The organism is Streptomyces angustmyceticus (assembly GCF_040701845.1).
Classification (GTDB): domain Bacteria; phylum Actinomycetota; class Actinomycetes; order Streptomycetales; family Streptomycetaceae; genus Streptomyces; species Streptomyces angustmyceticus_A.
Map to the genome: position 1 here is coordinate 257,410 of NZ_JBFBHQ010000001.1, position 56,729 is coordinate 314,138.

Here is a 56,729-nt window from a genome sequence, read left to right on the forward strand (position 1 = left end):
CCGGCGGGCAGTGCGCCGGCAGGTCGAGCAACGGCGGGCACCAGCGGCGTACCGCGAAGCCGGCCTGGGTGTCGAAGTAGGTGGTGCCGGCGGCGGGCGGCCGGTCCGACTCGGTGAGGTACGCGGCGAACGTGCCGGGGTCCGGGGCGTGCCGGAGCACTCCGTGGCAGTGGTGGTCCACCAGTGGCGGCAGGCCGTCGCCGGGGCCGGGGACGCTTCCCACGGCGTCCGCTGGCATCACCAGCGCCAGCGGGTGGCGGCGGCGATCGCGTCGTCCTCGCTCTCGGCGAAGTGGGCCTCCTCCGCGCGCCGGACGGCGAGGACGGCGCCGTGCAGCACCTCGCCCATCGCCTCGTACAGCGGGGCGGACTTCTCCAGCCGGTCGGCCGCCTCGGTGAGGGTGGCGGGCAGCCGGACGATGCCCCGCCGGGCGCGCTCGCGGACGCCGAGCACGCCCGGGTCGCCGGTCTGGGGCGGCGGCAGCTGGGTCGCGGACTCGATGCCGTGGAGGCCGGCGGCGATGACCGTGCCGACGGCGAGGTAGGGGTTGGCGGCGGCGTCGAAGGTCTTGACCTCGGCGTGGCCGCCGTCCGGGTCGTCGGGAGCGCCGGTGATCAGGCGCAGCGCCGCCTCCCGGTTCTCCACGCCCCAGCACTGGTAGACGCCGGCCCAGTGGGAGGGCTGCAGCCGCAGATAGCTGGCGGGTGAGGGGCAGCCGATGGCGAGGAGGGCGGGCAGGGCGCTGAGGATGCCGCCGAGGAAGGCGGTCGCTTCAGGCGCCAGGCCCCATGCGGCGTCGGAGCTGCGGTGCAGGCTGGTGCCGTCGCGGTAGAGCCCGACGTGGAGGTGGCAGCCGTTGCCGACCTCGCCGGCGACGACCGACGGGGCGAAGGAGGCGCGCAGTCCGTGCCGGACGGAGACGGCGCGGATGGTCTCGCGCACCAGCACCACGTCGTCGGCGGCGCGGACCGGGTCGCCGGGAGCGGTGGTGACCTCGAACTGGCCGGGGGCGTACTCGGGGTGGATCTGGAGGACGTCGATGCCCTGGACGCTCAGCGCCTCGGTGACGTCGCGGAGGTAGTCGGAGAGTTCGACGACCCGGGTCATGCCGTACGCGGGGCCCGCGCAGGGGTAGTCGAGCGGCTCGTCGGCGCCGCTGGGGGCGGGGGGTCCCGCGGGGGCGCGGGTGACCACCCACTCGGTCTCGAAGCCCATCCGCAGCTCCAGGCCGGCCGTGGCGGCCCGTTCCGTCATGCGCCGGGCGAACTGCCGCTGGCAGGCGGGGTGCGGCAGGCCGAGCTGGTCGTAGCGGTCCGCGGGGGCCCAGGCCCAGCCGGGCTGCGCGGCGAGCGAGGTGACGCGTTCGAGGTCGGGGAAGAGCCGCAGGTCGCCGTCGGGGCCGCCGAGGTGCTCGGATGCGGTGATGGCGTCGTCGGAGGTGAAGACGTCGAAGACGGGTGACATCCCGATACCGCGTTCGGCCGCGGCGGCGAGGCGTTCGGCGGGGATGGTCTTGACGCGGGTGATGCCCGCGTTGTCCACCCAGGTCAGCGCCACGTTGCGGACGCCCTCCGCCGAGAGGCGCGCCGCCAACTGGCGTGCTTCCTGGCGCTGTTGTGCCGCCCACGAACCCATAGAGCCGTCCTCACTGACCGTGCCGATGCCTCGGCGCCCGTTCCCGCTGTGTGCCCCTGCCGGTGCGGTGCGCCGCCTCCCGGTCAGGAGCAGTTGAACTCGCACCATACGCACTTTCCGCTGCCGCGCGGTTCCACACCCCAGACATCGGCCAGGCGGTCCACGAGCAGCAGTCCGCGGCCGGAGACTCCGGCCTCGCCCGGCTCGCGGCGGCGGGGCAGGCTGCTGGAGTGGTCCTCGACCTCCAGCCGCAGCAGCCGGCCCACGCTGTGCGGCATACGGATGTTGACGATGGCCTCGCCGTCGGTGTGCAGCAGCGCGTTGGTGATCAGCTCGTCGGCGACCAGTTCGATCTCCTCGGCCCGCTCCGCCGCTCCCCAGGCGCGCACCGCGGCCCGGATCATGTGCCGGGCGGCGGACAGGCCCTCGGGGTCGGCGGGCGCGATGTGCTGGCGGAACCGTCCGACGATGTCGTGCTCGGGCGCGCCGAGGCGGCGCAGCAGGAGCAGCGCCATGTCGTCCTCGCCGGTCCGTTCGTCCGCCGTTTCGCAGAGCCGGTCGGCGAGTTGCTGGACGTCCTGGGGGCCCTGGCGGACCTCGCGGGCCAGCCGCCGCATGCCGTCGTCGAGGTCGGTGCCGGGCTGTTCGACGATGCCGTCGGTGCACAGCAGCAGGGTGTCGCCGGGGGCGAGCAGGACGGTGGTGACCGGGTAGTCCAGCCGCCGGAACTCGGAGGAGATCCCGAGCGGCAGCCCGCCGGCCACCGGCAGCCTGCGGCAGATGCCCTCGGCGTGCCGGAGCAGCGGGTCGATGTGGCCGGCCCGGACGATCCGGGCGGCACCGGTGCTCAGGTCCGCGTCGACGTAGGTGCAGGTCGCGAAGCGGTCGGTGTCGAGTTCGTTGAGGAAGGCGGAGGCGCGGGCCATGACGGTGGCGGGGGCGTGCCCCTCGGCGGCGTAGGCGCGCAGCACGATCCGCAGCTGGCCCATGAGCGCCGCGGCCTGGGTGTCATGGCCCTGGACGTCACCGATGACGGCGCCGACGCGGCCGTCGGGCAGCGGGATGACGTCGTACCAGTCGCCGCCGATGTCCCGGCCCATCCGGGCGGAGCGGTAGCGGACGGCGATCTGCGCGCCGACGACGCCGGGGATCCGGCGCGGCAGCATGGCCTGCTGCAGGCCCGCGGCGAGATCGTGTTCCTGGTCGTAGAGCATGGCGCGGGCCAGGCTCTGCGCGATGCTGCTGCCGAGCGCCACCAGGACGTTGCGCTCCTGGTCGCGGAAGTCGCTCTCCCGCTCGAAGAAGAGGCCGATGACACCGATCGGGCGGCCCTGCGCGATCAGCGGCAGATAGGCGGCGGAGTGGACGTTGAGCGGCTCGATGGCCGGCCACAGCCGGGGGTAGTCGTGCTGGAAGGCCGCGCGGCTGCCCACGTAACGCGGAGTGAGGGTGCGGACGACCTCGCTCATCGGGAATTCGTCCCCCACCCGCGTGTACTCCAGATCGGGCACGAAGCTTCCCGCCTTGCCCTCGGAGACCAGCCGGATGCGTCCGGCCTCGACGAGGCCGAGGATCACGTTCTCCGCGCCCAGCCGGCTGAGCCCCTGCTCGTCGGCGAGCACGGCGATGACCTCGCCGACGGTCCGGGCGTGGGCCAGGGCCGCGGTGGTGCGTTCGACGACGCTGGTGTGCCGGCGGCGCTCCTCGTCGACGGCGAGCCGCTCGGCCGCGTGGGTGTATTCGTGGCTGGCGTCGCGCACCACCCCGATGATGCGGCGGGGGCGGCCGCTGCTGTCCCGGCGGATGCTGCCCTGGCTGTGGGTCCAGCGCAGCTCGCCGTCGCGCAGCCGGACCCGGAAGTAGGCGCCGTAGGAGTCGCTGCCGTCCTTGAGCGCGCGTGCGACCAGGGCGTCCAGGCGGGCCGCCTCGTGGGGCGGGACGCGGCAGCCGAGGGTGGCCGGGCGGTCGTCGTACTCCGAGGGGAGCATGTCGAACACCTCGAGGGCGGGCGTGTCCATGTGCATCAGCCCGCTGTCGAGGTCCCAGTCGAAGCCGCCCATGCCGTTGAGGGCCAGGGTCAGGTCCGGGTGGGCGGGCCAGTCGTCCGGCACCGACACGGTGGGCCGCTTCGCTCCCCGGTCAGCCATGTCGTCACTTTGCCACATTCACCCGGATTGCGGCGTGTCCGGACTCTCCGCCCGCCCTCCTTCCGGCGGCGTCCGGGGCGAAACTGACTCGCTCATCAGATGCCCCGCAACACCTACCCGCAAGGCCCTCAGATCCAGGGAATCACGCCACTTCCCCCACCCTCCGACCGTTGCGATGATCTCAACACGCTGTTACGGTCCCTGGCCATGGAGGACGTCCCCGGAACCCGGATCACCGACGAGGGCGGCGATGTCACGGACCGTGTCCGTGACGTGATCGCCCGGCTCGGCTGCAGCCACCGCGAATTCGCCCGCCGGATCGTGATGGACCCCTCGAAACTGTCCAGGTCACTGGGCGGCACCCGGCGGTTCACGCTGGCCGAGATCGTCCGTATCGCCGATATCGGCGCGGTGGACACGGGCTGGCTGCTCGGCGCCCCCGAGCGGCCCGCGGCACCAGCCGACCGCGCACCGGCGGCCGTCCCCGAGGGCGGGCGGCCGCTGCAGATCGTGCGGGAGACCGTCCGGCTGATCGCCGAGCACGGCTTCCACGGCGTACGGGTCGCCGATATCGCGGCCGCCTGCGGCACCAGTCCGGCCGCCGTGCACTACCACTTCCCCGGCCGCGACGAGCTGCTGGAGGCGGCCGTGCGCTGGTGCATGGACGAGGACACCGAACGCCGCGCCGCCGGCCTGGCCGCCGCCCCCGACGCCCGCGGCGAGCTGCTGCACCTGATCGCGCTGCAGACGCCGCGCACCGAGCAGCAGCGCCGGCAGTGGCTGGTGTGGCTGGACCTGTGGGCCCAGGCCGCCCGCTCCACCGCCGTGGGGCGGCTGCACGAGCACTACTACCGGCAGTGGCGCACCACCGTCGCCGACGTCGTGCGCCGCGGCGTCGGGCAGGGCGTGTTCCGCGCCGTCGATCCGGAGTTCGCCGCGCTGCGGCTGACCGCCCTGATCGACGGCCTGGCCACCCAGGTGCTCGCCACCGCGCCGGACAGCACCGGCCCCGACACGATGCACGCCGCACTGCTCGCCTTCGTCGACAGCGAGCTCACCCCCGCCCCCGCCGGCTGAGGCCACCGCTCCCCCGCGCCCACCCGACCGGGCCCCGGGGGGAACCACACCCACCGAAGGGAACCCCCGTGAACAACGAGGTCATCATCACCTGCGCGCTCACCGGCGCCGGCGACACCGTCCACCGCTCCCCGCACGTCCCCGTGACGCCCGAGGAGATCGCCGCGTCGGCCGTCGAGGCGGCGTCCGCGGGCGCCGCGGTGGTGCACATCCACGTACGCGACCCCGAGAGCGGCGCCCCGTCGCGCGACCCGCGCCTGTACGCCGAGGTCGTCGAGCGGGTCAAGGAGACCGGCACCGACGTCGTCCTCAACCTCACCGCGGGCATGGGCGGCGACCTGGTGATCGACCCCGACCGGCCGCTGAGGCAGCTGCCCGGTACGGACCTGGTCGGCGGCCTGGAGCGGCTGCCGCACGTCGAGGAGCTGCTGCCCGACATCTGCACCCTGGACTGCGGCTCCCTCAACTTCGGCGACGGCTCCAACCTCTACGTCTCCACCCCCGACATGCTGCGGGCGGGCGCCCGGCGCATCCAGGAGCTCGGCGTGCGGCCCGAGTTGGAGATCTTCGACACCGGTCAGCTGTGGTTCGCCAAGCAGCTGCTGGCCGAGGGGCTGCTGGACGACCCGACGGTCTTCCAGCTCTGCATGGGCATCCCCTGGGGCGCCCCCGCCGACCCCGGCGTCCTGCAGTCGATGGTGAACATGCTGCCCGAGGGCGCCCAGTGGGCGAGCTTCGCGCTCGGCCGCATGCAGATGCCCTGGGTCGCCCAGTCGATCCTCCTGGGCGGCAATGTGCGGGTCGGCCTGGAGGACAACCTCTACCTCAGCAAGGGCGTCAAGGCCACCAACGGCGATCTCGTCGAACGCGCCGTCCGGATCACCGAGTTGCTCGGCGCCACGGTCGCCACCCCCGACCAGGCCCGTGCCCGCCTGGGCCTGAAGCCGCGCGCCTGACCGCCTCACCGCCCATCCGTCCCTTCCCTCCCCGAGGAGCGGCTCCCGCATGCCCGAAACCACCCCTGCCCCCTGCGCCCCCGAGGACGTACGCCGTATCGCCTGTATAGGCGCCGGAGTGATCGGCGGCGGCTGGGTCGCCCATTTCCTCGCCCGCGGCTACGACGTCACCGCGTGGGACCCGGCCGCCGACGCCGAGGACAAACTCCGCCGCCTGGTGACCGCCGCCTGGCCCGCCCTGGAACAGATCGGCCTGGCCGAGGGCGCCTCCCCGGACCGGCTGAGGCTCGCCCCCACGCTCGCCGAGGCGGTCGCCGACGCCGACTTCGTCCAGGAAAGCGCCCCCGAGAAGCTGGAGTTGAAGCGCTCCCTGCTCGCCGAGCTGGCCGCCGCGACCCGGCCCGGCGTGGTCATCGCCTCCTCCACCTCCGGCTACCCGATGACCGACATGCAGACGGCGGCCGGGGACGCCGGCCGGCTGGTCGTCGGCCACCCCTTCAACCCGCCCTACCTCATCCCGCTGGTCGAGGTCGTCGGCGGGGAGCGGACCGACCGGGCGGCCGTCGACTGGGCGTCGCGCTTCTACGACCTGGCGGGCAAGTCCGTGATCACCATGGACCGCGAGCTGCCCGGCTTCATCGCCAACCGCCTCCAGGAGGCCCTCTGGCGCGAGGCGCTGCACATGGTCGCGAACGGCGAGGCCTCGGTCGCGGACATCGACGCCTCGATCACCGAAGGGCCGGGGCTGCGCTGGGCGTTCATGGGCCCGTGCCTGACCTTCGCGCTGGCCGGCGGCGAGGGCGGGATGGCCCATATGCTCGACCACTTCGGGCCGTCCCTGAAGTCGCCGTGGACCCGGCTGGCGGCCCCCGAACTCGACCGCGAACTGCGCGACGCCATGGTCGACGGCTGCGCGGACGCGGCGGGCGACCGTACGTACGCGGATCTGGTCGCCGAGCGCGACCAGGGCGTCATCGACGTCCTGCGCGCCACGGGACGGCTGGGGGGCACCCGCCGATGACCGACCACCCGCCGGGCCCCCTCCCCCTGTTCCACCAGACCGTCCGGGACGACTGGATCGACTACAACGGCCATCTCAGCGAGGCCTACTACGTCCTGGTCTTCGGCTTCGCCACCGACGCCCTGATGGACGCGGCCGGACTCGACGCGGCCTACCGGGACCGGACCGGCTGCTCCCTGTACACGGTCGAGGCGCACGTCCGCTACCTCCGCGAGGTCGCCCGCGGCAGCGAACTCACCGTGCGCACGTCCGTGTTGGGCGTCGACGGCAGGAAACTGCGTCTCCTCCACGAGATGTTCGCCGACCCGCCGTCCGGGTCCCCGGTGGCCACGGAGGAGCTGTTCGCCCTGCACGTCGACCAGGCCGCCGGCAGCGCCCCGCCGCTGCCCGACGCGAGCCGGGAGTACCTCGCGGGGCTCCTCGCCCCGGCGCCCCCGTGGGCGGGCCACGGGATCCGCGCGGTGCCGCCGCACCGGTGAGGACCGCGGGCGGGGCCGGGCCGTCGCACCGGGCCCGGCCCCGCCGCCACCGGCGGGCCGGCCGCGCCCTGCCGGTGCCATCCTGGAAGGGCGAGGATCTTCACCACTCACCGAGGGGAAGGCACCATGACCGCCACCAAGGGCCATCACATCGAGGTCGAGCAGGGCACCGAGCACGTCCGCGTCACGGTCGGCGGCCGGCTGCTGGCCGACTCCCACCGCCCGCTCCTGCTCCACGAGACCGGCTACCCCGTGCGGTACTACCTTCCGCCCGAGGACGTCCGCACCGACCTGCTGACGCCGTCCGCGACACACACCGTCTGCCCCTTCAAGGGCACCGCCTCCTACTGGTCGCTTCCCGACGGGCCGGAGGACCTCGTGTGGGCCTACCCCGATCCGCGTCCCGCGGTGGCACGGATCAAGGACCACTTCTGCTTCTACGAGGTCGACACGGACTGACCCGGGAGCGCCGCCGCCGGCGTCCGCGCGGCGGCGGGCAACCCCTCCTGCGACGCGGGACGCCCGTACGGCGCACAATCGAAGGGTGAACGACGCGGAGCGACCCCACGACGGCCCCGGCACCTCCCGCGAGCCGGGTGCACCCCCCGTGTACGACGAGGGCGGCGACCCGGCCTGCTGGCTGGACCGGGTGTGCGAGGCCTGCGGCCGGATCCGCGAACGGCCCGGCGGCGCGGTCTGCGAGCACTGCGGCGCCGGGACCCGGGAGACGGCGGCAAAGGCCCCGGACGGGGCACGCGCCGCTGCCGCGCCCCCGCGCCGGCGGGACCGCGACGAGGAGGGCCGGGCCCGCAACGCCCGCCCGCGCGACGGTCTCGGACGGCCGCTGCCGTACGGCTCCCCGGGCGTGGCACGGCAGCCGGAGGGGGTGCCCCGGACGCCCGCCCAGGCGCTGGCCGAGGCGCAGCGGCTGCTCGACGACGGGATGCCGTTCCACGCCCATGAGGTGCTGGAGGACGCCTGGAAGGCGGCGCCGGAGGCGGAGCGGGCGCTGTGGCGGGGGCTCGCCCAGCTCGCGGTGGGACTCACCCATGCGGCGCGGGGCAACACGACGGGCGGTGCGGCGCTGCTCGGCCGGGGTGCGGCGGCCCTCGCCCCGTACGCGGACGCCGCCCCGCACGGGATCGACGCCGCGGGCCTGGTCTCCTGGGCGGGCACGCTGACGGGGCGTCTGACCGGCGCCGGGGCCGTCCCGGCGGCGGAGAACGCGCCCCGGCTGCGGGCCGCCTCGAACGAGACGGGGAACCAGCCCACCGGCAACGGGCCCGGCGCCACCGCCGGCGGGTGACGCCGGGCTCCGCCGGGACGAGCGGAGCCGCCGCCGCTTCGCCCCGCCGCAGGGGCCACGGGGCCTACGCCGGCCCTGACCCCTGCCCGGCACGCCCGCGCGCCTGCCGCCGGCGGCCGAAGAGGGCACCGAGCCCTATGGCCACGATCCCGGCGGCGCCCGCCCCGAGGACCAGGGCGGAGCGTCGCGGGGAGCCGCCGCCCGCTTCGGCTGCGGTGAGCTCGGTGGCCGCCGGGCGGAGCGACCCGCCGCCGTCGTAGGAGGTGCGCACGGCGTGCAGGGTGCCCACCGGCTGGGCCGTCCCGGCGCTGTCGAAGCCCCAGTCCAGCAGCGAGCCGGCCTCCTTGTAGACGGCGTTGTTCTCGTTCGACTGCGGGTTCAGCACGGTGACCAGCAGGGTGCGGCCGTTCCGCCGGGCGGCGGCGATCAGGGTGTTGCCGGCCTTGCTGGTGTAGCCGTTCTTGACGCCGATGATGCCGGGGTAGCGGGACAGCCCGTGCGAGCCCACCAGGATCCGGTTGGTGTTCTCGATCATGGTGGTGCCGCCGGCGCCGGGGAACGCGGCGCGGGGCGTGGCGCAGTAGCGGGCGAAGTCGTCGTTGGCGAGCCCGGCGCGGGCGAAGACGGTCAGGTCGTACGCGGAGGAGACCTGGCCGGGCGCGTCATAGCCGTCCGGGGACTTGACGGTGGTGTCGCGGGCCCCGAGTCTGCGGGCGGTCTCCTGCATCTCCTGGGCGGTGTTCCGCCAGCCGCCGTTCATCGCGGCCAGTACGTGCACCGCGTCGTTGCCGGACCGCAGGAAGACTCCGCGCCACAGGTCGGCGACGGAGTAGCGGCGGCCCTCCTTGACGCCGACGACGCTGCTGCCGGCCCCGATGCCGGCGAGGTCCGCCGAGCTGACCCGGCGTACGGTGCCGGCCGAGAACTTCGGCAGGACGGTGACCGCGAACAGCGTCTTGAGGGTGCTGGCCGGGGGCAGCTTGCGGTGGGGGTTCTTCGCGGCCAGCACGCTGCCGGTGTCCGCGTCGGCCACCATCCAGGACAGGGCGGACAGACCGCCGGGCAGCCTCGGGGTGCCGGGGGCGGCCGCGGCCTGCACCCCGGCACCGGCCGCGGCGGGCTGACGGGACGTCGAGTCGTGCGCAGCGGCCGGTATGGACGTGAGCGACACAGCGGCGGCGGCGACCAGGGTCATCGCCGCTGCCTTCTTGGACACACGCGCGTCAATTGCCATGCCGTCACGCTAAGAAGCGGTGCCGCACCCCGCAGCACAGTTGAGCCAGACGGACCACGGGGCCTGCCCGGCACCCGGCGTGTCGCAACTGCAACGGGTGCAAAGAAGGACCCGCCCGGTGCGACGGGGGATGCACACCGGGCGGGTCTCAGGAACCTTTCTACCTCATGAGCGAACGGTTATGCCTCAAAAACTTGTTCGTTTGTCGTTCAGAAGGCGACGGGGAGCGAAATCAGGCCACGCGAGCGCAAGGCCCTGCGATGCCTCACATCGCCACGCGGAACGTCCAGCCGCAGCTCCGGGAAGCGGCCGAGGAGCGCTTCCAGCGCGATGACGGTCTCCATACGGGCCAGTGGGGCACCGAGGCAGTAGTGGATGCCGTGCCCCAGCGCGAGGTGCCCGGAGCGGTCGCGGCCGCGGTCGAAAGTGGCCGGATCGGCAAAGCGCGCCGGGTCGCGGTTCGCGGACGCGATCGCCAGCAGCACGGTCTCCCCGGCCGCGATCCGTACGCCACCGATCTCCAGGTCCTCCTTGGGGAAGCGACGGAGCGACAGCGGGCCGGGCCCGTCGTAGCGGAGGAACTCCTCCACGGCGGCGGGCAGTTCGGCCGGATTCCGCTGCAACTGGCGGAGCTGGTCGGGGTGGTCGAGCAGGGTGAGCACGGCATTGCCGATGAGGTGGACGGTGTTCTCGTAGCCGCCGAAGAGGAGGAGGAAGGCGAGCGAGGTCAGTTCGTCCTCGCTGAGCCGCTCGCTCCCCTCGCCCGCCCCCTCGCCGGCGGCCGGGTCGTCGCGCACCGCGATCAGGTCCGAGAGCAGATCGTCGCCCGGCTCCGCGCGCTTGGCCGCGATCAGACCGGTGTAGAACTCCTGCATCGCCCCGACCGCCTCCTTCATCAGCCCCGGACGGCTGGGATCCGGTGTGATGAGCGCGTCCGACCAGGCCAGGAAGTCGCGGCGGTCGCGGTGCGGGATGCCGAGCAGATCGCAGATCACGGTGATCGGCAGCGGGCCCGCGAAGTCGGCGATCAGATCCGCCCGGCCGCGCTCCGCCATCGCGTCCAGCAGCGCGTCGGCGGTCTTCCGTACGGGCTCGCGCAGCGCCTCGACCCGGCGCGGGGTGAAGGCCTTGACGACCAGGCGGCGGATCCGGGTGTGGTCCGGCGGGTCCATGTTCCCCAGGTTGGCGTCCAGCGCGGGCGGCAGCGAGAACCCTTGGTAGCCGCCGGGCGCGGCATGGCGCTTGTCCAGGGAGAGCCGGGGGTCGGCGAGAGCGCTGCGGACGTCGTCGTAACGGGTCACCAGCCAGGCGGGGTTGCCGTCGGCGGCGGTGATCCGGTGCACCGGGCCGGCTTCGCGCAGCGCGGCGTAGGCGGGGTACGGATCGTCGAGGAGCGGCGTCACGTCGATGGGGGCGTCGGAGCCGGTATCGGCGGTGTTCGGCATGGTTCCGACTGTAGGGCCTGTCCGGCCGGCTCCCGGCCCGCGCACGTCGTCCGACGACGGCGGCACCGGTCCGCACGGACCGGTGCCGCCGGGTGGTTCGGGCGGCCCGGACCCCCGTGCCGGGCCACCCCGTCTGTGGAGTTGTTCCTCAGGTGCGCGCCACCGCGCTGCGCTGCCGCAGCTCGGTGAGCACGGTCTCGATCAGCGGCGAGTGGTAGACGTCCGCGACCAGCGCCAAGTGCTCGTACTCCGCGGTGAGTTCGGCCGGATCCGTACCGTCGGCGACCACCACGCTGTCGGCGCCGTGGACCGGGACATGGCCCACCGCACGGTTCTCCAGGCCCCGGCGGAGGGCGGCGGCCTCCGCGACGGCCGCCAGCTGCCGGTCGTCCAGGGCGACCGCGCGGGCCCGCTCCCGGGCGATGTCGAGGGCGTCGGACTCCACATGGCGTCGGATGCCGCGCTGTACGTCCCTGATCTCGGCCATCTGCCGGTTGGCCCGCCACTCCAGATCCGCGAACGGCCAGCGTACGGCCCAGGCCGAGGCCTCCATCGTGACCTCCGGGGACCGGGCGGTGACCGTCCGCCAGAGCGGGGAGAGGCGGCGCAGCCGGCGCCAGGCGGCGACCCGGGGCCCGGCCGCCGGCAGCGCGAACCCGGCGAGGACCATGAGCGCCGCGACCGAGGCGCTGAGCGGGGCCACGCCGTTGGAGAGCCACAGCGCCGGGTGGCCCGTCCAGGACAGGACGAAGCCGATGACCTTGCAGCCGCAGTAGCCCACGCCGAGCCAGCACCCCGCGGACAGCAGCCGCAGGCCGCGCGCCAGATACGTCCTGCCGAGCCGGGCGGCGAGCCGCGGGCACAGCGTCCCCAGGGCCGCCGAGCTCATGCCGAAGATGGCCAGATACAGCACCAGGAAGAGCATGACGCCCGGCGAGTCGGTGTAGGCGGTGCTGAAGTCGCGGGGGTGCTCGACGGCGTCCGGCCTGCCGACCGCGAATCCGGCGATCGCCACCGCCCAGAGCGCGGCCACTCCCGCGACGGCGCCCCGCGCCCTGGTCCGCGCCCGGGCCCGTGCGGCCGCGCCCTCGCCCGCCGTCCAGCGCAGCATCAGTACCAGCGCGCCCGCGGCGAACACCACGACGGAGGAGTAGAGGAACACCATGGCGAGGTTGGCCACGCCGGTGAGGCGGTCGAAGGCGCGGTAGAGGCTCGGCGCGGAGAAGAGGAAGACCGTGGCCACCCCGCCGGTCATCACACAGGCCAGCCCCAGGTCCGCATTGCTGCGGTCGCGGAACCACGCGCGGGACTTGTACCCGACGATCAGCCAGGCGGCCACCCCGAACGACAGGTAGATGACGTCAAACACGCGGACCCCCGTCCCCCGCCGCGCCCGCACCGACGTCGTCGCGGCCCCCGTCGCCGGTCGGCGCCTCCTCGCGGCGCCGCAGGTGCTGCAGCGCCGGCCCGAGCGCCGCCGCCAGCTCCGCCGCCTGCCCCTCCAGGGGGAGTTCGCGCTCGCCCGCGGACGGCGCCACCCGTTCCATCAGCAGCGTGCCGAGCACTTCGGTCTCCCGCTCGGCGAGGTTGTCGTAGCCGTGGTGCCGGGCGAATCCCATGGTCAGGCCCATCCGGCGCATGGCCGTGGCGACGTCCACGGAGGGCGTCCACAGCTTCAGCGCGTCCTCGGTGACCGTCGGGTCCTGGCCGTGCCCCAGCAGCAGATGGCTCAGTTCGTGCAGCACGATGTGGGCCTGGTGCCAGGGCGAGGTCTTCAGCTCGTAGAAGACCCAGTAGCCGTCGTCGGTGACGGCCGTCATCCCCGAGACCACCCCGCCCAGGCTCATCGGCACCAGATGGACGGGCCGCGCCACCCGCGCGGCGACGATGTCGCACATCCCGCGCAGATCGGTCGTGGCCGGCAGCGCCAGCTCCTTGATGAGCCGCTTGCACCGCCTGCGTATCTGCCCCACTCGCATGCTCGTCCCGTCCTCGTCTCCGGCCCGCTGCCAGGAAGCGAAAATCCGGCCGCGCTCAGCGGTCCGCGTCACCTCACTCACCACCCCGGTCACCGCCCCGCTCCGGCGGATCGGCCGGCAGGTTCATCTGCTGCCGGAACTGGGAGATGATCGTCGTCAGGCTGTCCTGCACCTCCGGCGGCAGCCCCACGGAGCGCAGCGCGATGGCGCGCACCCGCTGGTCGCGCATGGCGGCCAGGAAGCGGACCTCCTCCTCCACCCGCGCGGCCTGCGGCTGCGAGAGGTCCCCCAGCAGATAACCGACCGGTACGGCAAAGAACTTGGCCAGCGCGCGCAGGAGTTCCGGGCTCGGGTTCGTGCGCCTGCCGTTGCGCAGCATCGACAGGTACTGCTCGGTGACCTTGACCCCGCCGTACTCCTCGTCGCCCCCGCTGATCTCCTCTGCCACAAAGGCGTTGGTGTACGGGGCGCCCGGCGGATGCATGTTCGCGAAGAGGTGACTCAGCCGCTCCGCGAGCGTGCTGCCCGCCTCGCCGGACCGGCCGTCGTCCCCCACACTCATGCCCGCCGTCTCCCCGTCGATCGGCCCCAACGAACAGTTAAGGCACCGGAATTACCGCCCACATCCTGACACGGAGAGAACGCGGCGCACCAGTCCACTTACGGACAGTAGGGACGACCCTGGCTTAACCGCGAGTTGAGTGACGACCACCGCCGGGCTCTTCGCGGCGTTGGTGCGCGCCCGGGGTGCTGCCGTAGGCGCGGCGGAAGACATCGATGAACGCACTGGTGGAGGACCAGCCGCAGCGGCGGGCGACGGTGGTGACGGGGGTGTCGTCGGCCAGCATCTTCAGGGCGTGGTACAGGCGAAGTTGGGTGCGCCACTGGGGGAACGTCATCCCGAATTCGGAGCGGAAGAGGCGGCTGAGGGTGCGTTCCCCGGTGTGCGTGTGGTGGCCGAGCTCGGCCAGGGTCCGGGGGTCGGCCGGGTCGTGGTGCAGCAGATCGCAGACGGCGGCCAAGCGCGGATCGGCGGGCGAGGGCAGCTGTACGGGCTGCTGCGGCGAGGCGCGGAGCTGGTCGAGGAGGACGGCGCGCAGCCGGCGGCGTTCCGGGCCGGTGTCGGTGGGGTCGCGGGTGTAGGCGAGGATCAGCTCGCGCAGGAGGGGGCTGACCGCCAGGACCGTGGGCGCGTCCAGCCGCAGGGGGTTGTCGCCGACGGGCAGGCCGAGGGTGTGCAGGTCGAGGTTCCCGTAGGCGCGGTGGGCGTGGACGGTGCGGGCGGGGATCCAGAGGGCGCGGGTGCCGGGGGCGAACCACGTGCCGGCGTCGGTGGTGACGGCCAGGACGCCGGAGCCCGCGTAGACGATCTGGTGGTCGTCATGGCGGTGGGCGTCGATGCGTTCACCCGCTGCCAGCGCCAGCATGTGGGTGGGCGCGGCGGGGGTGTGGCGGATATTCGGCATCTCTTGGCATTTTATCGGAAGCGGGACAGTCGCTGCGGCGGTGACGATCGGAGAGTGTCCACTCACCAGTCCACCGTCCGGCCCACCACGCCCCTCACCCTGCTGTCCCTGAGCCACGCCTGCGTGGACATCTACCAGGGAGCCGTGGCCGCGCTCGTGCCGTTCTTCCTCGCCGAGCGGGCCTATACCTACGCCGCGGCCTCCGGCATCGTGCTGGCCGCCTCCCTGCTCTCCTCGGTGGCGCAGCCGCTGTTCGGCGCGCTGACCGACCGCCGGCCGATGCCCTGGCTGCTGCCGGTGAGCACCCTGGCAGGGGGCGTCGGCATCGCGCTCAGCGGCATCGGCGGCTCCTACGCACCGACCCTGGCCGTCGTCGCCGTCGCCGGGCTCGGGGTGGCGGCCTACCACCCCGAGTCCGCCCGTATCGCCCGCATCGCGAGCCGCGGCAGCCACACCGCGATGGGCCTGTTCTCCCTCGGCGGCAACATCGGCTTCGCGGCCGCCCCCCTCATGGTCTCCGCGGTCGTCGCCACCGGCGGTCTGCGCGCCTCTCCCCTGCTGGTCGTCCCGGCCCTGGCCGGCGCCGCCCTGTGCGTGGCCGCACTGCGCGGCCCCGCCCTCCCCGCCGCGGCCGCGGCCGCCTCATCCGCCCGGACCGCGGCGGGCACGGACGACTGGCCGGCCTTCCTCAAGATGTCCGGCGCCGTCGTGTGCCGCTCGATCGTCTTCGTCGGCCTGAGCGCGTTCCTCTCCCTGTACGCACAACAGCGCACCGGAGGCGGGGAGTTCGCGGGCACCGCTGCCCTGTTCGTGCTCTACCTGGGCGGCGCGCTCGGCACCGTCGCCGGGGGCCGGCTCGCCACCCGCTACGGCCGCGTCGCGGTGGTCCGCCGGGCCTACGCCCTGACCGTCCCCGCCGTCGCCGGCCTCGTCCTGGTCCCGGGCCCGCTGCTGTACCTGTTCACCGCTCTGACCTCGGCCGGTCTGTACGTGCCCTTCTCCCTGCACGTCACCCTCGGCCAGGACTACCTCCCCCGGCGCGTCGGCACCGCGGGCGGCGTCACCCTGGGCCTGACCGTCAGCATCGGCGGCCTCGCCGGCCCGCTCATCGGCGCCGCCGCCGACGCCACGTCACTGCAGACCGCACTCGCCCCGCTCATCGCACTCCCCGCCGTGGGCTGGCTGCTCCTGCGCACGCTGCACGAACCCGCCGTGCCCGAGGCCACCGCGCCCAACCGTGCCCCGCACCGCGACACGGCGCCCGATCCCGGCGCCTGAAGCGCCGTCCGCCACGCGCCCCCGGAGAGCGGCAACCGGCCCTCCGGGGGAGCGTGCTGTGCCCGCCCGACCCGCTGTCGGTGGAGGAGGGAGGGAGGGAGGGAGGGGCCAGCGGAACTGCTCGGCTTCCCTCGGCGAGACGACTGTCCCCGGAAACGGCGAAAAGGGGCCCCGTAGGACCCCTCCGACCTGCAGAAAAGCAAGTCGGGACGACAGGATTTGAACCTGCGACCCCTTGACCCCCAGTCAAGTGCGCTACCAAGCTGCGCCACGTCCCGTTGCCCGTGTCGGCCGGGAATGTCCCCGGCTGACCGCGCACGAGAACAATACCGCATGTCAGAGGGTGGGTGCTGCCATATTGGTGCGTCGGGGCGGGTGCGGGCGGCAGGCGAGATGAGTACGCGTACTCATGCGGCGCCGTCACGGTGCCGCCACGCTACGCGCATGACTACTCCATCGATTCAGCGGCCGACGACGACGGCCTTCTTCGTGCAGGCCGCGGTCTCCTTCGGGCTGTCGCTGGCGGCGCTGGTGATCGGGATCACCAGGCTGCCGGTGGGACCCTGGGAGCGCGGGTTCCTCGCCATCGGCCTGGTCTTCGTGGTGTCGTCGGCATTCACGCTGGCCAAGTGCATCCGCGACCGGCAGGAGGTCGCGGAGGTGACCAACCGGGTCGACAAGGCCCGGATCGACAAGATCCTCATCGAGCAGGACGTCTTCAAGCCGGGGCAGGTCTGACGCGGCGACCCGCGCCGCGGCCCGGCCCCCGGGCCGCGGCCCTGTTTTCCCGGCCGCGGCCCGGGGCGGGCCAGTGGCTCAGACGTGCTTGTCGAGCCAGGCCAGCAGGTCGTCCTGGACCTCGTCGCGATGGGTCTCGTTGAGGATCTCGTGGCGGGCGTCCGGGTAGGCGCGCCAGGTCAGATCGCGGGCGCCCAGGTAGCGGAAGTCCTCCAGAAGTTCGTGAACCAGGGTCATCCGCTGATGGCAGGGGTCCTGGTCGCCGACGGCGACGTGGACGGGCAGTCCGCGCGGGATGCGGGCGAGGTGGGCCGGGTCGTTGATCTTGCGGATGGCGCGGACCCAGTCGGCGGCGAGGCCGGCGCAGAACGGGAAGCCGCAGTCGTCGTCGGCGACATAGGCGTCCACTTCGGCAGCGTCGCGGGAGAGCCATTCGTAGCCGGTGCGGTGCGGGAAGGCGTCGTTGAAGAAGCGGAAGGTGCGCGGGATGAAGGAGGAGAGCACGCCGCGGCCGTGCTCGGAGATCTCCCGGTCCAGCTCGGCCAGCGCGCCGTCGATGTCCAGGCCGGGCAGGGTGCGGAAGGCGCCGGTGAGGATCAGCCCGGCGAGGTCGGCGCCGTACTCCTGGGCGTAGTCGCGGGCCAGCATCGCGCCCATGCTGTGCCCGAGCAGCACCAGCGGGACGCCGGGGTGGGCGGCGGCCGCGTGGTTGCCGATGCCCTTGAGGTCGCTGACGATCGCCCGCCAGGCGTCCTCGCCGACCACCCCGCGGCCGCCGGTGGAGGCGGCGGTGGCGCCGTGGCCGCGGTGGTCGGAGGCGAGGACGCCGTAGCCGTGGCCGGTCAGGAAGCGTGCGAAGCGGTCGTAGCGCCGTCCGTGTTCCGCGGCGCCGTGGGCGATCTGGACCAGGGCGCGCGGGTGACCGGACTCCGGGAGCCAGGTGTAGGTGGCGATGCGGGCGCCGTCCGGGGCCTGGTGGAAGTCCTGCTGCAGGGGCTGCATGGCGTCGTCTCCTGACTGCCGGGGCGGTGGCTGACGAGTCGTCGGCGCCCACTCTTCCGCGCGGGGCGGTGGTGCGCCACGGGGCGCGCGTGGCGTGGTTGCCCCGGTCCCCGGGCGGCGTGACACGATCAGCCGGTTCTTTGCCGACGCTGTGCCGCAACCCCCTTTCGCAGGAGGAACGTTGGACACCACGGACCGTTTCGAGGACCCCTTCGCGCACTCCCCCCGTCACCCCGCTCCGCTGTCCCGCCGCAGGTTTCTGCAGGGCACCGCCTCGGCCGCCGCCGCAGCGGGTCTGACCGGCGTCATGGCGCCCGCCGCGGGGGCGCAGGACGCCGGCCCGCGCGGCGCCGCCCTGTCCTTCACGGCCGCGACCAACGGCGCCGCCTCCCTCTCCCCGGCCGGTGACCGGCTGGTCGCCGAGGTCCAGAACGTGCTGTGGTCCCTGCCCCGGGCCGGCGGCGACGCGGTGGCGCTGACCCCGCCCGATCTGGAACCCACCCGTCCGGTGTTCTCCCCCGACGGCCGCCGGATCGCCGTCTGCGCCTACCGTGGCGGCACCTTCCATCTGTGGACGCTCGCCGCCGACGGCTCCGGCCTCCGGCAGCTGACCGACGGCCCGTGGGACGACCGGGGGCCCGCCTGGTCGCCCGACGGCACCCGGATCGCCTTCGCCTCGGAGCGGGGCGGGGACGCGGTGGCCGGCAGCCCGTACCGGATCTGGGTGCTGGAGGTGGCGACGCGGCGGCTGACCCGGATGACCGGACTGCCCGGTCAGGACGGCCCCCACCAGGACGCCGCCTGGGAGGACTTCGATCCCTGCTGGTCGCCGGACGGCTCGCGGATCGTGTTCGTACGGGGCCGGGTGGCGGGCGCGGCGCTGGTCTCCCGCACCGTCGCCTCCGTGCCGGCCGACGGGCGGGGCGCGGTGCGCACCGAGCACACCGAGACGGCCACCGCGCAGGTGATGGTGCCGGCGCTGTCCCCCGCGGGGCGGCTGGCCTATCTGCGGACCACGGACTACCCGGGGCCGACCTGCGCGCTGGTGGTGGACGGTGAGCGGGTCGCGGTCGACGGTGATGTGGAGCCGGTGCCGCCGCGCTGGGTCTCGCGGGACGAGCTGCTGCTGACGGTCGGCGGGCAGTTCCGGATCGTCCGGGCCGACGCCCCGCAGCACGCCGAGACCGTCCCGTTCACCGCGCGGCTGCCGCTGGAGCGCCCCCGCTACCGCGTCAAGGACTACGGCTTCGAGCGGACGGCGGCCGGTCCGGTGCGCGGGGTGCATCTGCCGGCGCTGTCGCCCGACGGCCGCAAGGTCGCCTTCGCCGCGCTCAACTCCCTCTGGATCGCACCCACTTCGGGTGGCGGAGCCGCGCGCAGGATCGTCCGGGCCGACGCCACCGGCTACGTCCTGGCGCCGAGCTGGTCCCGCGACGGGCGGGCGCTGCTCTACGCCGACGACCGGGACGGGCTGTTCGCGGTGCGCCGCCGTGAGCTCGCCTCCGGCGAGGAGACGGTGCTGGCCGCCGGCGGCCGGGTGCAGCCCGCACTGTCGCCGGACGGCGGGCGGCTGGCCGCACTGGACATGTCGGGGAACCTCGTCCTGCGGACGCTGTCCGACGGCACGGAGAAGGTACTGGCCGCGCCGATGGGCGCCGGCGGGCTGCCCGGCCGCCCCAGCTGGTCACCGGACGGGCGCCACCTCGCGTTCTGCGACCGCACCCGCCTCAACCGCCGCTTCCGCGAGGGCTACAACGTCATCCGCATCGTCGACACCGAGACCGGCAAGGACCGGCTGCACCCGGTCGCCGAGCATGTCTCGATCGCCGACCGCTACGACTCCGGGCCCGTGTGGTCGCCCGACGGGCGCCGGCTCGCCGTGATCGCCGAGTCGGCGCTGTGGGTGCTGCCGGTGCGGCCCGACGGCACGCCGGACGGGGCGCCGCGGCAGCTGACGGAGGAGAGCGCCGACCATCCGTCGTGGTCCGGCGACTCGGGCACGCTCCTGTATCTCTCGGCCGGGAAGCTGCGGCTGATCGGGGTGTCCGGCGGCGCGGCGCGGACCGTCCCGGTCTCCCTGGGGCACCGGCCCGCGCGCGCCCGCGACACCGTGGTCCACGCGGGCCGGTTCTGGGACGGCACCGGCGACGCGGTCCGGGAGGACGTCGACGTGGTGGTGCGGGACGGGCGGATCACCGCGGTGGAGGCGCACCGCCCGGCCCGTTCCGGCGCGGCACGGCGGGTGGACGCCTCCGAACGGACCGTGCTGCCGGGACTCTGGGACGCCCACACGCACCCCTGGCAGACGACCTACGGCGGGCGGCAGACCGCCCTGCAGCTCGCCTACGGCATCACCACCGCGGTCTCCTGCGGGGGCTTCGCCTATGAACAGGCCCGCATCCGGGAGGCCGTGGCGGCCGGGGCGCTCGCCGGGCCGCGCCTGCTGACCTGCGGAGAGCTGCTGGACGGCGCCCGGGTCGCGTACAGCATGGGGCGGGCGCACCGCACCCGGGCGGGGCTGCGCCGCTCGCTGGCCCGCGGTGCGGCCCTGGACTGGGACTTCGTCAAGACCTATGTACGGGCGCCGGGCTGGGTGATGGAGGAGGCCGCGCGCTTCGCCCACGAGCGGCTCGGGGTCCGGGCCGGCAGCCATCTGCTCTCCCCGGGCGTCCAGCTGGGCCAGGACCTGACGACACATCTGCAGGCCACCCAGCGGCTGGAGTTCGGTCATGCCGTCACCAGCTCCGGGCACGCCTACCAGGACGTCGAGGAGATCTACACCGGCGCCGGCTTCCACCTCCTCGCCACGCCGTTCTCGGCGGCCGCGCTGCTCGGCGCCGACCCGGCGCTCGCCGATGACCCGCGGGTGACCCGGCTGATGCCGCCCTGGGACACCGCGGTCGTACGGGAGAACGCCGGGCATCGCCCCACCGCGGCCCAGCTGGCCGACATCCGGACCGAGGTCGGGGTCTACCGGCGGGTGCTGGACGGCGGCGGGCTGGTCGCGCTGGGCACGGACCAGCCGCTGGTGCCGGTGGGGCTGGGCCTGCACCTGTGCCTGCGGGCGCTGCACCGCGGCGGTCTCAGTGTGAGCCGGACGCTGCGCACCGCGACCGCGCTGCCCGCCCGGGTGTTCGGCGCACAGCGGGACCTGGGGACGCTGGAGGTCGGCAAGCTCGGCGACATGACGCTGGTGGACGGCGATCCGTTCGAGGACTTCGACTCTCTGGTGCGGACCTCGGCGGTGCTGCGCGGCGGACGCCTCTTCGAGCAGCGGGAGCTGATCGGTTCCTTCCCGGTGCCGGCCGCCCGCTCGCTGCGGGCGGCCGGCACCGACTGGCTGGAGGTGGGCCGTCAGCAGCGCCGCGAGTCCTGCTGCGACGTCTCGCACTGACGCCCCCGCCCCCGTCGCGGCGGGGTCGGGAGGCGTGGGGTGGCGCGGTTCCCGGGCCCTCGGAACCGCGCCACCGCCGTCCCGTATCCAGGGGTGGTGCGCACCTCCTTCGCGCTTCAACTCTTCGCTTAAATGCACCCAGTTGATGTTTTATGCGCCCCGCAGTAGGTATGCCAACGGGTATTGCACGGGGTAAGCGAAAGATCACTTTCCGGAACGTTCGCTGCGACGGCACCGCCGGTGCCGTCCGAAGCGTGATGCGACCAGCACGGGGGAGATCGCGAAGGAGGGGCTCGTCTTGCACCGCTACTTCACGGACCAGCGGCATGAGGCACTCCGGCACCAGGTGCGGGAGTTCGCCGAGAGGGAGGTCCGCCCCCGGGTGGCAGAAATGGAGGCGAATCGTTCCGTGTGCCATGACCTCTCGCGCCTGATCGCGCGGCAGGGCTGGATAGGCGCGACCGTGCACCGCGCCTACGGCGGAATGGGCGCGGGCCACGTCGCCAAGACGCTGATCATCGAGGAGCTCTCCCGGGTGAGCGCGGCGATGGGCGCCATGGTGCAGGCGTCGCAGCTGGGCGTGGCGAAGATCGTCCACTTCGGCAACGAGGAGCAGAAGAAGACCTGGCTGCCGGCGATAGCCGCCGGCGAGTGCCTGCCGACCATCGCGGTCACCGAACCGCAGTCCGGCGGCCATGTGCTGGGCATGACCTCCACCGCGGTCCGCGACGGCGACGACTACGTCCTCAACGGCCGCAAGATCTACGTCGGCAACAGCCACGTCGGCGATCTGCACGGCGTGGTCGTCCGCACCGGCGAGGGCTCCAGGGGCCTGTCGGCGTTCCTCGTCGAGTCCGACAGACCCGGCTTCCGGGTCGGGCCGCAGAAGCCCGCGATGGGGCTGCACGGCTTCAGCTTCGGCGAGCTGTTCTTCGACGACTGCCGCATCCCCGCGGCGAATCTGCTCGGCCGGGAGGGCGACGGGCTGTCGGTCGCCTACTCCTCCAGCGTGCTGTACGGCCGGCCGAACCTGACCGCCGTGTCGCTGGGCATCCACCAGGCGGTGCTGGACGAGACCACGGCCTTCTGCGCCGAGCGGCAGCGCTACGGCAAGCCGCTGGCGGACCTCGGCACCATCAAGCTCAAGCTCGGCCGGATCCAGTCGCGGCTGCTGCTGGCCCGGCTGTCGGCTTACCACGCGGTGCACCTGCTGGACCAGGGGCTCCCGTGCGACGCGGAGCTGATGAACGCCAAGCTGGTCAACGTGGAATCGGCGCTGGAGTCGGCGCGCGACGCGATGGACATCCATGCCGCGTGCGGGCTGTTCACCGACCGGCCGGTGGAGCGCTTCCTGCGCGACGCCCACCACATCTTCGCCCCGGCCGGCACCTCCGACATCCAGCTGCTGCGGCTGGGCGAGCTGGCCCTGGGGCGGGCGCGGGGCGAGTGGTCCAGCCGCCTGGCGGACCTGCTGCGGCTGGAGCCCTCGGAGTGGCCGGACGAGGGCGACGCCCCCGTCGGCGCCCCGGCCCCCGCCGGGCGCGGCGAGGACACCACCGCCACGGTCCCGGGCCAGCGCACCGGACCGGTGTCCCTGCGCACCTGGTTCGCCCGGCAGAGATGAGCGGCGGTGCCCGTCCCGGGGCCCGCGGTCACCGGCAGCCCGCCGATGCCGCGGCCCCGGGCCGGGCGTCCGGCTCGTAGCCGTCCGCACCGGGCACCGGGGCCGGGTGTGGGGTACCGCGAAGCCGCCTCAGACGTCGCTCTGCTGCTTCTCCATCTGGTGGATCTGGTCGACGAGTTCGGCGGCCATCGCCTTGATGGTCTCCAGCCCCTCGCGGCCCCAGGGGCGGGGTTCGAGGTCCACGACACAGACCGTGCCCAGCGCCGTCCCCGTACGGTCGATCAGCGGTGCCCCGAGGTAGGAGCGGATGCCGATCTCGTCCACGACGGGGTTGCCGGCGAACCGCGGATAGTCGCAGACGTCCTCCAGCACCAGCGCCTTGCGGCGGACGATGACATGCGGGCAGTAGCCGTGGTCACGGTCCATCACCCGGCCCGGCTGGGCGCTGGCGGGCGCCGGCCCCAGCTCGACGGCCTGGTCCTGGGCGGGCGTGTAGAGACCGGCGAAGTACTGCCGCCGCTCGTCGATGAAGTTCACCATCGAGTAGGGCGCCCGGGTGGTCCGGGCGAGCTTGCGGGCGAACTCGTCGAAGGCGGGCAGCGGGGATTCGCCGATCCCCAGGGCCCGCAGCCGGGCGACCCGCGCCGGGGCCTCGTCGTCCTGCGGGGTGAGCAGCAGATGGCGCGTCGGGTCGTAGGAGACGTACGGGACGCGGGAGGCGGGGTGGTTCATGGCAGCTCCGGGGTCGCGGCGAGGGCGGGGGTGAGCAGGTGCTGGACGAGCGAGACCAGGACGTGGGTGGCCGAGCTGCACTGGCGGGCGTCGCAGAGCACGACGGGGATGTCCGGCGAGATGTCCATCGCGGAGCGGACCTCGTCCGGGTCGTAGCGGTAGGAGCCGTCGAACTCGTTGACGGCGACGATGAACTGGATGCCCCGCCGCTCGAAGAAGTCGACGGCGGCGAAGCACTGGTCCAGGCGGCGGGTGTCGGCGAGGATGACCGCGCCGAGCGCGCCGTTGGACAGTTCGTCCCACATGAACCAGAAGCGCTGCTGCCCCGGCGTCCCGAAGAGGTACAGGACGTGTGCCGGCCCGAGCGTGATCCGCCCGAAGTCCATGGCGACGGTGGTGGTGTCCTTGTTCTCGACACCCGCCAGGTCGTCGGTGCCCACACTGATCTGGGTGAGGAGCTCTTCCGTGCTCAGCGGCTCGATCTCGCTCACCGCGCCGACGAAGGTCGTCTTGCCGACCCCGAAGCCCCCCGCGACCAGGATCTTGAGCGCGGTGGGGAAGAGGTCGGTCGAGGGATCCCCCGGTGTCACGGGGTCACAGTCGTTTGCGAAGTCCATTCAGCACCGCCTCCAGCAGGGCTCGGTCGGTACGGGACGCGGGCCCTGCCGAAACGGCCGCGGGGGCCCGCGCGGTGAGCGCCCCGCAGTCGACGAGGTCGGCGAGGAGCACTTTGGTGACCACGGCGGGCAGCCGTATGTGGGCGGCGATCTCGGCGACGGAGACCGGTCCGCAGCACAGCCCCAGCACCTGGGCGTAGTCGGGGCCCTGGCAGGAGACGGGCCGCCGGCCGGTGGCCATCACCATCGTCAGCAGGTCGAAGTGCGCCGTCGGACGGGTCCGGCCGTTGCTGACGGTGTACGGGCGGACCAGCCGGCCCGCCGCGTCGTCGTACCACGGTTCCCCGCCCTGCCGCCGTCGGCGACGCACGGTCATGGTCAACGACCGCCCGCGGGCGTCTGGTGGCGCGCGGGGGTGGACAGATACGGCCGGACGCTCTTGACCAGCATCGACATCTCGTAGCCCAGCACCGCCACATCGGCCTCGCGGCCGGCGAGCACGGCCAGGCACGCGCCCGATCCGGCGGTGGAGACGAACAGGAAGGTGGACTCCAGCTCGACGACCACCTGGAGCACGTCGTCGCCCTCCCCGAAGCGCACACCGGCGCTGCGGGCGAGGGAGTAGAGGCCGGAGGACAGGGCGGCCATGTGGTCGGCGCTGTCGGGATCGAAGCCGTGGGCGGCCTTGACCAGGCCGTCCGAGGACAGCAGCAGCGCGCTCCGGGCGTGCGGGACCCGCTGTACGAGTCCGGTCAGCAGCCAGGACAGATCGGTGTGCTGACCTCCCTGCAGCTGCGAATGCGCCTGCGCACGCACATCACTCACCATGGTTGCGGTCGTCTCCTCGGGGGCGGGCCATCGTGGCGTCGTGGTCACGGTCGTAGAGCAGGTCGTTGCTTGCCGGGCCGCTGAAGTCGCCGCCCTGGGCAGAGGTGGTGCCGTCGCCGCCGGCGGTGTCGCCGGCGTAGATGTCGTCGGCGAGGCTGAAGCCGCGCCGGAAGGCGGCCATCAGGCCGGGGTCGTGCTCGGGCTCCGGGCCCGTACGGGGTGCCGTGGACGGCAGGACGGGGTCGCCGCGCAGCTCGGGGACGAGGTGCGTCTGCTTGCGCCGCCGGGGCAGCCGCGGGCGGGCGCTGTTGTCCACGGCCGGCGGCGCGGGCGGGAGCACCACCGGGCCGGGGTCGGCGGGAGCGGCGTCGGAGGTGTGAGCCTCGGGCAACTGCGTTTCGGGCAACCGGACTTCGGGGGTGTAGACGCCCGAGGCGCGGACCAGCCGGCGACGCGCGGCGCCCGATGCGGCATCGCTGTCCGCGGGCGCGGAGCGCGGGGCCGGGACCGCGGAGGGCTCCGGGAGCGTACGGTCGCCGTAGCCGAGCGGTGCCCGGTCGAGCGCATGGTCCGGAGCGTGGGCGGGGGCGGGAATCGCCACCGTCGGGTGGTCGGACCCCGGGCCGGATTCGTGGTGGTCGTGACGACGCTCCGCGCGGTCGTGGTGCCGGTGGCGGTCGAGATGCCCGTGTCGCTCCGCGGGGTCGTCGACGAAGCCGCCGTCGTACGCCCCGTCACGCTCGCGCGCGGGGTCGGTGTCCGGCGATCCGGCGCGCGGGGCCTCCGCTCCGCCCGCTTCCCCGTCGGCCGACTCCTCGCCGAGCAGCTCCTGGGGCACGATCAGCACCGCCTGTACGCCGCCGTAGATGTTGCTCTGCAACCGGACCACGATGCCGTGCCGCCGGGCGAGCGAGGAGACCACGAAGAGCCCGATCCGCCCGTCGCTCAACAGCTCGGCGACATCGACGTGTTCGGGGTCGGCCAGCAGGGCGTTCATCCGGTTCTGCTCGTCCGCCGACATGCCCAGGCCGCGGTCCTCGACCTCGACGGCGAGACCGGCGGTGACGAGCTGGGCGCGCAGCAGGACCGGGGTCTGCGGGGCGGAGTAGATCGAGGCGTTCTCGACGAGTTCGGCGAGCAGGTGGATGACGTCGGCGACGGCGTGCCCGCGCAGGGTGCCCTCGATCGGCGGCACCAGCTTGATCCTCGGGTACTGCTCGACCTCGGCGATCGAGGAGCGCAGCACCTCGGTCATGGACACCGGACGGCTCCACTGGCGGCGGGAGATGGCGCCGCCGAGCACGGCGAGGTTCTCCGCGTGCCGGCGGATCCGGGTGGCCAGGTGGTCGACGTGGAACAGACCCTTGAGCAGGTCCGGGTCCTCGACCTGGTTCTCCAGCTCGTCCAGCAGCTCGATCTCGCGGTGCACCAGGGACTGCAGACGGCGGGCGAGGTTCACGAAGACCTCGACCTTCTGCTCGCTGCCGCTGGCGTTGCTGCGGGCGATGGCGACCGCGTCGATGACCGCGGACTCGGCGGCCCGGCCCGCGGCGGCCACCTCGTGGGCGAGCAGGTCGAGGGTGTCACCGACGGGGACGACGCCCTGTTCGGGCTCGCGGCGCTGGATCCACTCGCCCTGCCGCACCCGGTCCAGCAGGTCGTACAGGTCGGACTGGCTGCGGGCGCAGACCTGGCGCAGCCGGGCGTAGCGGGCGACGGCGGCGCGGGCCTCGGCGTGGGCCGCGGCGCTCGCGGTGAGCACGATGACGCAGATCAGGGCGAGGCCACCGCACAGCACCACCCACTCGCGACCGGTGAGCCGGGCGCCGCCGGCCTGCACGACGAAGGCGGCGACGGCCGTGCAGATGACGGCGACGAGGAGACAGGGGACGGCGGCGAGCCTGACCAGGCGGGCCCGTATCGCCGAGTCGGCCGCCGACTCGGGGAACGAGGCCCGGCCGTGTCGTCCGCCCTCACGCTCCCGCCGCCGGGTGGAAGGGGGGACGGCGGCGACCCCCGGGGAACCCTGGAGCCCCGGGGATCTCTGAGCCTCCTGAGAGGTCTGGGTCCCCTGGGGGAATGCGGTAGGCATCGGCGCCCTCCGGATCGGCCGTTGGCAGTTCGCGGAGCACGCACGCTAGTTGTTGCACAGGTGGTGTTCGGACCCACTTCGGGGTTTCGCTACCCCTCGCCACCTCCCTGAGAGGGCGCCGTCCGCACGCCAGTGCGAACCGATCCGAACTCGCGTTCATGGAGAGCGAGTTGGGGGCGTACGAGGGGCCGTTGCCCGACCGTCACGGACGGCGCTCGCGGGCATGTCGCGGCGCTGGGACCCGCCCGGCCGCCCCTGCGCGAGCGCGGCGTGCCAACGGCGCACCACCACGGCTCGCCACCGCCCGGGCGCACGCCCGCCGGGACGCTCGGCGGAAGCCGCGGCGGTGGGTCGCACTGCGTCCGATGCGACCGCACGAGGGCCCGCCGGAGGCCGTCGTCCCGCGCGCCCTCAGCGGTCCGCGACGAGGTCCACGTCGGTCGGGGAGACCGCCGGCGGCCAGGCGGGCCAGCCCTGGGCGGGCGGCACGGCGATCGCCCGCCACCACGGGTAGACGGCCGGGAGGTCGGCGGGCTCGAACGGTTCGCCCGGCCGCGGGTGGGCGCTGGTGACCCCGGCCTTCCGGGCGGCGGTCAGGGTCCACTCGGCGGGCTCCGCCCACGGGTGCGGGGCGAGGTTGAACGTGCCCCAGTGGATCGGCAGCAGCACCCCGCCGCCCTTGGTGCCCTGGAGGTCGAGGTGGGACCGGACCCCCTGCTCGGGGTCCATGTGGATGTCCGGCCAGAAGTCGCTGTACGCGCCGATCTGGATCATCGTCGCGTCGAACGGGCCGTGTGCCGCGCCGATCTCCGCGAAGCCGGAGAAGTAGCCGGTGTCGCCGCTGTGGAAGATCCGGTGCTCGGGTCCCGCGACGACCCAGGAGGCCCACAGGGTGTGCTGCGGGCCGCGCAGGCCGCGGCCGCAGAAGTGCTGTGCGGGGGTGGCGGTGAGCGTCAGGCCGCCGACGCGGGTGGACTCGTGCCAGTCGAGCTCGGTGATCCGCTCCGCGGGCACGCCCCAGAACTCCAGGTCGGCCCCGACGCCGAGCGGCACGACGAAGGCCGCGCCGGTGCCGGTCAGGCTCTGGACCGTCGCCATGTCGAGGTGGTCGTAGTGGTCGTGCGAGATCACCACGACATCGACCGGCTCCAGCTCGTCCAGCGCGATGGGGACCGGGTGCATCCGCTTGGGCCCGGCCCAGGTGAACGGCGAGCAGCGCTCGCCCCAGACCGGGTCGAAGAGCACCCGCTGCCCGTCTATCTCGGCCAGTACGCTCGAATGCCCCATCCAGGTGATCCGCAGCCCCGAGGCGGGCGGCCCGGCGTCCTCCGCGGCGGTCGGACGGTACACCGGAATGGGGCCGACCGGCGCGCGGCGCAGCCGGCCCTCCCGGCTCAGCTGGGTGCGCATCATCGGCAGCGCGGAGCCGTGGAGCAGCTGCCTGGTCTCCGTCGGATTGCGGAACTGGCCGTCCACGAACTGCGGCGACCTGCGCATCCTGGCCAGCCGCTCCCCGGTGGGCACGGCGCCGAAGGCCGCGGGCCGCAGCGCGGAGAGTCGAGTGCGACGGGGTCTGGAACCGGTCACGGTACCTCCATGGTCGGGGCAGTCGCGAAGTGAACGGGCCGCATGGGCGGCGGGTTCCGGTACGCCGCGCCACACGGCGCCGCCGTACGGTTTCCGCACCACGACACCCGGACACTCCACACCATCACCCGCAGACACAAACGGCGCGACCGGCCGCGGCATTCCGGAGTAAGGGTGTGACCCTTGCCGCGCGCTGCCGCAGACTCCGCCCGGCCCGGCAACCCGGACGCGTCCATCGGGGCGGGGCCGGCCACGGGACGAGCAGCCCTCGCGGACGGTCCGGCGCGGCATGCGCCCGGTGTCCCGTCCCCCGGGCGGACGGCAGCCGGCGGAGCGCGGCCGCCGCCGGATCCGGGCGGGCTCACCCCCCTTCGACGGCGGGCGGGCCGGGCAGGCCGGGGCGGCGGGGCAGGAAGACGGTGCGCAGGACGACGCGCGGGGCTAGGAGGCGGGCGGGCGGCGCGGTGAGGCAGAAGACGTCCCGGAAGGCCGCCCCGACGACGGGGTCGATGGCGGCACGGGCGGCGAGCCGGTCGAGGTACCAGGTGGCCAGCCGCTCCCCCGGGCCCGCTTTGGTGTCGGCGGGGCCCGCGTAGGGGCGGTCCGAGCCGACCGCGGCGAGCCAGGCGGGTTCCACGGAGCGGGCGATTGCCCGCTGCGCCTCGGCGGTGGCCCCCGGGCGCAGCCCGCCGTCGGCGAGCGTGGTGCGCACCGCCAGCGCGCCGAGTGCGGCCACCGACATGCCCTGGCCGTACACGGGGTTGAAGGTGCAACCGGCGTCCCCCAGGACGAGGAACCCCTCGGGGAGGGCACCGGGCCGCTCGTAGTGCCGGCGGCGGTTGCAGGTGTCGCGGAAGCCGTGCACCGGCGAGAGCGGTTCGGCCCGGGCGAGCAGTTCATGGACGTACGGGTCGCCGATGGTGGCGGTGAAGGCGGTGAACTCCGCCGCGTCCGTCGGCGGGTGGTGCCCGCGCACTCCGGACAGCGTCAGCAGCCACTTGCCGTCCTCGACCGGCACATATGCGGCGCCGCGCGGGCACTCCGGCCAGCCGGGCACGTTGACGCCCGCGTCGGGCGCGGTGGCCGGGTCCTTGGGGCGGTACATCCGGGTGGCGTAGGCCAGTCCCGCGTCCACGGTCTCCTCCTGCGGGGCGGCCCGGCCCAGTGCGGAGAACCACTGGGGGGTGCGGGAGCCCCGGCCGGAAGCGTCCACCACGAGCCCGGCCGGCAGCACCCGCTCGGCCCGCCCGCCCGGATCGCCGTCCCGTGGGCGGACCCGTACCCCGGTCACCCGGCCGGCCTCCCCGGTCAGCCCGACGGCCTCGGTCGCCTCCAGGACCTCCACCCTGGTGGCCGAGGCGGCGGCGGCCCGCAGCGCCTGCTCCCTGACCACCGCGTCCAGCACCGGACGGGTGACGCTCAGCGTGCGGTGCCGGCGTTCGTCGAAGCGGCGCTGCCAGCCCGTGGGGGTGCGGGTGAGCAGATCGCGCGGCAGATACAGGCTGCGTGCGCCCGCCTCGCGGAGCGCGGCGACCGTGCCGGGCAGCAGCTCCTCCAGGGCGCGCTCGCCGCCGCTGAGGAGGATGTGCAGGTGGCGGGCCTGCGGGACGCCCTTGCGGAACGCGGGCTCCTGCGGGTAGCGGTCGCGCTCGACGACGGTGATCGCGTCGACCTGGCCGAGCAGGGCGGTGACGGCCAGCATCCCGGCCAGCCCGCCGCCGATGACGATCGCGGTGTGCCCGCCATCGGAGTGCTCTGCCACGTGCCCCTCGCTCCCCCGCCGGCCCGCCCGGCCGCCGACGATCCGTCCGTGCCCGTCCCGGTCCCGCCCGCCGTCCCGGGATCCGTACGCCGTGCCCCGGTTCGCGCTCACCGGCTCCGGGACCTGATCACTGGCGGCCCTCAGGCTTCAGTGCCCGCGCCGCCCCTGTCAACGGCCCTTTCCGCCAACCGGGGCGCTGGGGACATCCCGGCAGTCCCGCGGGCCGCGGCTCCCCGCCCGCTCCTCACCGGCCACGGATCACCGGTGCGGCTTCTTGCGGTCCCTTTGCTCCCTCGCGTCACCGGAGTCCCTGACATCCCGTGATGAGCCGGGCGTGCGTCTAGACTCCCGGCAGCGGACGCTCGTCGTCCGCAAACGGTTCCACCAGCAAGGGATTCGTCTCACCAGCAAGGGATTCAGGGACGCTTGTGACATTCCAGCAGGTTTCTGAGCCGTATGACGCCTACGACGTACTCGTCGTCGGCGGGTCGGGCGTGGACACCATCGTGTCGGTCGGCGCGCTGCCCGTACCGCTCGCCGACTCCTACGCGGTCCCGCCCGTCCGGGAAGGGGCGGGGCACACCGGCACCGGCGTCGCGCTCGGCTGCGCGGCGCTCGGGCTCACCACGGGATTCGTGGACTTCCTCGGCGACGACCATCCGGGCAGCCTGGTCCGTGAGCGGCTGGCCGGTACCGGCGTCGACTTCCGGCCGCTGATCTCGCCGCACGGCACCCGGCGGGCCGTCAACCTCGTGGCAGCCGACGGCCGTCGGATGTCGTTCTACGACGGCCGTGACCCGCTCGATCTGCGGATGCCGCCCGAGCACTACCTCCCGCCGCTGCGCCGCGCCCGCCACGTCCATCTGTCGATCATGCACTTCGCCCGTTTCCTCTACGACGACATCGAGGCCCTGGGCATCCCCGTCTCCACGGATCTGCACGACTGGGACGGGTTGACGGACCATCACCGGGAGTTCGCGCTCCGGTCGGACCTGGTGTTCCTCAGCACGGCCGGGGCGGGCGAGCGGATCGGCTCCGTCATGCGGGAGATCCTGCACGAGGGACGCGCCCAGGCGGTGATCGCGACGGCCGGGGCGGGCGGCGCCTACCTCCTCACCACCGAGGACCGCACCCCGCGCCTGGTGCCGCCCGCGGTTCCGCCCGGCCCCGTCGTGGACAGCAACGGTGCCGGCGACGCCTTCACCTGCGGGTTCCTCTACGGCCGGCTGGCGGGCCGGGATCTCGACGAGTGCGCGCGCCTGGGCGCCGTGGCGGGGGCGTACGCCTGCACCTCGCCGGGCACCCACACCCGCCTCGCCGGACCGGAGGACCTGGGTGCGGCCCGCACCGCGCCGCCACCGGCCGGCGCCACCGCTCCGCCCGCCGAGGGCCCGCGGCCCGCGGGTCCACCGGACGCCCGGGTCTCCCCCGCGGGCGCGTAGGTCCGCCCGGCCGGGTCCACGGGGGGGGCCCGGCCGGTCAGTTCTTGCGGCCGACCCCGCCGTAGAAAATGGTGTTGTTGAGCTCCTGGGCCCCGGGCACCGCGCCGTCCGGACGCCACAGCGGCACCCGGACCACTCCCGGCTCCAGCAGGGCGAACGGACCGAAGAGCGGCTCGATCCCGGCCTTCGACCGCAGGTTGAGGGAAGCGGTGGCGCTCTTGTAGACGTTCACGACGCCGTCGCGCGCCTGCACGTCGGTGCGGCCCTCCGCATAGGCCTCGTAGGGCTCACCGGTCGCATGCGACAGCACGAGATGGCTGCCCGCGGGGAGTGCCTCGGCCAGGGTGGCGATGAGGCCGGCGGGGTCCTCGTCGTCGCGGACGAAGTGGAGGACGGCGACCAGCAGCAGCGCCACCGGCCGGTCGAAGTCGATCAGTTCCCGGACGGTGGGGTGGTCCAGCAGCGCCTTGGGGTCGCGGACGTCGCCGAGCACGAATCCGGTGTGTTCGGTGTTGGTCAGCCGGGCCCCGGCGTGGGTGGCGACGATCGGGTCGTTGTCGACGTACACGACCCGGGTGTCGGGAGCGGTCTCCCGCGCCACCTCATGGGTGTTGGGCGAGGTGGGGATGCCGGTGCCGATGTCGATGATCTGGCGGATGCCGCCCGCGGTCAGTGCGCGCACCGCCCGCCGCATGAAGGCCCGGTTGGCGCGGGCGCTCAGCCGGACCTGGGGGTGGACCTCGATGACGCGTTCCGCGGCCACCCGGTCGACCTCGTAGTTGTCCCAGCCGCCGAGGTAGTAGTCGTACATCCGGGCCGGGTGCGGCCGGCTGGTGTCGATCTCCTCGGCCGCGAAGCCCGAGGGCTCCGGGCCCTGGACGTACGGTCCGATCCCCGGGACCGTGCCGTCCGGCGTGTCCTCGGACGTGCCCTGCTCGCTCATGCCGTCCTCCGCTCGGTGCGCCGGCCCGGGGCCGCGGCGAGCAGGAAGTCGGCGTGGCCGGCCTTCGCGCCCTCGATGAAGCTCACCATCTCGTGGTGGGTGTAGATCAGCGCGGGGCCGTCCGGGTCGGTCGACTGGCGCAGCGCGATCCGGCCGTCGCCCAGCCGCATGGCCTCGACGCACTCCCCGCCGTTTCCGCCGCTCCACGGCTTGTGCCAGCCCTCAGTGCCCAGTTCCTTGGCGGGCATGCCGTTGTAGATGCGTATGCGATCCATGGTTCAGATCTCCTTGCGAAAGCCACCCAGAATGGCCTCGGTGGTGTGTGCCGGCGCGGCCTGCGCACACATCCGGTCCAGGGCCTCCAGGAACTGCGAGACGTCGTTGCGCTGGTCGAAGTACACGGCTCCGACGAGGCTTTCCGCGTAGGCGATGTCCGGGAGCTCCGGAATCGGGAAGCGGAAAATGTGGAAGGGGCCGTACATGGCGGGGTGCGGGCCCGCGGCGAAGGGCATGACCTGCAGCCGGACGTTCGGCAGTGCGGTGGCCTCCATCAGCCGGGTGACCTGGTCGCGCATCACCTTTGCCCCGCCGATCGGCCGCCGCAGCACGGTCTCGTCCATGACCACCCACAGCATCGGCGCGTGGTCACGGGTCAGGAGCGACTGCCGCTCCATGCGCAGGGCGACGATGCGGTCGATGTCCGCCGCGGAGGCGTGCGGCATGCCCGCCCGCAGGACGGCGGCGGCGTAGTCCTCGGTCTGCAACAGCCCGGGGACGTAGTGCGGTTGGTAGGCCCGGATCAGGTTGGCTTCGCTCTCCAGGCTGACGAAGGCGCTGAACCACTCGGGAAGGACGTCCCGGAAGCGGTGCCACCAGCCGGGTTTGTTGGCCTCGCGTGCGAGGGAGAGAAAGCCCTCGATCTCCTCCTCGTCGGTGACGCCGTAGGTCGCCAGCAGCTTCTCGACGTAGGGGAGTTTGAGGCCGACCTCGGCCTTTTCCATGCGTCGTATCGTGGCGTGGGTCACGTCGAGGGCCGCCGCGGCCCGTTCGAAGGAGAGTCCCGCCTTCTCGCGCAGGTCCTGCAGTCGCTTGCCGAGCACCACCCGCAGGACGGTCGGCGCACCTGCCGACCGTGGGTCCGCCACGTCCGATCGCCTCCAACTGACTTCAGTGTTCAGCAGTGTGTCATGCCGTCAGCAGCACGAACAGACTGCTCCTTACGATTCTGCAAATTGCAGAGTGATCCTTGCCATCGGTGACCGGCATCGCACATAGTTACGGCGTGGCTTCCTCCAACAACGCTCCCTCGTTAGGGCGCTGTGGCGGCTTCGTCGCCCAGTACCCGCAGGACGCGTTCCACTTGCCCGCGCGACGCACGTCCGTTCCCGAGGCGCGCAGACGCGCCAGTGCGCTGCTGCACGAGTGGGGCGCGGCCCAACACGTCCGCGACGACGTGGAGTTGGTGGTTTCCGAGCTGTTCACCAACGCGGTCCGGCACACCGACAGCGAGAAGGTGGGCTGTGAACTCTCCCTCCTCGGGGCGCACATACGCATAGAGATCACGGATCAGGGCGGCCCGGAGGACTCGGCGCCGCACGTCCAGCCCGGCAGCGTGGACAAGGAGTGCGGACGCGGGCTGTTCCTCGTCGGCGCGCTGTCCGAGAGCTGGGGCTCGCGGCCCGCCGACAGCGGTCGGGGCCGGGTCGTCTGGGCGGACCTGCCGTACTCCTCCCTCGCACGCTGAGGCCCCGCGCCGCTCCGGCGGACACGGGGCCTCCGTCATGCCCGGGGCCGCCGGCGGGCCCCGGCCGCTCTACAGCGGCAGCAGATCGGGCCGCTTGGGCTCGACGTGATCTCCGGAGGACTCGCCCCGCAGCCGGCGCCCGATCCACGGGACGAGGTGCTCCCGCGCCCAGTGGATGTTGTCCCGCCGCGCCTCGGCGGCCGAGCGCCCCGCCTCCGGCGGCCACGGCTGGTCCGGCTCGGCCGGCACCCGCAGCCCCAGCACCTGCCCCGCGCGCAGCGCCACCCGGGTGTGGCCGTCGGCGGACAGATGCAGCCGGTCGGCGCTCCAGGCCCGCCGGTCCTGCACCGACGTGAGCGACCACAGGTCCAGGACCGGGCAGTCGTGCCGGTCCGCGATGGCCCGGACATGCGCCGTGTACGTGGCGATCTTGCCGCGCAGATGCTTGAGGACGGGGATGCCGCGGGTGTCGAAGCCGGTGCAGAGCAGGACCGTGCCGACCTCCTGCCGCAGATCGGCGACCGCCGCCCCGTAGCGCTGCGCGACCGCGTCCGGGTCCGAGCCGGGCCGCAGGATGTCGTTGCCGCCGGCGCAGAACGTCACCAGGGCGGGGGCGAGCTCCTTCGCCCGGGGCACCTGCTCCTCGACGATCTGGTCCAGGAGCCGCCCCCTGACCGCGAGGTTCGCGTAGCGGAAGTCCCCCTCGTCCCGCTGGTCCGACAGGAGGACCGCCAGGCGGTCCGCCCAACCGATGTACGCCCCGTCAGGGCCGGGATCCCCGACCCCCTCTGTGAAGCTGTCCCCGACGGCTGCGTACGACTCGATGGCGCCCTGGGCGCCGTTGCTGAAGTACTTCGAATCGTCTGCCACGTCAGGACATCCTTCACCTCGTGAAGTGACCTACGCCACCGTAACCAGGGGTTGACGAGGGGTGATTAATGCCACCAGGTCAAATTCTTGTCAAGTTGGAATAAAGATCGATCACGCCCTCCGGCGCTCCCGCGCGCCCCGGCGCCACGGTGATGACCTGATTTCCTGTTGCATCAATGTCGTATCGTCGGAGGTGCCCGCCTCGCCGACGAGCGGCGTCGGCGACCGAACCCGAGGAGCGCGCGTGACGCAGCAGACGCCGCAGGTCCCACAGGCCAAGCCCGAGCTCACGGAGGTCCGCAACTTCCGCGATGTGGGGGGTCTGCCGACGGTGGACGGGCGTCGCGTACGGGAGGGCAGGCTGTTCCGCAGCGGGCACCTCGCCCACGCGACCGAGGCGGACGCCGCGTTCCTGGCCGGCCTCGGGCTGCACACCATCTTCGACTTCCGCAACGCCTCGGACATCAAGCTGGAGGGCCCCGACGTCGCCCTGCCCGGCGTGCGCAATGTGAACATCCCGCTCACCGACCCGGCCGACGGTGCGGAGTTCTGGACGATGGTGCGCGAGGGCGAGCTGGAGCAGCTGCGTTCCGCGCTCGGCGACGGCAAGGCCGCGGCCCGGATGGCCAAGACCTACCGCCACATCATCACCACCCGCACCGAGGACCACAGCAGGGTGCTGCATGCGCTGGCCGACGACAGTGTCCCCGCCCTGATGCACTGTGCGGCCGGCAAGGACCGCGCGGGCCTGTCCGTCGCCGTGACCCTGCTGGCGGTCGGGGTGGAGCGGGACGCCATCGAGGCGGACTACCTCAAGTCCAACGACCCCCACCAGCGCTACAAGATCCGCCGCTCCGACAACTCCGCGGTCGGGATGTCGCAGGAGGTCATGGAGCTGCTCTCGCCGCTGTTCGGGGCGCACACCGACTACCTCGCGGCCGCCTACGACGCGATCGAGCGCACCTGGGGCTCGACGGAGACGTACCTCGCCGACGGCCTGAAGCTGACGCCCGCCACCCGCGAACGCCTGCGCGACCGGCTGCTGACGGACTGACCACCGCCGCACCCGCGGACGGCGGCGCACCCGCACCACGGCCGGACACCGGCCGTGGCCGGCCCGGTGCCCCGCGCCCCACCGTCCTCCGTGCCCAGCGGGCCGTCCTGTCGTGGACGGCCCGCGCCGTTCCCGCGGCAGGCGCCGCCTCCCCCACCGGTGTGGTCAGCGGTGGGCGACCGCCTGTTTGACCAGCGTCCGCCCGAAGTCCCAGATGAGCCCGCCGCCTTGGTGGGCGTCGTCCATGACGGCCGTGAAGGCCTCGACGAAGCGGTCCACGTCCGGTTCGCCGATGATCAGCGGTGGGATCAGCTTGATGACTTCGAGATGGTCGCCGGAGACCTGGGTCAGGATGCGGTGGCGCTGCAGCAACGGCACCACGACCATCTGCGCGAACAGCCCCTTGCGGGCCGCCTGCAGCATCGTCCAGCGGCTGCGCAGACCGAGCGACGTCGGGCGGCCGAACTCGATGCCGATCATCAGGCCGCGGCCGCGTACGTCGTGCAGCAGCTCGTACCTGTCGACCAGCGCGGCGAGCCGGGAGCGCAGCAGGTCGCCGGTGTGCCGGGCGTGGGCGACGATCTCCTCGTCCTCCATCACCGCGAGCACCGCCAGGCCGGCCGCCATCGCCTGGGCGTTGGCGCCGAAGCTGGCGGAGTGCACCAGCACCCGGTCCATGGACGAGTAGACCTTCTTGAAGATCCAGTCCTTGCCGAGGGTCGCCCCGACGGGGACATAGCCGCCGGACAGCGCCTTCGCCACGCACACCAGGTCCGGTTCGACGCCGTTCTCGTGCTGGTAGGCGAAGAAGTCGCCGGTGCGGCCGAGGCCGGTCTGCACCTCGTCGGCGATCAGCAGGGCCTTGTGCCGGTGCAGCAGTTCCTGTGCGGCGCGCAGGAATCCGGGCGGGGCGGGGTGGACGCCCTTGCCCTGGATCGGTTCGACCACGAACCCCGCCACGTCGCCGCGCTTCAGCTCCCGCTCCAGGGCGTCCAGATCACCCATCGCGACGGCGGTGTCCGGCAGCAGCGGGGCGAAGCCGTCCCGGAAGCCGGCCTCGCCGTTGACGGAGAGCGAGCCGGTGGTGAGGCCGTGGAAGGCATGGGTGCAGTAGAGGACGCGGGGCCTGCCGGTGGCGTAGCGGGCGAACTTCAGGGCGGTCTCGACGGCTTCGGTGCCGCTGTTGCCGAAGAAGACCCGGTCGAGGTGGGGCGCGCAGGACAGCAGCTTCTCGGCGAGCAGGCCCGGCAGCGGCTGGCAGTCGAAGCGGGTGAGGTCGGCGAGCTGGGCGTCCAGGACGTCGTGCAGGGCCTTGCGGACGACGGGGTGGTGCCGGCCCAGGCCCATCACCCCGAACCCGGCGAGCATGTCCAGGTAGTCCTGGCCGTCGGCGTCCCAGAAGTGGGCTCCCTCGGCCCGCTCGTAGACCTTGTCGAAGCCGAGGGTGTGCAGCATGCGCGGGAGCTGGTGGTTGAGATGGCGGGTGTGCAGGTCGTAGCGTTCGCCGCCGCGCTCGGCGAGCAGTGCGGTCAGGTCGAATCCGGTCACGCGTCGCTCTCCTTACGGGCCGGCGCGGTGCCGGCCCGGACGGCGGTCACCCGCGGTTGCCCGCGACGGTCTCCCTGGCCGCCCTGAGGGACTCCTTCAGCGACCCCATGGTGGCGAGGACGGCGGTCGGCTCGTAGCCGCAGTGCGCCATGCAGTTGGCGCAGCGCGGGTCCTTGCCCCTGCCGTACTTGTCCCAGTCGGTGTCCTCGATGAGCTCCCGGTAGGTGGGGACGTACCCGTCGCTCATGAGGTAGCAGGGGCGCTGCCAACCGAACAGCGAGTAGTTGGGGATCGCCCACGCCGTGCACGGGAAGTCCGCCTTGCCCTCCAGGAAGTCCAGGAAGAGCGGGCTGTGGTTGAGCCGCCAGCGGCGCCGGTTGCCGCCGGCGAAGGCCTTCTTGAACAGCTCGCGGGTCTGCTCCACGCCGAGGAAGTGTTCCTGGTCGGGGGCCTTCTCGTAGGCGTAGGCGGGGGACAGCATCATCTCGTCGACCTGGAGGTCGTCGTTGAGGAAGTTGAGGACCTCGATGATGGTCTGCGGGGTGTCGGTGTTGAAGAAGGTGGAGTTGGTGGTGACCCGGAATCCGCGCCGCTTGGCCTCCTTGATGGCCGCCACCGCCTCGTCGAAGACGCCTTCCTTCGCGACGGATTCGTCGTGCCGCTCGCGCATGCCGTCGATGTGCACGGCGAAGGCGAAATACCGTGAGGGCGTGAATTTCTCCAGCTTCTTGCGCAGCAGCATCGCGTTGGTGCACAGGAAGACATATTTCCGCTTGGCCACCAACTGCCGTACGATCTCGTCGATCTGAGGGTGCATCAACGGTTCGCCGCCGGCGATGGAGACCATCGGGGCACCCGACTCCAGCACCGCGCCGACCGCCTGTGCCACCGGCATCCGCTGCTTGAGCACGCCCGCCGGATGCTGGATCTTCCCGCAGCCCTCACATTTCAGATTGCATGCGAAGAGCGGCTCCAGCTCGACGATGAGCGGGAACTTCTCGCGCCGGCGGATCATCTTCTGTTCAAAAAGATAGGTTCCGACCCGGATGGACTGACGGAGCGGCATGGCCATCTGGCTCACCTCCAGGGGAGCAGCAAAGAACGGTGCCATTCGTAGAAAACGGGGAGTACGGAGCGCAGCACTCGGAAGGCTGATATTCCACCGCGTACGGTGCCGATGCGTACGAGTTCATGTTCTGGAGCGTCCACGACCACCCGGACGGCCGCAACCGGACGGCTGCCGGCGCGCCGGGCGGCCCGGAGGGTCGCCGCGGATTCCATGTCCACCGCGACCGCTCCGGCGGCATGCAGCGCGGCCCGCTCCGCGCCGCGTACGACGTGGTCGGAGCCGCGCAGCAGCCCGGTGTGCACGGTCAGGCCGCGCTGCCGCAGGGCCCGCAGCAGCGGGCCGTTGTCGTGGCAGAGCGTCTCCGGAGCGTCCGCGTGGTGATCGCGGGTGGCCTCGGCGACGACCACGTCCCCGGGGCGCATCCCGGGGGCGAGGCCGGCGCAGAAGCCGCTGGCGACGACGGGGGAACGCTCGGTGACCGAGCCCGCACCGAGAGCTGCCCCGACGGCGCGTTCGGCCGCTTGCGGGCCCATGCCGGTACGGAGCGTGACGATCCGCGGGCCGGCCCCGCCCGCCGCTCCCGCGCGCTCGCCGCGGCGCAGCGCGAACCGCTCGATGCCCAGCGCACAGGCGACGAGCAGGGGCGGCTCCGCGTCCACGGGAGGCCGGCCCGGCATCAGGAACCCACCGGCGCGCCGGCCGGTCCCCCGCCCAGATAGCGGCCCAGGGCGGTCAGCGGGAAGACCTGGCGGTAGAGGTGGTAGTTGATGGAGAAGTCCCAGGGGAAGCCGGTGCCGGTGAAGTACGGCTCGTCCCAGGTCCCGTCCTCGCGCTGGGTGGCGGTCAGCCAGCGCACTCCGCGCCGTACCGCCTCGCCGTCCCGTTCCCCGACCGCGAGCAGCGCCATCAGCGCCCATGCGGTCTGCGAGGCGGTGGAGGCGCCGCGCCCGGCCCACTTCTCCTTGTCCTGGTAGGAGCGCTGGTCCTCGCCCCAGCCGCCGTCGTCGTTCTGCACCTGCTCCAGCCAGCGCACCGCCCGGCGCACCGCGGGGTGCGAGGCGGGGATGCCGGCCGCGGCGAGCGCCGGGAGCACCGAGCCGGTGCCGTAGACGTAGTTGGTGCCCCAGCGGCCGAACCAGGCCCCGCTGGGCTCCTGTTCGGCCAGCAGCCAGGCGATGCCGCGGCGGGTGCGCGGGTCGTGGGCGCGGCCGACGTCCGCGAGCATCTCGACGACATGGGCGGTGACATCGGCCGACGGCGGGTCGATGACCTCACCGAAGTCGCAGAACGGGAGCCGGTTGGGGAACGGGCTGGTGTTGTCGACGTCGAAGGCGCCCCAGCCGCCGTCCTTGGACTGCATCCCGACGTTCCAGCGCACCGCGCGGTCCACCGCCGCCTCGACGCGCTGGGGATCGGGGTGCCGGACACGGCGCAGCGCGAGCACCACCTCGGCGGTGTCGTCGATGTCCGGGTAGTTGTCGTTCTCGAACTCGAACGCCCATCCCCCCGAGGGGAGTTGGGGTCGCTTGACGCTCCAGTCGCCGGGCCGGCGGATCTGCTCGGCGAGCATCCAGTCGACGGCCTTGACCAGCTGCGGGTGGTCGGCGGGCACTCCGGCGTCGGCGAGGGCGATGGTGGCCAGGCAGGTGTCCCAGACCGGGGACTGGCAGGCCTCGATCATCCGGGTGGGGCCGCCTCCCGGGCCGCCGGGCCCGGGGGGACCGTCCTCGCGCCATACGGCGAAGCGGTCGAGGGAGGCCAGGCCGTTGCGCAGCACGGGGTGGTCGAGGTCGTAGCCGAGGAGGTGCAGGGCGATGACGGAGTAGACCGCGGGAGGCTGGATGCCGCCCCAGCAGCCGTCGTTCTCCTGGCGCTCGATGATCCAGCGGGCGGCGGAGCGCATCGCTGCGCGGCGCAGCTTGCGCAGGGCGACCTTGTGGTAGAGGTGCAGCGCCTTGTCCAGGCGCTGGAAGAGCCCGTCCCAGCTGGTGACGGGGGCGGGCGGCCGCGGCGGGTTGGGCCGGCGCGGATCGGTGTGCAGCTCGTCGAGGCCGAACGGCGCCGGGCGCACCGGGCGTTTCGCCGAGACGATGGTCAGCGGCACGATGGTCTGCCGCGCCCAGCACCCGAAGTCATAGATGTTGAGCGGGAACCACTTGGGGAAGTACAGCAGTTCCGGGGGGAGTTCGGGCAGGTCGTCCCACTTCCACCAGCCGAAGAGGGCCAGCCAGATGCGGGTGAAGACGCGGGCCGCCGCGATCCCGCCCTGCTCGCGGACCCATGCGGAGGCCCTGGCCAGGTGCGGGGCTTCCGGGTCGTCCCCGGCGAGGCGCAGGGCGACATAGGCCTCGATGGTGGCGGAGAGTTCGCCGGGCCCGCCGTAGAAGGTGGCCCAGGTGCCGTCCGGGCGCTGCTCGCCGCGGAGGTGACGGGCCGTGGCCTCGGTGAGCTTCGGGTCCTGGATGCCCAGGAACTGACGGAGCAGCAGGTCCTCGGCGTCCATCGTGACGTTGGTCTCGAGGTCGCCCTTCCACCATCCGGCGGGGTCCTGGACGGAGAGCAGCTGCTCCGTGGCGCGGGCGGTCGCGCGGCGGGCGGCGTCCACCGTTTCCTGCGCCGCGGCGGTGCGGACGGGTGGCGCCGTTGCGGTGGTCCCAGCGGCGGCATCACTGGCCGAGGGGGCCCGGGGCGGCAGGGCCCCGGTGCTTCCGTCGGTCGTCGCTGTCATGGCTTCCCCTTCTGCAGTGAACTGTGAAAAGCGTGCTCAGGGATTCCGTCGGCCGGCGCCCGGCTGGCGCCGGCCGGCGACTGCGATCTATTCGGTGTCGAGGGTGCTCATCTCTCCCGTACAACGACGAAGTCCGCGAGTGCGACGAGCTGTGCGCGGACCTTTTCCGGCATCTCGATCTCGTTCAGGGCGGCGATGGCGGTGGCGTGCTGGCGGCGCGCCTCCTGGGAGGTCCAGTCCCGGCCGCCGGCCTCCTCGATGAGGGCCGCGCGGGAGGCGAACTCCTCCTCGGTGAAGTCGGCGATCTCGGTCTCGCTCTTCTTCGCGTCGTCGGCGAGGATCCGGGCGAGGCGCTCGGAGGCCGGGCCACCGGCGTCCAGCGCGGCGACGACCGGCAGCGACTTCTTGCGCTGGCGCAGGTCGCTCCAGGGCCGCTTGCCGGTGGCCTCCGGGTCGCCCCAGATACCGAGCACGTCGTCGACGGCCTGGAAGGCGAGGCCGAGGTGGTAGCCGTACCTCTCGAGGGTGTCGGCGGTGCGGTCGTCGGCGCCGCCGAGGACCGCACCGATGGAGACGGCGCAGGCCAGCAGCGCGCCGGTCTTGTTGCCCTCCATCTCCAGGCACTCCTCGACGGTGACCCGCTCGCGGTGCTCGTAGGAGATGTCCTGGGCCTGACCGTCGATCAGTTTGCGGGAGGCCTGGGTGAGGCGGCGGGTGGCCCGGCCGGCGTCGACCGTGCCGAGCTCCAGCAGTATTTCGTTGGCGAGGGCGAACAGCGCGTCACCGACCAGGATGGCCTGCGCGGGACCGTGCACCTTCCAGACGGTGTCGCGGTGCCTGCGCTGCTCGTCGCCGTCCATGAGGTCGTCGTGCAGCAGCGAGAAGTTGTGCACCAGCTCGACGGCGACCGCGCCGGGGATGCCGACCTCGGGAGCCGCGCCGGCCGCCTCGGCCGACAGCAGGGCGAGCGCGGGCCGTACGGCCTTGCCGCTGTCGCCCGTGGTGGGGTGGCCCTCGGCGTCGATCCAGCCGAAGTGGTAGGCGGCCACGGTGTCCATCGGAGGAGCGAGCCGGTCGACGGCGGCACGCAGCACGGGAGTGGCAAGTGTCCGCCCGCGCTCCAGCAGCGCGGTGACGCTCGCGGTGTCGATAGCTGGGGAAGCCGGATTCACGGTTTCTCCTCTGTTTCCGATGCTCGTGCTCGTGGGAGCGCTCGTACTCGTAGTCATGCCGCCTCCTGAGGCAACTGGCCCTGGGGGAAGCCGAGTTCGGTGAGTGCCTCGCGAGCGGCGGCAGTGCCGCTGCGGACAGCGCTTTCCATGGTCGCGGGCCACCCGGTGGCGGTCCACGCACCGGCCAGGAACAGGCCGGGAGCTTGGGTGCGGGCGGCGGGGCGGAGCCTGCCGACGCCCGGGGCGGGCGCAAAGGTCGCGGTGCGCTCGCGGGTGACGAAGAAGTCGTGGATCCTGGCGCCGCGGGCGGCGGGCAGCAGCCGCTCCAGCTCGGGAAGGTAGCGGGCCCGGAGCTTGGCGACCGGGTGGTCGATCTCCTCCAGCGCGGCGGACTGCGACAGGGCGAGGTACTGGCTGCGCTCCTGGCCGGCGAGAGCCCTGAGCCCCGAGGCGTCGGTGCGGTCGAAGACCCACTGGACCGGCGAGCCGACCGCGGCGAAGAAGGGGCGGCGCAGCACCGGGCGGTCGTAGACGACATGGACGTTGAGGATGGGTGCCGTGCCGATGTCCAGCAGCCGGTCCTGGCCGTCCAGCGTCCCGTCGGGCAGCAGGGCGTGCGCCTCGCGCTGCGGTACGGCGAGGACGACGGTGTCCGCGGCGAGCCGCTCGCTGCCGTGCGGGCCGTTCTCGACCGTGACCTGCCAGCCGTCGTCGTCGCGGGTGAGCGCCTGGGCGCGGGTGCGCAGGGCGATGCGGACGCCGGCCTTTTCCAGGGCCGCGCGGGCACGGTCGTCGTGGACGTCACCGAGCGGGACCCGGGACCAGCCGATGTCGGCGGCGCCGGGGGCGGACAGCAGTCCGGTCTTGAAGACCTTGGCGGCCAGGCCCATCGAGGCGTCGCCGGCGCGGGCGTTGAGGGTGGCGATGCCGACCAGGTCCCACAGCGCCTCGACGGCGCGGGCGGACTGACCGTGGCGGCGCAGCCAGCTGCCGAAGTCCAGCCGGTCCAGGGCGGGGTCGGCCGGGTCGAGGCCCTTCAGCGCCAGGGTGGCGCGGACGACGCCGGCGCGTTCGGCGGGCGAGAGGTGCGGGTAGCCGGCCAGGCTCCCGGCGAGGTGCAGCGGCACGGGCAGCGCGGTGCGGCGCAGCCGGCCGAGCCGCATCCGGTCGGCGTCGAGGACGGGCACGTCCATCCGGTCCTGCAGGGGCACCAGGTGCGCGGCGCCGAGTCGCTCCAGCAGCCCGCTGTAGGCGGTGCAGCAGCGCAGGAAGACGTGCTGGCCGTTGTCGACGGACAGCTCGCCGACGCCGGATTCGCGGCGGAAGGAGAAGACCAGCCCGCCGAGCCGGGGCCGGCTTTCGAGGAGGGTGACCCGCAGCCCCGCGTCGGCCAGTGCGAGCGCCGCGGTGGTGCCCGCGAGTCCGCCCCCGACGACGACCGCGGCCGCCGCTCCGGGACGGCCGGACGGCAGCGGGTGCTGCCGGCCGGGCCGCCTGGCTCCCGATGTCATGTGCTCTCCCCCCGTACTGCAGTGAGGGACGCAGCCACCCCCGGGAGGGTTGCCCGCCGCACTGACGCGGGATCACCGCTGTCGTGCGCCGCCCGCCGCATCATCCACGCCTCCGGACGGACTCCCGGCGGCCGATCGCCCGCGCGTCGAGCCCGGACAGCCCGCGCACCGCGACGAAGGCCTTCTCCCGGCCGGGCAGCGAGACCCGGCCGCGCAGCACGGCCTCGGGGTCGGCGGCGATCCGGGTCAGCAGCCGGTGGTAGATGCCGGCCATCGCGGCCACGCAGGCGCCGCTGCGCCGGTCGAGCATCGGCAGCAGCCGGAAGCCCTCGGCGAACAGCGCGCGGGCCCGCTTCACCTCGAAGTGCACCAGGCCGGTGAAGTCCGAGCCGGGCGGCGGCACGGGGCCCTCGAAGCCCGCCGCGCAGCCGAACTTGGCGAGATCCTCGGCGGGGAGGTAGGTGCGGCCGTTGCCGGCGTCCTCGCGAACGTCCCGGAGAATGTTGGTCAGTTGCAGGGCCAGGCCGAGGGTGTCGGCGTACTCGAAGGCGCGCTCGGCGTCCGGCGCGCCCGGTACGGTGCCGAACACGCCCAGCGAGAGCCGGCCGATGGCCCCGGCGACGCAGCGGCAGTAGCCCCGCAGTTCGTCCCAGGTCTCGTAGGTCTCGCCGTGCACGTCCATCAGCACGCCGTCGATCAGCTCGTCGAGACCCTCCAGCGGCAGCGGGAAGCGGCGGGCGGCGTCGGCCAGCGCGACGGCCACCGGGTCGGTGTCGTCCTCGTCGATCCGGCCGTCCTTGATGCGCGTCAGCACCGCCCGGGTGTCCTCCAGGCGGCGTTGCTTGGCGGCGGGCTCCAGGGTGCCGTCGCCGATGTCGTCGACCCGGCGGGAGAAGGCGTAGAGCGCCGACATGGCCTGCCGCTTGTCGGTCGGCAGCAGCCGGATGCCGTAGGCGAAGTTCCGTGCCTGCTGCCCGGTGATGGCCTCGCAGTAGCGGTACGCAGCGAGCACCGGCGCGGACGCGTGTGCGGTTGCCTCCATGGTCCGACTCACCCCTCTCTTCGCAATGTCGCCCCCACCTCGCGCAGCAGGCTGAGCTTGGTCGGCTTGGGCGGTCCAGGGAGTACGTCGTAATCGGCGGCCGCGACCGCCTGGAGTGCAGCGCGTCCGCCGGCCACGAATCCGGCCAGCAGCAGCTTGAGTCTGCCGTGGACGCTACCCACCAGCGGGGTGCCTTCACGCAGCAGCTCACGGGCGCGTTCGGCCTCGAAGGCGATCAGGGCGCGCACCGATGCGCCCCCGCTCGGCGCGGCCAGATCTGCCTCGTCGACACCGAAACGTTTCATGTCCTCGGCCGGGAGGTAGACGCGGTCGCGCCCCAGGTCCTCGGCCACGTCCTGGATGTGTTCGACGATCTGGAGGGCGGTGCAGACCGCGTCGGAGCGGCGGATGCGTTCGGGGCTCGCGGTGCCGGTGAGCGCGAGGACGAGGCGGCCGACGGGGTTGGCGGACAGCTCGCAGTAGGAGGCCAGGTCGCCGTAGGTGCCGTAGCGGCTGACCCGCTGGTCCTGCCGGTTGGCCTCGATGAGGTCGAGGAACGGTTGCGGGGTCAGGGCGCAGCGGCGGACGGTCGGGCCGAGGCGGCGCAGCAGCGGATGCCCGGGGCCGGGGGCGCGGTCGCTGAACACGCGGTGCAGGTCGGCTTCGAGGGCGTCCAGCAGCGCGGGGCGGTCGTCGTACTGTGCGCGGTCGAGCCCGAGGAGGACGGCGTCGCCGCCGCCGGGGGCCAGGTCGCCGTCACCGATGTCGTCGACGAGCCGGGCGAAGCCGTAGACGGCCATCAGGTCGGTGCGCCAGGCGCGGGGCAGGAAGAACGGCGCGACGGGGAAGTTCTCGTGTGCGGCCTGTTCGAGCACGGTGCGCGTCTGCTCCCGCCCGTCGCCCGCCGCCCCCCACCGGGGGAAGGCGCGACGCGCCTGCTCGTTGTCTCGGCTCACCGGGGGCTGCCCGGCGCATTTCGGTGCCGGAGCGAACCAGTAGCCATTGCCGTCACGTCTCCCGTTCTACACCGCCAAGCTAAAACATCCCATTTCGGACACGCCGCAGCGGGCGCCGCGCCCGATCGAGCCCACATCGCCCGCTCGGGTGAGCGTTGCCCGAGATGTGCCACTTGTGCTGTTCGGTACCCGTACAGCTTACGCCGTACATCTCACCCGCGTCCGAGGGGGTACCGAAGCCCGGGGCAACCATCCCGCCAACATCCTTTACGCCCGAACTCGTCCCGGCGTCAATGGAGTTGACCTCTCCCTCACGCTCGAAGGCCTCCGCGAGGCGGACTCACGGAGGCCTTCGGGTGCGGTACGGGCTATTTGCCCGTCTCCTTCTCGTACGCCTTGATGACCTCGTCCGTCGGACCGTCCATCAGCAGCTCGCCGCGCTCCAGCCACAGGACCCGGTCACAGGTGTCGCGGATGGACTTGTTGTTGTGGCTGACGAGGAAGACCGTGCCGGCCTCCTTGCGCAGCTCGCGGATGCGGGCCTCGGAGCGCTTCTGGAAGCTGCGGTCGCCGGTGGCCAGCGCCTCGTCGATCATCAGCACGTCGTGGTCCTTGGCCGCGGCGATGGAGAACCGCAGGCGGGCGGCCATGCCGGAGGAGTAGGTGCGCATCGGCAGCGAGATGAAGTCGCCCTTCTCGTTGATGCCGGAGAAGTCGACGATGCCGTCGTAGCGCTCGCGGACCTGCTCGCGGCTCATGCCCATGGCCAGGCCGCCCAGCAGGACGTTCTTCTCGCCGGTCAGGTCGTTCATCAGGGCCGCGTTGACGCCCAGCAGCGAGGGCTGGCCGTGGGTGTAGACCTTGCCGCGCTCGGCGGGCAGCAGGCCGGCGACCGCCTTGAGCAGTGTCGACTTGCCCGACCCGTTGGAGCCGATCAGTCCGATCGACTCGCCCCGGTAGGCGGTGAAGGAGACGCCCTTGACCGCGTGCACCTCCCGCACGCCGGTGGACGGCTTGCGGCGCACGATGCGGTTCAGCGCCGCGGTGGCACTGCCCTTGCCGGCGCCCGTGCCGTAGACCCGGTAGACGATGTGCAGATCGTCCGCGATCACCGTCGGGATACGGGCCTCGGCGGCCTTCGTCGGCTCGATGCCGTTCTTCTGTTCAGCCACGTCCGTACCGCTCCTCAGCCTTCCAGAAGTACACAAAGCCGACCACGCCCATCAGCAGCGCCCAGCCGCCGGCGAACGCCCACACATGCGGCGGCAGCTTCGCGGCGGTGAAGCTGTCGATCAGCGCGAAGCGCATCAGGTCGATGTAGACCGCGGCCGGGTTGGCGTTGAGCAGGACCTCCACGAAGCCGGGGACGTGCTTGCCCTTGAGGATCAGGTCGATGCTGAACATCACGCCGGACGCGTACATCCAGGTCCGCATGATGAAGGGCATCAGCTGCGCCAGGTCCGGGGTCTTCGCACCCAGCCGCGCCATGACCATCGCCAGGCCCGTGTTGAAGACGAACTGCAGCACCAGCGCCGGGAAGGCCAGCAGCCACGACCAGGTGGGGACCTGCCCGAAGCCGAGCAGGATGATCACCAGCACGCCCATGGAGAACAGCAGCTGCTGGAGCTGCATCAGGCAGAACGAGATCGGCAGGCAGGCCCGCGGGAAGTGCAGCGCGCGCACCAGGCCCAGGTTGCCGGAGATCGCCCGGGTACCGGCCATCACCGAGCTCTGGGTGAAGGTGAAGATGAAGACACCGGTCACCAGGAACGGGACGAAGTCGGGGACGCCCCGGCTCGTGCCGATCAGCACACCGAAGATCAAGTAGTACACGAGGGCGTTCAGCAGCGGCGTCGCCACCTGCCAGACCTGGCCCAGCTTGGCCTGGCTGTACTGCGCCGTCAGCTTGGCGCTGGCGAACGCGGAGATGAAATGCCGACGCGCCCACAGCTGCCGGACGTACTCCGGGAGGCCGGGCCGGGCCCCGCTCTGCGAGAGCCCGTACTTCTGGGCCCGCTGGGCAGGGGTGAGCCCCTCATCGGAAGATGGCGGGGCACTCATGGCGACCGCACTGTCGTGCGTGGTCTCGCTCACAGTTGACACTTTCGTCCTCAAGGTGCGCTGCCGGGGCCACGCCCCGGTTCGCGCCTGATGCTCTCAGATACGAGCTTGTCAGATGACGGGAGGGCGGCCCAGTCGGGTCAGTCGCCAAACGGTAGCCCACTTCATGGGGCGCCTGGGACCGCACGGGCTCGCCCAGCCCTCCTTGAAGCCGCCCAGCCAGGCCCGCAGCGCCGGACGTGACGGCCGGCGGGCCAGCGTGAGCAGCAACCAGACACCGAGATAGACCGGAACCAGCAGGGCGGGGAGGTTGCGGCGGGCCAGCCACACACGGTTACGGGCCACCATCCGGTGGTAGACCGCGTGCCGGGCCGGCGCCGTCGTCGGGTGGAAGAGCACCATGTCCGACCGGTAGTCGATCTGCCAGCCGGCGTCCAGCGCCCGCCAGGCCAGGTCGGTCTCCTCATGGGCGTAGAAGAAGTCGTCGGGCAGCCCGCCGACCTCCTCGAACACATGCGTACGGACCGCGTTGGCACCGCCGAGGAAGGTGGTGACCCGCGACGAGCGCATGGGGTCCGAGGCGCGCAGCCGCGGCACATGGCGGCGCTGGGTCTCCCCCGTGTCCGGGTCGGCGATCCGGAAGCTGATGATCCCGAGCTCGGGGTCGGCGGCGAACGCCTCCCGGCACAGCTCCGCGGTGTCCTCCCGGGCCAGCAGCCCGTCGTCGTCCAGGAAGAGCAGGACGTCGACGTCGCTGCCGCCGGGTCCGAACGCCTCGATGCCGGCATTGCGGCCGGCCGGGATGCCGACGTTCTCCGGCAGCTCGACGGTCCGCACGCCCTCGGGGAGCTCGGGCAGCGGCGAACCGTTGCCCACGACCGCCACCTCGACCGGGTCGCCGTCCTGCTTGGCGACCGAGTCGAGCAGCGCCCGCAGCTCCTCGGGGCGGTTGCCCATGGTGATGATGACCGCGCCGACCTTCATCGCGCCCCTCACTTCAGCCTGCTCGACGCCAGGATGGACACCAGGTGCAGCAGGGACTGCAGCAGCGCGATGCCGGCCAGCACGGCCACACCGAGCCGGGAGAAGAACAGGTCGCCCCTGACCGTGTCCAGGACCGCCAGGGCCAGGATGAGGAGGGACGCCTCCACCCCGAGGACCAGGCGGTGGAACTTCAGCGCGGCGGCGGCCTTGCGGGCCAGCGCCATGCCGGACGAGCGCGGCTCGGACGCCGCTTCCTTCACCGGCGGGAGACCGCCCTGGTGCCGGGCGACACCGACGAGGTCGGTCTCGGCCTTGATCAGGATGGCGCCGAGAGCGGCGAGGGTGCCGAGGAAGGCCCACAGCCAGTCGATCCGCCCGGAGCCCCACAGGTCGGCGGCGCGCAGACCGAAGCCGACCAGGACCGCCGCGTCGCACAGGTAGGCGCCGACCCGGTCCAGGTACACCCCGCCCAGGGAGAACTGCTTCTTCCAGCGGGCGACCTCGCCGTCGACACAGTCGAGCAGCAGGTAGAGCTGGACCATCAGCACACCGAGCACGGCCCCCGGGATCCCCGGCACCAGCAGGGCGGGGGCGGCGAGGACGCCGGCGACGGTCATCACGTAGGTCAGCTGGTTGGGCGTGATCCGCGTGTTCACCAGGTGGCGGTCGATGCGCAGCGAGAGCTCACGCATGTAGAGCCGGCCGGCCCAGTGCTCGCCGCTCCGCCGGTCCTTCACCCCCGGGGGGTGAACGACCGGGCGGAGCTCAGCTACCGATGGCTTGTGCATAGTCGGCGTAAGCGTCCCTGATCTGGTCGGTGGACAGGTCCAGGTGCTCCAGGATGGTGTAGCGCCCGGGGCGGGTCTTGGGTGCGTACTCGACGGCCTGGACGAATTCGTCGTCGGTGAAGCCGATCTCGCCCGGCGTGACCGGCAGACCGTGCCGGCGCAGCACCTGCACCATCAGGTCCCGCGTCTCCTTGTCCCCGCGCAGGTGCGTGGCGAAGGCCGCGGCCAGGCCGCACTGTTCGCCGTGGCTGGCCGCGCGCTTGGGGTACAGGATGTCGAGCGCGTGGTTGATCTCGTGGCAGGCGCCGGACGCCGGGCGGCTGTCGCCGGCCACCGACATCGAGATGCCGGTCAGGACCAGGCCCTCGGCCAGCACCTGGAGGAAGGCGTCGTCGCCGACCCCGCCGGGGTGCCGCAGCACGGCCTCGCCGGCCTGGCGTGCCATGGCGGCGGCCAGCCCGTCGATCGCCTCGCCGGTCTCCCGGTGCGAGAGCTCCCAGTCCGCGACCGCGGAGATGTTGGAGATCGCGTCGCCGATGCCGGAGCGGACGAAACGGACCGGGGCCTCACGGATGATGTCGAGGTCGATCACCACGGCGATCGGGTTCGGCACACCGTAGGAGCCGCGGCCCGCGTCGTTGTCGAGGGTGGCGACCGGCGAGCACAGGCCGTCGTGCGACAGGTTCGTCGCGACGGCGACCAGGGGCAGGCCGATACGGGCCGCGGCGAACTTGGCGCAGTCGATGATCTTGCCGCCGCCGAGGCCCACGACCGCGTCGTAGTGCCCCTTCTTCATGGCGTCGGCGAGCTTGATCGCTTCGTCCAGGGTGCCGCCGCCGACCTCGTACCACTCGGCGCCGGGCAGCGCGGGGGACAGCCGCTCACGCAGCCGTGCCCCCGAGCCGCCGCTGATCGCGATGGCGAGCTTGCCCGACGCGGAGATGCGCTGATCGGCCAGCAGGCCCGCCAGGTCGTCCAGGGCGCCGGCGTTGATGTCGACGACGACCGGGGACGGGATGAGGCGGGTCAGTACTGGCATGCGATGTCACGGCCCTTCGCCAGGTCGTCGTGGTTGTCGATCTCGACCCACTTGACGTCGCCGATCGGGGCCACGTCCACCTTGAAGCCGCGGTTGACGAGCTCCTGGTAGCCGTCCTCGTAGTAGAGGTCGGGGTCCCGCTCGAAGGTGGTCTTCAGGGCGTCGGCCAGCTCCTCGGCGGCCTCGCCCTCGATGAGGGTGACGCCGATGTACTCACCGGTCGCCTCGGCCGGGTCCATCAGCTTGGTGATCTTCTGGACGCCCTTGGCGGGGTCCACGACGACCTTCATCTCCTCGTCGGCGAGCTGCTTGACGGTGTCCAGCGCGAGGATGATCTTCTGGCCGTTGCCGCGGGCGGCGAGCAGGGTCTTCTCGACGGAGACCGGGTGCACGGTGTCGCCGTTGGCGAGGATCACGGTGTGCTTGATCGAGTCACGGCCGCACCACAGGGAGTAGGCGTTGTTCCACTCCTCGGCCTTGTCGTTGTCGATGAGGGTGAGCTTGAGGCCGTACTTCTGCTCCAGGGCCTCCTTGCGCTCGTAGACGGCTTCCTTGCGGTAGCCGACGATGATCGCGACCTCGGTCAGGCCGATCTCGGCGAAGTTGCCGAGGGTCAGGTCGAGGATGGTGGTGTCCCCGTCGACCGGCACCAGGGCCTTGGGCAGGGTGTCGGTGTAGGGGCGCAGACGCCGTCCGGCGCCGGCAGCCAGCACGAGGCCGATCATGCGGTTTCTCCTTCATCGTGTACGGCGGGTGCTTGGGAGGACACCCAGAAACGGATGCTCTCGACGAGCACCAGCAGCGCCAGGGCCACAGCAAGGGCCGTCAGCGCGATTGTGAAACCTTCGGGGGACAGCGCGGCGGCGAGGACGGTGATCACGAGGATCCGTCCCTCGTGTCCGCCGGTCGCCCGGACCAGCCACCGCGGAGGAGCTCCGGTGCCACCACGGATGCGGTAGACCGTGTCGTAGTGATGGTAGGCGACCGCCGCAACCAGCCCGTACGCCGCGGGCAGCGCTCCGGGGACGTCCGCCCGGGCGGCCAGGACCAGGATCGCGACGTATTCGCCGGCCCGGAAGAAGGGCGGCACGAGCCAGTCGAGGGCGCCCTTGAGCGGGCGGGACACGGCCGCGCCGGCCAGCAGCGCGGAGCAGGCGGCGACGCCGACGGTGAGCCACGACGCGGGGTCGTCCTGGAAGATCACCCAGACCAGCAGCACCGCGGCCGAGAGAAACGCCATAGCGGGCGCCAGGTAGGAACCGGTCCGGCCGCGGCCGCGCGCGCCGGCGGCGATCAGCTCGGCGAGCGGCCCGGAGTCGGCGAGGTCGGCCAGCGCCTGCGCCGCGCGGTCGGTGCGGCGGGCCCGGCGGGTCAGCGAGCGCAGCACCCGCCCGGCCGTGGTGTAGCAGGCGGCCAGCGCACAGCCGATGAGCAGGGCGTAGAAGACGATGCGGGGGGTGGTGAGCGCGGTGAGCACCGCGATCATCGCCCAGCGCTCCCCGATGGGCAGCACGATCATGCGGCGCACCCAGACCGTCCAGCCGACGCTGTCGAGCTTGTCGGAGAGCGCGGCGGTGGGGCTGGTGTTGGCGGTCGCGTCGTGGTTCGCCTCGTTGAAGGAGAAGTCGACGACATGGCGGCAGGTCTGCAGCACCATCGCGCCCAGGGCCAGCGCCCATACGTCGTCCCCGCCGCGGGCCGCGCCGAGGGCCAGGCCCGCGTAGTACGCGTACTCCTTGGCCCGGTCGAAGGTGGCGTCGAGCCAGGCGCCCATCGTCGAGTACTGCAGGGAGTAGCGGGCGAGCTGCCCGTCGGTGCAGTCCAGGACGAAGGAGAAGAGGAGGAGCAGGCCGGCCGCGACGAAGCCGCCGCGGGTTCCGGTGGCCGCGCAGCCGGCCGCGATCAGCGCGGTGAGCAGGGACGCGGTGGTGACCTGGTTGGGGGTGAGCCCGCGGCGCGCGCACCAGCGGGCGAGGTAGCGGGAGTACGGGCTGATGCAGTACGTCGTGAAGAAGCCGTCGCGGGACTTCACGGCGGTGCGCAGGCGTACGGCCTCGTCGTCGACGGCGGCGACGGCCTCGCGTGCGTCCTCGCGCTGTGCCGGGGTGAGCGCGACGGTGGCCACCAGGCTGCCGAGCTCGACGCGGTGCAGTCCGGTCTCCTCGCGGTCGAGGGACTCGGTGAGGGTGTCGGTGAGGACGTCCGTGAGGTGGGCGGTGCCGGCGCCGACCGGGATCCTGCCGACGGCCCGGGCCAGCGCGGCACGCGCCTCGGGCTGCGCGGTGAGCGCGCCGGGCACGGCCGCGGCGGGGAACCGGGGGTCGGTCAGCGCGAGCCGCAGGGCGTGCAGGTGACCGACGAAGCGGGGGTCGACGACGGCGACCCGCTCCTGGGCGGGCACCGCGGCGAGCAGCTCGGCGGTGGAGGCGGCATCGTCCGCGGTACGGACGTCAAAGCCCAGCGTGCGCAGGTCGGCTTCGAGCGGCGACCCGGCGACCGGCGGACCGGTGAGGATGGCGGTCGACAGTCGAACTCACTCCTTGGATGCTGACAAGGCAGCACGGACGGTTCGCGATCGATCCGCATTCGATACGAACTACCCGGGCAGCGGGCGTGGCACACCTGGCGCCCGGAGGGCTGGGTGGCACGTCGGCAGAGGCTATCGGATCGCCGGATGCGGCCGTTCACCGCGCATTCACCGCACGATCGAGTGACCGACGGCTGCGCCTGCCGCGATCATCATGGTGGATCAGGTGGTCCATGAACAACTGGCCCGCGGACCTGGTGCTCCCTCCGGTGCCGGTTATGAGCGGGCTGGTCACGGGGCGGGCGGGTTGTGCCGGGGCCGGTGTGGCGAGAGCCATCCCAGGTCCGGGGGCGGTCGCCGTCCGGCGCCGGTGTCATCGGGGCACGCGGTGCTCTCCGCGCCGGGGGCGGAGGGGTCGGCAGCGGGTGTGGACCATCTCACGGCCCGGCGCACCGCGCGGGCGGCGCGCTGGCATGTGGCGCCGCGCACCCGCTGTGCCGGTGATGCGGACCCGGCTAGGGCAGACTTGGCGTCGAAGACCGACGACAAGGATGGGCATGCCGATCACACCTGCCAACGGACAGACCGCCGGGGACCCGGCGGTGAGCACACCGGGCGGCGCCGCCGAACCGATCATGCTGGAGCTGGTCGACGAGGACGGTACGACGATCGGCACCGCGGAGAAGCTCGCGGCCCACCAGGCTCCCGGGCAGCTGCACCGGGCGTTCTCGGTCTTCCTCTTCGACGAGAAGGGGCGGCTGCTGCTGCAGCGCCGGGCCCTGGGGAAGTACCACTCCCCCGGTGTGTGGTCCAACACCTGCTGCGGCCACCCCTACCCCGGCGAGGCACCGTTCGTGGCCGCGGCCCGGCGGACCTCGGAGGAGCTGGGCCTGGCGCCCACCCTGCTGGCGGAGGCGGGCACCGTGCGCTACAACCATCCCGACCCGGCCTCCGGCCTGGTGGAGCAGGAGTACAACCACCTGTTCGTCGGGCTGGTCCGGGCCGAGCCGGCGCCCGATCCCGAGGAGATCGGCGAGATCGCCTTCGTGACGCCGGAGGAACTGGCCGAGCGGCATGCCCAGGCACCGTTCTCGGCATGGTTCATGACCGTGCTGGACGCGGCCCGTCCGGCCGTGCGCGAGCTCACAGGACGTTCGGCGGGCTGGTAGCGAGCGGGGTGAGCGGCAGCTCGGCCCAGATGGCCTTGCCGCCGTTCCTCGTGTTCTCGACGTCGCACTTGCCGCCCGCCTCCGCGGTGAGCGTCTTGACGAGCCACAGTCCGCGGCCGCCGACATCACCCTGTTCCGCCTCCAGTGCCTTGGGGCGGTAGGGGTGGTTGTCCTCGACCGCGACCCGTAGCCAGTTCGCACCGATGGTGACCTGGACGGCGATCTGGGGCGAGAGCAGGGCCGCGTGGCGGACGGCGTTGGTGACGAGTTCGGAGACGATGAGCAGCAGGCCGTCCATGATCTCGGCGGCCACGGGCACACGCTGTTCGTCGAGCAGATCCCGGACCGCGTGACGTGCCTGCGGCACCGAAGCCTCCAGTGCCGGGGCGGTGAACCGCCAGACACCTTCGTACGCGAGCGGGGAGGTCAGCTCTTCGGGGGGTTCTGCAGGGGGTCCGGAAGGCATCCTCACAGGAAGAGTGTTGAGAATGCGTTGGTCCGGACCGGCCAGCTGAACACAAGTCAGCGCCTATCGACGCCTTATGGCCGATTGCGAGTGAGGCGATCGGCCCGGCGACCGGTCCTGTTCCCTTTATGGGTTGTTCGCGGACTTACCCGAGGTGACCCCCGTACGATCCGCGCCCCACGGCGGTGCCTGCGGAACGCACAACGCGGCGGGACCGGTGCCTGGGCATCGGTCCCGCCGCGCTGTTTCAGTAGCGGGGACAGGATTTGAACCTGCGACCTCTGGGTTATGAGCCCAGCGAGCTACCGAGCTGCTCCACCCCGCGTCGGTGAACACCACCCTACGGGCCGGCCGTCCCAGGACCAAATCGATAATCATCGCGGGTGGCGCGAACCCGACGGTGCCGAGTGTGCGCCCGCCGCGGGGGCCGCGGGCCGGGCCGTGCTCCCGCCGCGGCCGGCGTCGCCGCGCCCGCGTCCCTCAGAGCGCCCGGTCGGTGATCCGTCCGCCGTCGACCTCGATCCGGCGGGTGGTGTGCACCGCTTCGAGCATCCGGCGGTCGTGGGTGACCAGCAGCAGGGTGCCCGGGTACGACGCGAGCGCGGACTCCAGCTGTTCGATGGCCGGCAGGTCGAGGTGGTTGGTCGGCTCGTCCAGGACGAGGAGGTTGACCCCGCGGCCCTGGAGGAGGGCCAGCGCGGCACGGGTCCGCTCCCCCGGCGACAGGGTGCGCGCCGGGCGCAGCACATGCGCCGCCTTCAGCCCGAATTTCGCCAGCAGGGTGCGGACGTCGGCGGGCGGCAGGTCGGGGACGCAGGCCCGGAAGGCGTCCATCAGCGGCTGGTCGCCCAGGCCGTGCGCGCCGAAGAGCCGGCCGCGGGCCTGGTCGACCTCGCCGACGACCACGCCGGGGCCCAGGGAGGCGTGCCCCGTCTCCAGCGGGAGCCGGCCGAGGAGGGCGGCGAGCAGGGTCGACTTGCCGGAGCCGTTGGGGCCGGTGATGGCGACCCGGTCCGCCCAGTCGATCTGCAGGTCCACCGGGCCGAAGCGGAAGTCGCCGCGCCGCAGGCCGGCGCCGCGCAGGGTGGCCACGACCGCGCCGGCCCGGGGCGCGGCGGCGATCTCCATCCGCAGCTCCCACTCCTTGCGCGGTTCCTCGACGACGTCGAGCCGCTCGATCAGGCGCTGGGTCTGCTTGGCCTTGGCGGCCTGCTTCT

The 56,729-nt window shown here is 72.9% G+C and carries 52 protein-coding genes and 2 tRNA genes (2 of these 54 only partly in view); 14 read left to right on the top strand and 40 right to left on the bottom strand.

Annotated features, from left to right (window positions below):
* The 3 genes from AB0411_RS01070 to AB0411_RS01080 form a co-directional block, all read right to left on the bottom strand.
* A protein-coding gene (locus tag AB0411_RS01070; protein ID WP_366415066.1) for an amidohydrolase family protein crosses the window boundary here: on the bottom strand, positions 1–238 show its beginning. 905 nt of this gene lie to the left of the window's left edge; only the first 238 of its 1,143 coding nucleotides appear in the window; the start codon lies at positions 236–238; its stop codon lies beyond the left edge, outside the window.
* Entirely contained in the window at positions 238–1,635 is a 1,398-nt protein-coding gene (locus tag AB0411_RS01075; RefSeq protein WP_366415067.1) for a glutamine synthetase family protein, read from the bottom strand. The genes AB0411_RS01070 and AB0411_RS01075 overlap by 1 nt, the downstream gene beginning before the upstream one ends.
* An 83-nt stretch (positions 1,636–1,718) precedes the next feature.
* Positions 1,719–3,782 (bottom strand): SpoIIE family protein phosphatase, encoded by a 2,064-nt coding sequence (locus tag AB0411_RS01080; RefSeq protein WP_366415068.1) that lies wholly within the window; start codon positions 3,780–3,782, stop codon positions 1,719–1,721.
* Positions 3,783–3,989: 207 nt separating this feature from the next.
* On the opposite strand from AB0411_RS01080, the gene AB0411_RS01085 reads away from it, so the two are divergent.
* From AB0411_RS01085 to AB0411_RS01110, 6 genes are all read left to right on the top strand, one after another.
* The gene (locus AB0411_RS01085; protein WP_366415069.1) at positions 3,990–4,859 is read left to right on the top strand and encodes a TetR/AcrR family transcriptional regulator; all 870 of its coding nucleotides are present in this window, start codon (positions 3,990–3,992) and stop codon (positions 4,857–4,859) included.
* A 68-nt stretch (positions 4,860–4,927) separates the two neighbouring features.
* Complete coding sequence (locus tag AB0411_RS01090; RefSeq protein ID WP_366415070.1) at positions 4,928–5,815, top strand: 3-keto-5-aminohexanoate cleavage protein; 888 nt, start codon at positions 4,928–4,930, stop codon at positions 5,813–5,815.
* A 49-nt stretch (positions 5,816–5,864) separates the two neighbouring features.
* The gene (locus tag AB0411_RS01095; protein ID WP_366415071.1) at positions 5,865–6,836 is read left to right on the top strand and encodes a 3-hydroxyacyl-CoA dehydrogenase NAD-binding domain-containing protein; all 972 of its coding nucleotides are present in this window, start codon (positions 5,865–5,867) and stop codon (positions 6,834–6,836) included.
* Positions 6,833–7,315, top strand: coding sequence for a thioesterase family protein (locus tag AB0411_RS01100; RefSeq protein WP_366415072.1), 483 nt, complete (start codon positions 6,833–6,835; stop codon positions 7,313–7,315). Before AB0411_RS01095 ends, AB0411_RS01100 begins: the two co-directional genes overlap by 4 nt.
* A 126-nt stretch (positions 7,316–7,441) precedes the next feature.
* Positions 7,442–7,774 carry a DUF427 domain-containing protein gene (locus AB0411_RS01105; RefSeq protein ID WP_366415073.1) on the top strand — a complete coding sequence of 111 codons (333 nt, stop codon included), beginning with the start codon at positions 7,442–7,444 and terminating at the stop codon, positions 7,772–7,774.
* A gap of 211 nt (positions 7,775–7,985) precedes the next feature.
* Entirely contained in the window at positions 7,986–8,621 is a 636-nt protein-coding gene (locus AB0411_RS01110) for a DUF309 domain-containing protein (protein ID WP_403145306.1), read from the top strand.
* Between the two features lie 64 nt (positions 8,622–8,685).
* Here the strand turns inward: AB0411_RS01110 and AB0411_RS01115 are convergent, their stop codons facing one another.
* From AB0411_RS01115 to AB0411_RS01140, 6 genes are all read right to left on the bottom strand, one after another.
* Entirely contained in the window at positions 8,686–9,855 is a 1,170-nt protein-coding gene (locus AB0411_RS01115; protein WP_366415074.1) for a D-alanyl-D-alanine carboxypeptidase family protein, read from the bottom strand.
* Between the two features lie 209 nt (positions 9,856–10,064).
* Positions 10,065–11,300, bottom strand: a complete 1,236-nt coding sequence (locus AB0411_RS01120) for a cytochrome P450 family protein (protein ID WP_366415075.1) — start codon at positions 11,298–11,300, stop codon at positions 10,065–10,067.
* Between the two features lie 148 nt (positions 11,301–11,448).
* Entirely contained in the window at positions 11,449–12,669 is a 1,221-nt protein-coding gene (locus AB0411_RS01125; RefSeq protein ID WP_366415076.1) for an MAB_1171c family putative transporter, read from the bottom strand.
* Positions 12,662–13,273 (bottom strand): hypothetical protein, encoded by a 612-nt coding sequence (locus tag AB0411_RS01130; RefSeq protein ID WP_366415604.1) that lies wholly within the window; start codon positions 13,271–13,273, stop codon positions 12,662–12,664. The genes AB0411_RS01125 and AB0411_RS01130 overlap by 8 nt, the downstream gene beginning before the upstream one ends.
* Positions 13,274–13,352: 79 nt before the next feature.
* Positions 13,353–13,841, bottom strand: a complete 489-nt coding sequence (locus AB0411_RS01135; protein ID WP_366415077.1) for a helix-turn-helix domain-containing protein — start codon at positions 13,839–13,841, stop codon at positions 13,353–13,355.
* 124 nt (positions 13,842–13,965) lie between these two features.
* Positions 13,966–14,745, bottom strand: coding sequence for an AraC family transcriptional regulator (locus AB0411_RS01140; protein WP_366415078.1), 780 nt, complete (start codon positions 14,743–14,745; stop codon positions 13,966–13,968).
* Positions 14,746–14,799: 54 nt separating this feature from the next.
* Between AB0411_RS01140 and AB0411_RS01145 the strand changes: the two genes are divergently transcribed.
* Complete coding sequence (locus AB0411_RS01145) at positions 14,800–16,023, top strand: MFS transporter (RefSeq protein WP_366415079.1); 1,224 nt, start codon at positions 14,800–14,802, stop codon at positions 16,021–16,023.
* Positions 16,024–16,227: 204 nt separating this feature from the next.
* Here the strand turns inward: AB0411_RS01145 and AB0411_RS01150 are convergent.
* Positions 16,228–16,301 (bottom strand) — tRNA-Pro (locus AB0411_RS01150).
* A gap of 166 nt (positions 16,302–16,467) precedes the next feature.
* On the opposite strand from AB0411_RS01150, the gene AB0411_RS01155 reads away from it, so the two are divergent.
* Entirely contained in the window at positions 16,468–16,761 is a 294-nt protein-coding gene (locus tag AB0411_RS01155) for a YiaA/YiaB family inner membrane protein (protein ID WP_366415080.1), read from the top strand.
* A 78-nt stretch (positions 16,762–16,839) separates the two neighbouring features.
* Here the strand turns inward: AB0411_RS01155 and AB0411_RS01160 are convergent, their stop codons facing one another.
* On the bottom strand, positions 16,840–17,763 hold the full coding sequence (locus tag AB0411_RS01160) for an alpha/beta hydrolase (protein WP_366415081.1): 924 nt from the start codon (positions 17,761–17,763) through the stop codon (positions 16,840–16,842).
* 181 nt (positions 17,764–17,944) lie between these two features.
* On the opposite strand from AB0411_RS01160, the gene AB0411_RS01165 reads away from it, so the two are divergent.
* On the top strand, positions 17,945–21,157 hold the full coding sequence (locus AB0411_RS01165; protein ID WP_366415082.1) for an amidohydrolase family protein: 3,213 nt from the start codon (positions 17,945–17,947) through the stop codon (positions 21,155–21,157).
* 298 nt (positions 21,158–21,455) lie between these two features.
* On the top strand, positions 21,456–22,781 hold the full coding sequence (locus AB0411_RS01170) for an acyl-CoA dehydrogenase family protein (protein WP_366415083.1): 1,326 nt from the start codon (positions 21,456–21,458) through the stop codon (positions 22,779–22,781).
* A gap of 129 nt (positions 22,782–22,910) precedes the next feature.
* On the opposite strand, the gene AB0411_RS01175 is transcribed toward AB0411_RS01170, so the two are convergent.
* From AB0411_RS01175 to AB0411_RS01205, 7 genes are all read right to left on the bottom strand, one after another.
* Entirely contained in the window at positions 22,911–23,513 is a 603-nt protein-coding gene (locus AB0411_RS01175; protein WP_366415084.1) for a GAF domain-containing protein, read from the bottom strand.
* Complete coding sequence (locus AB0411_RS01180) at positions 23,510–24,130, bottom strand: GTP-binding protein (protein WP_366415085.1); 621 nt, start codon at positions 24,128–24,130, stop codon at positions 23,510–23,512. Before AB0411_RS01180 ends, AB0411_RS01175 begins: the two co-directional genes overlap by 4 nt.
* Positions 24,108–24,506, bottom strand: a complete 399-nt coding sequence (locus tag AB0411_RS01185; protein WP_030078883.1) for a DUF742 domain-containing protein — start codon at positions 24,504–24,506, stop codon at positions 24,108–24,110. The genes AB0411_RS01180 and AB0411_RS01185 overlap by 23 nt, the downstream gene beginning before the upstream one ends.
* Positions 24,507–24,508: 2 nt before the next feature.
* The gene (locus AB0411_RS01190) at positions 24,509–24,958 is read right to left on the bottom strand and encodes a roadblock/LC7 domain-containing protein (protein ID WP_159474739.1); all 450 of its coding nucleotides are present in this window, start codon (positions 24,956–24,958) and stop codon (positions 24,509–24,511) included.
* Entirely contained in the window at positions 24,948–27,050 is a 2,103-nt protein-coding gene (locus AB0411_RS01195; protein WP_366415086.1) for a sensor histidine kinase, read from the bottom strand. The genes AB0411_RS01190 and AB0411_RS01195 overlap by 11 nt, the downstream gene beginning before the upstream one ends.
* A 411-nt stretch (positions 27,051–27,461) precedes the next feature.
* Positions 27,462–28,637 (bottom strand): MBL fold metallo-hydrolase, encoded by a 1,176-nt coding sequence (locus AB0411_RS01200; protein WP_366415087.1) that lies wholly within the window; start codon positions 28,635–28,637, stop codon positions 27,462–27,464.
* Between the two features lie 361 nt (positions 28,638–28,998).
* Positions 28,999–30,399 carry an NAD(P)/FAD-dependent oxidoreductase gene (locus AB0411_RS01205; protein ID WP_366415088.1) on the bottom strand — a complete coding sequence of 467 codons (1,401 nt, stop codon included), beginning with the start codon at positions 30,397–30,399 and terminating at the stop codon, positions 28,999–29,001.
* Positions 30,400–30,827: 428 nt separating this feature from the next.
* Between AB0411_RS01205 and AB0411_RS01210 the strand changes: the two genes are divergently transcribed.
* A complete protein-coding gene (locus AB0411_RS01210) occupies positions 30,828–31,841 on the top strand; it encodes a carbohydrate kinase family protein (protein WP_366415089.1) in 1,014 nt (337 codons plus the stop codon).
* A gap of 37 nt (positions 31,842–31,878) precedes the next feature.
* Here AB0411_RS01210 and AB0411_RS01215 read toward each other — a convergent pair whose 3' ends face one another.
* The 3 genes from AB0411_RS01215 to AB0411_RS01225 are packed head-to-tail and all read right to left on the bottom strand — an operon-like array spanning position 31,879 to position 33,929.
* Positions 31,879–32,784, bottom strand: coding sequence for an SAM-dependent methyltransferase (locus AB0411_RS01215; protein WP_366415090.1), 906 nt, complete (start codon positions 32,782–32,784; stop codon positions 31,879–31,881).
* Positions 32,781–33,059, bottom strand: a complete 279-nt coding sequence (locus AB0411_RS01220; protein WP_086718198.1) for a DUF397 domain-containing protein — start codon at positions 33,057–33,059, stop codon at positions 32,781–32,783. The genes AB0411_RS01215 and AB0411_RS01220 overlap by 4 nt, the downstream gene beginning before the upstream one ends.
* Positions 33,060–33,062: 3 nt before the next feature.
* Positions 33,063–33,929: a helix-turn-helix domain-containing protein gene (locus AB0411_RS01225; RefSeq protein WP_366415091.1), complete on the bottom strand. Its 867-nt coding sequence runs from the start codon at positions 33,927–33,929 to the stop codon at positions 33,063–33,065.
* A 137-nt stretch (positions 33,930–34,066) separates the two neighbouring features.
* On the opposite strand from AB0411_RS01225, the gene AB0411_RS01230 reads away from it, so the two are divergent.
* Positions 34,067–34,528, top strand: a complete 462-nt coding sequence (locus tag AB0411_RS01230) for an ATP-binding protein (protein WP_366415092.1) — start codon at positions 34,067–34,069, stop codon at positions 34,526–34,528.
* Positions 34,529–34,597: 69 nt separating this feature from the next.
* Here the strand turns inward: AB0411_RS01230 and AB0411_RS01235 are convergent, their stop codons facing one another.
* On the bottom strand, positions 34,598–35,398 hold the full coding sequence (locus AB0411_RS01235; RefSeq protein ID WP_366415093.1) for an SGNH/GDSL hydrolase family protein: 801 nt from the start codon (positions 35,396–35,398) through the stop codon (positions 34,598–34,600).
* 244 nt (positions 35,399–35,642) lie between these two features.
* Here AB0411_RS01235 and AB0411_RS01240 point away from each other — a divergent pair, with 244 nt between their 5' ends.
* Positions 35,643–36,452, top strand: coding sequence for a tyrosine-protein phosphatase (locus tag AB0411_RS01240; RefSeq protein WP_366415094.1), 810 nt, complete (start codon positions 35,643–35,645; stop codon positions 36,450–36,452).
* 165 nt (positions 36,453–36,617) lie between these two features.
* Here AB0411_RS01240 and AB0411_RS01245 read toward each other — a convergent pair whose 3' ends face one another.
* From AB0411_RS01245 to AB0411_RS01315, 15 genes are all read right to left on the bottom strand, one after another.
* Complete coding sequence (locus AB0411_RS01245) at positions 36,618–38,000, bottom strand: aspartate aminotransferase family protein (protein WP_366415095.1); 1,383 nt, start codon at positions 37,998–38,000, stop codon at positions 36,618–36,620.
* A 46-nt stretch (positions 38,001–38,046) separates the two neighbouring features.
* Positions 38,047–39,072 (bottom strand): adenosyl-hopene transferase HpnH, encoded by a 1,026-nt coding sequence (gene hpnH, locus AB0411_RS01250; RefSeq protein ID WP_366415096.1) that lies wholly within the window; start codon positions 39,070–39,072, stop codon positions 38,047–38,049.
* Positions 39,073–39,077: 5 nt separating this feature from the next.
* Positions 39,078–39,746, bottom strand: a complete 669-nt coding sequence (locus AB0411_RS01255) for a phosphorylase family protein (RefSeq protein ID WP_366415097.1) — start codon at positions 39,744–39,746, stop codon at positions 39,078–39,080.
* Complete coding sequence (gene shc / locus AB0411_RS01260; RefSeq protein ID WP_366415098.1) at positions 39,746–41,797, bottom strand: squalene--hopene cyclase; 2,052 nt, start codon at positions 41,795–41,797, stop codon at positions 39,746–39,748. Before shc ends, AB0411_RS01255 begins: the two co-directional genes overlap by 1 nt.
* A gap of 107 nt (positions 41,798–41,904) precedes the next feature.
* On the bottom strand, positions 41,905–42,969 hold the full coding sequence (locus tag AB0411_RS01265; protein WP_366415099.1) for a polyprenyl synthetase family protein: 1,065 nt from the start codon (positions 42,967–42,969) through the stop codon (positions 41,905–41,907).
* 53 nt (positions 42,970–43,022) lie between these two features.
* A complete protein-coding gene (gene hpnE, locus AB0411_RS01270) occupies positions 43,023–44,480 on the bottom strand; it encodes a hydroxysqualene dehydroxylase HpnE (RefSeq protein WP_366415100.1) in 1,458 nt (485 codons plus the stop codon).
* Between the two features lie 100 nt (positions 44,481–44,580).
* Entirely contained in the window at positions 44,581–45,522 is a 942-nt protein-coding gene (gene hpnD / locus AB0411_RS01275; protein ID WP_366415101.1) for a presqualene diphosphate synthase HpnD, read from the bottom strand.
* Between the two features lie 8 nt (positions 45,523–45,530).
* Complete coding sequence (gene hpnC / locus AB0411_RS01280) at positions 45,531–46,397, bottom strand: squalene synthase HpnC (RefSeq protein WP_366415605.1); 867 nt, start codon at positions 46,395–46,397, stop codon at positions 45,531–45,533.
* Positions 46,398–46,846: 449 nt separating this feature from the next.
* Positions 46,847–47,650 carry an ABC transporter ATP-binding protein gene (locus tag AB0411_RS01285; protein ID WP_260634998.1) on the bottom strand — a complete coding sequence of 268 codons (804 nt, stop codon included), beginning with the start codon at positions 47,648–47,650 and terminating at the stop codon, positions 46,847–46,849.
* Positions 47,643–48,572, bottom strand: coding sequence for an ABC transporter permease (locus AB0411_RS01290; RefSeq protein WP_366415102.1), 930 nt, complete (start codon positions 48,570–48,572; stop codon positions 47,643–47,645). The genes AB0411_RS01285 and AB0411_RS01290 overlap by 8 nt, the downstream gene beginning before the upstream one ends.
* A gap of 78 nt (positions 48,573–48,650) precedes the next feature.
* Entirely contained in the window at positions 48,651–49,523 is an 873-nt protein-coding gene (locus tag AB0411_RS01295; protein ID WP_366415103.1) for a glycosyltransferase family 2 protein, read from the bottom strand.
* A gap of 8 nt (positions 49,524–49,531) precedes the next feature.
* Positions 49,532–50,311: a CDP-alcohol phosphatidyltransferase family protein gene (locus AB0411_RS01300; protein WP_366415104.1), complete on the bottom strand. Its 780-nt coding sequence runs from the start codon at positions 50,309–50,311 to the stop codon at positions 49,532–49,534.
* Positions 50,289–51,350 (bottom strand): iron-containing alcohol dehydrogenase family protein, encoded by a 1,062-nt coding sequence (locus AB0411_RS01305; protein WP_366415105.1) that lies wholly within the window; start codon positions 51,348–51,350, stop codon positions 50,289–50,291. The genes AB0411_RS01300 and AB0411_RS01305 overlap by 23 nt, the downstream gene beginning before the upstream one ends.
* Complete coding sequence (locus tag AB0411_RS01310; RefSeq protein WP_086720811.1) at positions 51,338–52,075, bottom strand: sugar phosphate nucleotidyltransferase; 738 nt, start codon at positions 52,073–52,075, stop codon at positions 51,338–51,340. Before AB0411_RS01310 ends, AB0411_RS01305 begins: the two co-directional genes overlap by 13 nt.
* On the bottom strand, positions 52,072–53,877 hold the full coding sequence (locus tag AB0411_RS01315) for a DUF5941 domain-containing protein (RefSeq protein WP_366415606.1): 1,806 nt from the start codon (positions 53,875–53,877) through the stop codon (positions 52,072–52,074). The genes AB0411_RS01310 and AB0411_RS01315 overlap by 4 nt, the downstream gene beginning before the upstream one ends.
* Before the next feature lie 557 nt (positions 53,878–54,434).
* Here AB0411_RS01315 and idi point away from each other — a divergent pair.
* A complete protein-coding gene (gene idi / locus AB0411_RS01320) occupies positions 54,435–55,046 on the top strand; it encodes an isopentenyl-diphosphate Delta-isomerase (protein ID WP_086719249.1) in 612 nt (203 codons plus the stop codon).
* Here idi and AB0411_RS01325 read toward each other — a convergent pair.
* The 3 genes from AB0411_RS01325 to AB0411_RS01335 all read right to left on the bottom strand — a co-directional run.
* A complete protein-coding gene (locus AB0411_RS01325; RefSeq protein WP_366415607.1) occupies positions 55,021–55,512 on the bottom strand; it encodes an ATP-binding protein in 492 nt (163 codons plus the stop codon). The genes idi and AB0411_RS01325 overlap by 26 nt on opposite strands.
* Positions 55,513–55,763: 251 nt before the next feature.
* A tRNA-Met gene (locus AB0411_RS01330) sits at positions 55,764–55,837 on the bottom strand.
* 155 nt (positions 55,838–55,992) lie between these two features.
* A protein-coding gene (locus tag AB0411_RS01335; protein WP_366415106.1) for an ABC-F family ATP-binding cassette domain-containing protein crosses the window boundary here: on the bottom strand, positions 55,993–56,729 show its final stretch. Its footprint extends 922 nt past the window's final position; only the last 737 of its 1,659 coding nucleotides appear in the window; its start codon lies off the right edge, out of view; it ends in the stop codon at positions 55,993–55,995.

Bases quoted from the DNA above. Each gene is read 5' to 3' on its own strand.
- AB0411_RS01075 (WP_366415067.1), bottom strand. From the start codon at position 1,635: ATGGGTTCGTGGGCGGCACAACAGCGCCAGGAAGCACGCCAGTTGGCG.
- AB0411_RS01080 (WP_366415068.1), bottom strand. From the start codon at position 3,782: ATGGCTGACCGGGGAGCGAAGCGGCCCACCGTGTCGGTGCCGGACGAC.
- AB0411_RS01085 (WP_366415069.1), top strand. From the start codon at position 3,990: ATGGAGGACGTCCCCGGAACCCGGATCACCGACGAGGGCGGCGATGTC.
- AB0411_RS01095 (WP_366415071.1), top strand. From the start codon at position 5,865: ATGCCCGAAACCACCCCTGCCCCCTGCGCCCCCGAGGACGTACGCCGT.
- AB0411_RS01100 (WP_366415072.1), top strand. From the start codon at position 6,833: ATGACCGACCACCCGCCGGGCCCCCTCCCCCTGTTCCACCAGACCGTC.
- AB0411_RS01105 (WP_366415073.1), top strand. From the start codon at position 7,442: ATGACCGCCACCAAGGGCCATCACATCGAGGTCGAGCAGGGCACCGAG.
- AB0411_RS01115 (WP_366415074.1), bottom strand. From the start codon at position 9,855: ATGGCAATTGACGCGCGTGTGTCCAAGAAGGCAGCGGCGATGACCCTG.
- AB0411_RS01120 (WP_366415075.1), bottom strand. From the start codon at position 11,300: ATGCCGAACACCGCCGATACCGGCTCCGACGCCCCCATCGACGTGACG.
- AB0411_RS01135 (WP_366415077.1), bottom strand. From the start codon at position 13,841: ATGAGTGTGGGGGACGACGGCCGGTCCGGCGAGGCGGGCAGCACGCTC.
- AB0411_RS01140 (WP_366415078.1), bottom strand. From the start codon at position 14,745: ATGCCGAATATCCGCCACACCCCCGCCGCGCCCACCCACATGCTGGCG.
- AB0411_RS01155 (WP_366415080.1), top strand. From the start codon at position 16,468: ATGACTACTCCATCGATTCAGCGGCCGACGACGACGGCCTTCTTCGTG.
- AB0411_RS01160 (WP_366415081.1), bottom strand. From the start codon at position 17,763: ATGCAGCCCCTGCAGCAGGACTTCCACCAGGCCCCGGACGGCGCCCGC.
- AB0411_RS01175 (WP_366415084.1), bottom strand. From the start codon at position 23,513: ATGAACCACCCCGCCTCCCGCGTCCCGTACGTCTCCTACGACCCGACG.
- AB0411_RS01180 (WP_366415085.1), bottom strand. From the start codon at position 24,130: ATGGACTTCGCAAACGACTGTGACCCCGTGACACCGGGGGATCCCTCG.
- AB0411_RS01185 (WP_030078883.1), bottom strand. From the start codon at position 24,506: ATGACCGTGCGTCGCCGACGGCGGCAGGGCGGGGAACCGTGGTACGAC.
- AB0411_RS01190 (WP_159474739.1), bottom strand. From the start codon at position 24,958: ATGGTGAGTGATGTGCGTGCGCAGGCGCATTCGCAGCTGCAGGGAGGT.
- AB0411_RS01195 (WP_366415086.1), bottom strand. From the start codon at position 27,050: ATGCCTACCGCATTCCCCCAGGGGACCCAGACCTCTCAGGAGGCTCAG.
- AB0411_RS01215 (WP_366415090.1), bottom strand. From the start codon at position 32,784: ATGAGCGAGCAGGGCACGTCCGAGGACACGCCGGACGGCACGGTCCCG.
- AB0411_RS01220 (WP_086718198.1), bottom strand. From the start codon at position 33,059: ATGGATCGCATACGCATCTACAACGGCATGCCCGCCAAGGAACTGGGC.
- hpnH (WP_366415096.1), bottom strand. From the start codon at position 39,072: ATGGCCATGCCGCTCCGTCAGTCCATCCGGGTCGGAACCTATCTTTTT.
- AB0411_RS01255 (WP_366415097.1), bottom strand. From the start codon at position 39,746: ATGCCGGGCCGGCCTCCCGTGGACGCGGAGCCGCCCCTGCTCGTCGCC.
- shc (WP_366415098.1), bottom strand. From the start codon at position 41,797: ATGACAGCGACGACCGACGGAAGCACCGGGGCCCTGCCGCCCCGGGCC.
- hpnE (WP_366415100.1), bottom strand. From the start codon at position 44,480: ATGACATCGGGAGCCAGGCGGCCCGGCCGGCAGCACCCGCTGCCGTCC.
- hpnD (WP_366415101.1), bottom strand. From the start codon at position 45,522: ATGGAGGCAACCGCACACGCGTCCGCGCCGGTGCTCGCTGCGTACCGC.
- AB0411_RS01295 (WP_366415103.1), bottom strand. From the start codon at position 49,523: ATGAAGGTCGGCGCGGTCATCATCACCATGGGCAACCGCCCCGAGGAG.
- AB0411_RS01300 (WP_366415104.1), bottom strand. From the start codon at position 50,311: ATGCACAAGCCATCGGTAGCTGAGCTCCGCCCGGTCGTTCACCCCCCG.
- AB0411_RS01305 (WP_366415105.1), bottom strand. From the start codon at position 51,350: ATGCCAGTACTGACCCGCCTCATCCCGTCCCCGGTCGTCGTCGACATC.
- AB0411_RS01310 (WP_086720811.1), bottom strand. From the start codon at position 52,075: ATGATCGGCCTCGTGCTGGCTGCCGGCGCCGGACGGCGTCTGCGCCCC.
- idi (WP_086719249.1), top strand. From the start codon at position 54,435: ATGCCGATCACACCTGCCAACGGACAGACCGCCGGGGACCCGGCGGTG.
- AB0411_RS01325 (WP_366415607.1), bottom strand. From the start codon at position 55,512: ATGCCTTCCGGACCCCCTGCAGAACCCCCCGAAGAGCTGACCTCCCCG.